This window comes from Candidatus Protochlamydia sp. R18 (assembly GCF_000648255.1).
In the GTDB taxonomy this organism is placed as follows: Bacteria; Chlamydiota; Chlamydiia; order Chlamydiales; family Parachlamydiaceae; genus Protochlamydia; species Protochlamydia amoebophila.
In genome coordinates this window covers 1-51,974 of record NZ_BASL01000738.1, presented here as the reverse complement: position 1 = coordinate 51,974, position 51,974 = coordinate 1, and the positions used below count along the sequence as shown (strand labels likewise).

The 51,974-nt window shown below is 34.6% G+C and carries 42 protein-coding genes, 1 tRNA gene and 1 pseudogene; 21 read left to right on the top strand and 23 right to left on the bottom strand.

Annotated elements, in window-relative coordinates; translation table 11 throughout:
• Window positions 1-213: hypothetical protein (locus TY19_RS19620; RefSeq protein ID WP_226988504.1), on the top strand; the 213-nt coding region annotated here is incomplete at its 5' end.
• A gap of 346 nt (window positions 214-559) precedes the next feature.
• On the top strand, window positions 560-811 hold the full coding sequence (locus TY19_RS08875; RefSeq protein WP_052354881.1) for an NUDIX domain-containing protein: 252 nt from the start codon (window positions 560-562) through the stop codon (window positions 809-811).
• A gap of 7 nt (window positions 812-818) precedes the next feature.
• Here TY19_RS08875 and TY19_RS08870 read toward each other — a convergent pair whose 3' ends face one another.
• Together TY19_RS08870 and TY19_RS08865 are read right to left on the bottom strand one after the other, a co-directional pair.
• Window positions 819-1,454 (bottom strand): hypothetical protein, encoded by a 636-nt coding sequence (locus tag TY19_RS08870; RefSeq protein WP_042281908.1) that lies wholly within the window; start codon window positions 1,452-1,454, stop codon window positions 819-821.
• 60 nt (window positions 1,455-1,514) lie between these two features.
• Window positions 1,515-3,131 carry a trypsin-like serine peptidase gene (locus tag TY19_RS08865; protein WP_042281905.1) on the bottom strand — a complete coding sequence of 539 codons (1,617 nt, stop codon included), beginning with the start codon at window positions 3,129-3,131 and terminating at the stop codon, window positions 1,515-1,517.
• Window positions 3,132-3,247: 116 nt separating this feature from the next.
• Here TY19_RS08865 and TY19_RS08860 point away from each other — a divergent pair, with 116 nt between their 5' ends.
• The 3 genes from TY19_RS08860 (at window position 3,248) to TY19_RS16265 (ending at window position 4,995) form a co-directional block, all read left to right on the top strand.
• Window positions 3,248-3,649 (top strand): hypothetical protein, encoded by a 402-nt coding sequence (locus tag TY19_RS08860; RefSeq protein ID WP_042281903.1) that lies wholly within the window; start codon window positions 3,248-3,250, stop codon window positions 3,647-3,649.
• Window positions 3,650-4,353: 704 nt separating this feature from the next.
• Window positions 4,354-4,827 carry an NUDIX domain-containing protein gene (locus TY19_RS11840; RefSeq protein WP_052354880.1) on the top strand — a complete coding sequence of 158 codons (474 nt, stop codon included), beginning with the start codon at window positions 4,354-4,356 and terminating at the stop codon, window positions 4,825-4,827.
• A complete protein-coding gene (locus TY19_RS16265) occupies window positions 4,828-4,995 on the top strand; it encodes a hypothetical protein (RefSeq protein ID WP_158383170.1) in 168 nt (55 codons plus the stop codon).
• A 318-nt stretch (window positions 4,996-5,313) separates the two neighbouring features.
• Here TY19_RS16265 and TY19_RS26895 read toward each other — a convergent pair whose 3' ends face one another.
• Both TY19_RS26895 and secA read right to left on the bottom strand, forming a co-directional pair.
• Window positions 5,314-5,592, bottom strand: coding sequence for an SEC-C metal-binding domain-containing protein (locus tag TY19_RS26895; protein ID WP_445082253.1), 279 nt, complete (start codon window positions 5,590-5,592; stop codon window positions 5,314-5,316).
• Window positions 5,575-8,376 (bottom strand): annotated as a pseudogene (gene secA, locus TY19_RS08850) (preprotein translocase subunit SecA); the annotation flags it as partial. The pseudogene secA and the gene TY19_RS26895, both read right to left, overlap by 18 nt.
• A gap of 395 nt (window positions 8,377-8,771) precedes the next feature.
• On the opposite strand from secA, the gene TY19_RS08845 reads away from it, so the two are divergent.
• A complete protein-coding gene (locus TY19_RS08845; protein WP_042281896.1) occupies window positions 8,772-9,518 on the top strand; it encodes a Bax inhibitor-1/YccA family protein in 747 nt (248 codons plus the stop codon).
• 38 nt (window positions 9,519-9,556) lie between these two features.
• Here TY19_RS08845 and TY19_RS08840 read toward each other — a convergent pair whose 3' ends face one another.
• Genes TY19_RS08840 through TY19_RS08820 form a run of 5 tightly spaced genes read right to left on the bottom strand, consistent with a single transcriptional unit; the run spans window position 9,557 to window position 14,460 of the window.
• Window positions 9,557-9,949, bottom strand: coding sequence for a hypothetical protein (locus tag TY19_RS08840; RefSeq protein ID WP_042281894.1), 393 nt, complete (start codon window positions 9,947-9,949; stop codon window positions 9,557-9,559).
• A 9-nt stretch (window positions 9,950-9,958) separates the two neighbouring features.
• Complete coding sequence (gene eno, locus TY19_RS08835) at window positions 9,959-11,263, bottom strand: phosphopyruvate hydratase (protein WP_042281893.1); 1,305 nt, start codon at window positions 11,261-11,263, stop codon at window positions 9,959-9,961.
• 13 nt (window positions 11,264-11,276) lie between these two features.
• Window positions 11,277-12,419: a ribosome small subunit-dependent GTPase A gene (rsgA, locus tag TY19_RS08830; RefSeq protein WP_039356028.1), complete on the bottom strand. Its 1,143-nt coding sequence runs from the start codon at window positions 12,417-12,419 to the stop codon at window positions 11,277-11,279.
• 56 nt (window positions 12,420-12,475) lie between these two features.
• Window positions 12,476-13,225, bottom strand: coding sequence for a TrmH family RNA methyltransferase (locus TY19_RS08825; RefSeq protein WP_052354879.1), 750 nt, complete (start codon window positions 13,223-13,225; stop codon window positions 12,476-12,478).
• Window positions 13,222-14,460: a CCA tRNA nucleotidyltransferase gene (locus TY19_RS08820; RefSeq protein WP_042281891.1), complete on the bottom strand. Its 1,239-nt coding sequence runs from the start codon at window positions 14,458-14,460 to the stop codon at window positions 13,222-13,224. The genes TY19_RS08825 and TY19_RS08820 overlap by 4 nt, the downstream gene beginning before the upstream one ends.
• Window positions 14,461-14,739: 279 nt before the next feature.
• Between TY19_RS08820 and mutL the strand changes: the two genes are divergently transcribed.
• Entirely contained in the window at window positions 14,740-16,698 is a 1,959-nt protein-coding gene (mutL, locus tag TY19_RS11835) for a DNA mismatch repair endonuclease MutL (RefSeq protein ID WP_052354878.1), read from the top strand.
• A gap of 106 nt (window positions 16,699-16,804) precedes the next feature.
• Here the strand turns inward: mutL and TY19_RS21805 are convergent, their stop codons facing one another.
• The 8 genes from TY19_RS21805 to rpsT all read right to left on the bottom strand — a co-directional run bounded on the left by TY19_RS21805 (window position 16,805) and on the right by rpsT (window position 26,704).
• Window positions 16,805-18,091, bottom strand: a complete 1,287-nt coding sequence (locus TY19_RS21805; RefSeq protein ID WP_052354877.1) for a collagen-like protein — start codon at window positions 18,089-18,091, stop codon at window positions 16,805-16,807.
• Between the two features lie 356 nt (window positions 18,092-18,447).
• Window positions 18,448-19,296: a translation elongation factor Ts gene (gene tsf, locus TY19_RS08805; protein WP_042281890.1), complete on the bottom strand. Its 849-nt coding sequence runs from the start codon at window positions 19,294-19,296 to the stop codon at window positions 18,448-18,450.
• 1 nt (window position 19,297) lies between these two features.
• On the bottom strand, window positions 19,298-20,116 hold the full coding sequence (rpsB, locus tag TY19_RS08800) for a 30S ribosomal protein S2 (protein WP_042281916.1): 819 nt from the start codon (window positions 20,114-20,116) through the stop codon (window positions 19,298-19,300).
• A 136-nt stretch (window positions 20,117-20,252) separates the two neighbouring features.
• Window positions 20,253-20,323: transfer RNA gene (locus TY19_RS08795), tRNA-Gly, on the bottom strand.
• A 78-nt stretch (window positions 20,324-20,401) separates the two neighbouring features.
• Window positions 20,402-23,866, bottom strand: coding sequence for a penicillin-binding transpeptidase domain-containing protein (locus tag TY19_RS08790; protein WP_042281887.1), 3,465 nt, complete (start codon window positions 23,864-23,866; stop codon window positions 20,402-20,404).
• 29 nt (window positions 23,867-23,895) lie between these two features.
• Window positions 23,896-24,591 (bottom strand): phosphocholine cytidylyltransferase family protein, encoded by a 696-nt coding sequence (locus TY19_RS08785; RefSeq protein WP_042281885.1) that lies wholly within the window; start codon window positions 24,589-24,591, stop codon window positions 23,896-23,898.
• On the bottom strand, window positions 24,588-26,273 hold the full coding sequence (locus TY19_RS08780; RefSeq protein WP_052354876.1) for a CocE/NonD family hydrolase: 1,686 nt from the start codon (window positions 26,271-26,273) through the stop codon (window positions 24,588-24,590). The genes TY19_RS08785 and TY19_RS08780 overlap by 4 nt, the downstream gene beginning before the upstream one ends.
• Window positions 26,274-26,413: 140 nt before the next feature.
• Window positions 26,414-26,704 carry a 30S ribosomal protein S20 gene (rpsT, locus tag TY19_RS08775; protein WP_011174682.1) on the bottom strand — a complete coding sequence of 97 codons (291 nt, stop codon included), beginning with the start codon at window positions 26,702-26,704 and terminating at the stop codon, window positions 26,414-26,416.
• A 534-nt stretch (window positions 26,705-27,238) separates the two neighbouring features.
• Here rpsT and TY19_RS08770 point away from each other — a divergent pair.
• From TY19_RS08770 to TY19_RS08750, 5 genes are all read left to right on the top strand, one after another.
• Window positions 27,239-28,081 carry an RluA family pseudouridine synthase gene (locus TY19_RS08770; protein ID WP_039356000.1) on the top strand — a complete coding sequence of 281 codons (843 nt, stop codon included), beginning with the start codon at window positions 27,239-27,241 and terminating at the stop codon, window positions 28,079-28,081.
• Complete coding sequence (locus TY19_RS08765; protein WP_039355998.1) at window positions 28,078-28,527, top strand: hypothetical protein; 450 nt, start codon at window positions 28,078-28,080, stop codon at window positions 28,525-28,527. The genes TY19_RS08770 and TY19_RS08765 overlap by 4 nt, the downstream gene beginning before the upstream one ends.
• A gap of 75 nt (window positions 28,528-28,602) precedes the next feature.
• Window positions 28,603-29,484 carry a hypothetical protein gene (locus tag TY19_RS08760; protein WP_042281882.1) on the top strand — a complete coding sequence of 294 codons (882 nt, stop codon included), beginning with the start codon at window positions 28,603-28,605 and terminating at the stop codon, window positions 29,482-29,484.
• Window positions 29,485-29,506: 22 nt separating this feature from the next.
• Window positions 29,507-30,706, top strand: a complete 1,200-nt coding sequence (locus tag TY19_RS08755; RefSeq protein WP_042281880.1) for an HlyD family efflux transporter periplasmic adaptor subunit — start codon at window positions 29,507-29,509, stop codon at window positions 30,704-30,706.
• A gap of 1 nt (window position 30,707) precedes the next feature.
• Window positions 30,708-32,249 carry a DHA2 family efflux MFS transporter permease subunit gene (locus TY19_RS08750; protein ID WP_042281878.1) on the top strand — a complete coding sequence of 514 codons (1,542 nt, stop codon included), beginning with the start codon at window positions 30,708-30,710 and terminating at the stop codon, window positions 32,247-32,249.
• A 31-nt stretch (window positions 32,250-32,280) separates the two neighbouring features.
• On the opposite strand, the gene rfbB is transcribed toward TY19_RS08750, so the two are convergent.
• Genes rfbB through rfbA form a run of 4 tightly spaced genes read right to left on the bottom strand, consistent with a single transcriptional unit; the run spans window position 32,281 to window position 35,651 of the window.
• The gene (gene rfbB / locus TY19_RS08745) at window positions 32,281-33,339 is read right to left on the bottom strand and encodes a dTDP-glucose 4,6-dehydratase (protein WP_042281875.1); all 1,059 of its coding nucleotides are present in this window, start codon (window positions 33,337-33,339) and stop codon (window positions 32,281-32,283) included.
• Between the two features lie 2 nt (window positions 33,340-33,341).
• On the bottom strand, window positions 33,342-34,226 hold the full coding sequence (gene rfbD / locus TY19_RS08740; RefSeq protein ID WP_042281873.1) for a dTDP-4-dehydrorhamnose reductase: 885 nt from the start codon (window positions 34,224-34,226) through the stop codon (window positions 33,342-33,344).
• On the bottom strand, window positions 34,223-34,777 hold the full coding sequence (rfbC, locus tag TY19_RS08735; protein ID WP_042281872.1) for a dTDP-4-dehydrorhamnose 3,5-epimerase: 555 nt from the start codon (window positions 34,775-34,777) through the stop codon (window positions 34,223-34,225). The genes rfbD and rfbC overlap by 4 nt, the downstream gene beginning before the upstream one ends.
• A complete protein-coding gene (gene rfbA, locus TY19_RS08730; protein ID WP_011174673.1) occupies window positions 34,764-35,651 on the bottom strand; it encodes a glucose-1-phosphate thymidylyltransferase RfbA in 888 nt (295 codons plus the stop codon). Before rfbA ends, rfbC begins: the two co-directional genes overlap by 14 nt.
• A gap of 675 nt (window positions 35,652-36,326) precedes the next feature.
• Between rfbA and TY19_RS08725 the strand changes: the two genes are divergently transcribed.
• Window positions 36,327-38,969, top strand: a complete 2,643-nt coding sequence (locus tag TY19_RS08725; RefSeq protein WP_042281870.1) for an MGH1-like glycoside hydrolase domain-containing protein — start codon at window positions 36,327-36,329, stop codon at window positions 38,967-38,969.
• A gap of 117 nt (window positions 38,970-39,086) precedes the next feature.
• Here TY19_RS08725 and TY19_RS08720 read toward each other — a convergent pair whose 3' ends face one another.
• Window positions 39,087-39,704, bottom strand: a complete 618-nt coding sequence (locus tag TY19_RS08720) for an HAD-IB family hydrolase (protein WP_042281867.1) — start codon at window positions 39,702-39,704, stop codon at window positions 39,087-39,089.
• Window positions 39,705-39,928: 224 nt separating this feature from the next.
• On the opposite strand from TY19_RS08720, the gene TY19_RS08715 reads away from it, so the two are divergent.
• From TY19_RS08715 to nrdJ, 8 genes are all read left to right on the top strand, one after another.
• Window positions 39,929-41,017, top strand: coding sequence for a vWA domain-containing protein (locus tag TY19_RS08715; RefSeq protein WP_042281864.1), 1,089 nt, complete (start codon window positions 39,929-39,931; stop codon window positions 41,015-41,017).
• A 111-nt stretch (window positions 41,018-41,128) separates the two neighbouring features.
• Entirely contained in the window at window positions 41,129-42,250 is a 1,122-nt protein-coding gene (locus TY19_RS08710) for a vWA domain-containing protein (protein WP_079979284.1), read from the top strand.
• On the top strand, window positions 42,247-43,947 hold the full coding sequence (locus TY19_RS08705) for a hypothetical protein (RefSeq protein WP_042281859.1): 1,701 nt from the start codon (window positions 42,247-42,249) through the stop codon (window positions 43,945-43,947). The genes TY19_RS08710 and TY19_RS08705 overlap by 4 nt, the downstream gene beginning before the upstream one ends.
• Window positions 43,898-45,670 (top strand): BatD family protein, encoded by a 1,773-nt coding sequence (locus TY19_RS08700; protein ID WP_042281858.1) that lies wholly within the window; start codon window positions 43,898-43,900, stop codon window positions 45,668-45,670. The genes TY19_RS08705 and TY19_RS08700 overlap by 50 nt, the downstream gene beginning before the upstream one ends.
• Before the next feature lie 43 nt (window positions 45,671-45,713).
• Complete coding sequence (locus tag TY19_RS08695) at window positions 45,714-46,091, top strand: YidH family protein (RefSeq protein WP_042281852.1); 378 nt, start codon at window positions 45,714-45,716, stop codon at window positions 46,089-46,091.
• On the top strand, window positions 46,088-46,843 hold the full coding sequence (locus TY19_RS08690; protein WP_148300661.1) for an SH3 domain-containing protein: 756 nt from the start codon (window positions 46,088-46,090) through the stop codon (window positions 46,841-46,843). The genes TY19_RS08695 and TY19_RS08690 overlap by 4 nt, the downstream gene beginning before the upstream one ends.
• Window positions 46,844-47,080: 237 nt before the next feature.
• Window positions 47,081-48,064: a hypothetical protein gene (locus tag TY19_RS08685; RefSeq protein WP_143298931.1), complete on the top strand. Its 984-nt coding sequence runs from the start codon at window positions 47,081-47,083 to the stop codon at window positions 48,062-48,064.
• A gap of 371 nt (window positions 48,065-48,435) precedes the next feature.
• Window positions 48,436-50,448, top strand: coding sequence for a ribonucleoside-triphosphate reductase, adenosylcobalamin-dependent (gene nrdJ / locus TY19_RS08680; RefSeq protein ID WP_042281843.1), 2,013 nt, complete (start codon window positions 48,436-48,438; stop codon window positions 50,446-50,448).
• Window positions 50,449-51,338: 890 nt separating this feature from the next.
• Here nrdJ and TY19_RS08670 read toward each other — a convergent pair.
• Window positions 51,339-51,974: IS982 family transposase (locus TY19_RS08670; protein ID WP_052354872.1), on the bottom strand; the 636-nt coding region annotated here is incomplete at its 5' end.

Genomic DNA, 51,974 nt, shown 5'->3' with positions numbered 1-51,974 from the left:
TTTGAGAAAAACATTTTCAATGACATTTCTATTGGGGATATAGATTCCATTGATAAAATTAATAGCTTTTCGAATGAAAAGTTACTTAAGAAAAAAGGTAGATTGAAGATTCCAACAAAAAATTCAAATCAGTTGTCTGTTCGCAAATATGATTATCTAAATACCTATCATGCTTTAAAAAACAATCACTCTGTTGAAGGTTACATACTATGATGCTTTCAACGGGATAATGCTTTCCTCTTTTTTGAAAACTAATAAGTTTTTATGTTTTGATGATTTTACCCATAAAATAATTTACTTAAAAACGATAAATACGCTACATAGACTGCATAATAGTGTAACTTATTCATAAATATCCACAATCCAAGGAATCTTTTTTCTTTTATAAATCTTTTGTACATGCAAAGTCTGCTCTTTTTGCATCTGAGTAGCCGCAGCTAGAAAATTTGAAACTAACAAAAGATATACTTTTAGAAATGTATGAAGTATGGAAAGGAGCGTTGTTCAGAATATATCACCCATATTATTTATAAAAGCAAAGTTAAACTAGGTGAGAAAAATGAGTGAATTTTTTAAAAATCGCCCAAATGATTTTTTCAGCAACTTAAGAGTTGTAACCTGCTTTATAGAATATAAAGATACAATTTTATTTCTCCAACGCTCAAAAAGTCTAATAGCCCCTCTTAAATGGGCCATTCCTGGCGGAAAGGTTGAAAAAGAAGAAAGTAATTTTGCGGCCTTAAAAAGAGAAATATTTGAAGAGTTAGCTCTAAAGATTGATAATCCAAATTCTGATGTGCCTACTGGTTAAGCAATTGTTATTGGATCACCTCTCCTTCATATGGAATCTTATCAATGCCAGGAAGAGACTTAAGAAACTGTTCAGCTATACGGAATATAGGATAATCCTCATCCATGTTTATATACCAGGGAATTGCTCCACTAGTAAAGCTTGGATACAAGCGTCTTTTAATTTGATCTGTATAGCGATAAAAGCCTAACCTTTTTTTAATTGTGTCTAAAACTTCATTTTTATTTGGATGCTCTGCAAACTCTGTCTCAGCTTTTTTAATAATCTCATCATAGCTTAAGGGTTCTCCAGGGTTGACATCATGAGTAGCTCGATATTCTATTTTTTGTCTTCGATTTTCACAAATTTCCTTAATGTATTGCTCTGCAATTAAGCTATTAATCTTTTTAGCTGTGTCGGATAATTTATTCAAATCTTTTTCATGAGCTATTATCCAATTTTTAAGACTGTTCTCATAGATGTAACACTTTCCATGTTCGCAATGAATACTATAGGTGAATCCAAAAAATTCTAAAATAGCTCCAATGAATTGATAACGGCAATAATTTAACCCAACTTTTCCAGTAATTGGATTTCTGTCATTATCAGGATTAAAATCATTAAAAAAGCAGCGGCCATCAATAAAAGTTGCGGTAATAACCATTTTTCCTTCTTTTTAAGAATTTGATATAGAAGTCTTAATTTTAAGTACTATATTTTATGTTTATTTATTTGATCGAATTATGGGTTCTTCCAATAAATCGTGTTTTTCTTCTCTATTCCACCAGAAAATAGTGGTATTAACAGTGGCACTATCAGGGTCCATCTTTTGCATATGTTTTAAAATACGTTTTGCAGCAAAGTGCGTCAAGGGTGATTTTTTTCTATTTATATCAAGTAATAATTTATAAACCTTATCAGGTGAAAATCTACGTCCAAATTCTTGCACTTCAATCTTCTGAAGAATAATAGCCTCTTCTTCTGTAAGGCAATAAGCCACCATGTTTCTTGCTACCTGATACCGTTCTTTAGTTGAAAGGTGATTACTAGATAATTCGTTTTCATACTTTGCTTCTAACGCGTTTAATTTGTAATTGGATCTTTTTCTAAGCTGTTCATAGAAATTTAATTCTGAATGAATTTGTTTTATTTTATTAGTATCAGAAATAATTGATAAAACTGCCCCTGGAATTGCTATTACAGTGAACAACATTCCTACTGCAACTTTACGTATTAGTACACTCTCATCAAGAGAGTCTGTTATACATTTTAAAAAATAATCCGAATTTGAATTAGATTGCTCTTTTCTTATCTTTCTTCCTTTCTTGGCTATGATTCTATGGACATCTAGCATCTCTGGTGTAATTTGTTGAAAGCCGCTATACTTATATCCATTCTTAGAAATAATCTCTGGAGTAATACGAAAGGTAATCACACGTGTTTCGCCTGTACTTTTCCTATGGGCTTCGTCGTATACATAATCCTTATATCCGTTGACCAATATAGCAATAGTTTTATGAGTAGTCCTATCTATGATTGGTCCACCGGAATTACCACCAAATGTATCTGTATCTCCTCTAATAAGATCAGAATTGATTTCTTTAATGAAAGCTGGTCCAGCATACTTGACCGCAGTTCCAGTTGGACAACCCAAAGCATAAATTTCACGTCCCATTTCCACCGAGAAATTAATTTCTAGAGGAGCGATTCCTTCAACAGGCCTATCTAACTTGATTAAAGCAAAATCAGGATCTTTTGGTCCTGTATAACCTGTTTCATAATTTAAAGAGTTATAATTGTAATTAATAACTTTTTTAATTTTATAGACGTCATTTTTATCAAAATTCCTTTTGTCTATATTTTGGTCCGTCTTATGAAATCTAAAGACTATCTTAATTTTATCCATTTCAAATTGAGGATATAATTGACCGGTATTAATATCGGAAACACAATGTCCTGCAGTTAAAAGTTTATTGTTTTTTTTTCCTAACCGAACTAAAAAACCAGAACCAAAACCAGGAGCTAAATCATTACGAAATTTTTCGTGATTAGCTAAGGAAGCATTAAAAGTTTCTTTGCTATCTTTTGTAATATAGCTATTTGCAATTCTATTAGAAAGAGTTTGAGTTTTGTAATGCAGACTATATCCTTGTAGCGTCTCTACTAAAAAAGGAGCTTTCATTAAGCAAGCAACAGCTAAGGCATTCGTTTTAATTTTATCTAGATCAGGATATAGCCCGGGTAGCTGTTCAGGAGGGACTTGATCAAACTCCCACATATTCATTCTAGTATCAATATCATGATATCTAGCATGTATATCAGTATCAGTAGAGGCATTCATACGTTTCCTTAAAATAAATTAATTAAATTAAAATATATTTTAACAACCTAATATAATAATTGAAAGTAAAATAACATTAGCTTCCAGGCTCCGGTTTTTCCCACTAGCCGATTTATTTGAGGCCTTCTGGCATCCATGGATTTGTTTCTCATTGCTCTATTACTTACCCACCTTACGCACACTTCTCTCGTGAAAAACCATACACTTTTCTTTTTTCGGTTGAGAGTGAATGTGGTACCCAATACCGTGCTCATCAACAATTAAAAAAAGAGGAATATTGTGTTGATTGCGATGTCAAACTTACACGACGTACTGAAGATGCTAATGTAACTTCCGTAACAAAACGCTTAAAAATATTTAGTGATAATATCGATGGTGTCTTACAGGAAATATTGAAAAGAGACGATGTCTACACACTTCATCTTGATAACAAACATAATCCCGAAGAGGTTTACAAAGCAATTAGCAATATCATTGATAGAGTTATGAAGGAAAATTATTATGTCAGTAAAGATTAAAAAACCAATATCGGAATTTAAGCTGTGTCATTATTGGATCACACAGAAAATCGCTTTCTCAGTTCTTTGCATTGAGAGAGCTACTCGAGTCATTAGATATTAATGTGATGTCCCCCGTAGGTTTATGCTCTATAAATCCTGGTGAAGAATTTGTGATTCTAAATTCTGACCTATAAAAGATCCAAAATTATTACAAGACTCTATATTTTGCAAAATTAGAAGCTCATCTTTTGTAGTAGTTGGAAATTATGATGATTACCTTGGAATAACAAACAACCCTTTTTGAAATGGATTATTCCATTGCGCAAGGGGTACCTTTATTAACGATGGAACCAGTTACGGACCAAATCTCGCTCCATATTGCCGTCCGTTAAAAGAAGTATTTTCTCAAATTAATTTTAATGCTGAAAGAATGTGGCCTAATGAATGCGACATCGAAATTTGTTGAACAAATTCTTGAAAGCTTCTCATTTAGTGGTAAATTATTCGTAAATATTCACAATCCAAGGAATCTTTTTTTCTTTTATAAATCTTTTGTACATGCAAAGTCTGCTCTTTTTGCATCTATCTGAGTAGCCGCAGCTAGAAAATTTGAAACTAACAAAAGATATACTTTTAGAAATTTATGAAGTATGGAAAGGAGCGTTGTTCAGAATATATCACCCATATTATTTATAAAAGCAAAGTTAAACTAGGTGAGAAAAATGAGTGAATTTTTTAAAAATCGCCCAAATGATTTTTTCAGCAACTTAAGAGTTGTAACCTGCTTTATAGAATATAAAGATACAATTTTATTTCTCCAACGCTCAAAAAGTCTAATAGCCCCTCTTAAATGGGCCATTCCTGGCGGAAAGGTTGAAAAAGAAGAAAGTAATTTTGCGGCCTTAAAAAGAGAAATATTTGAAGAGTTAGCTCTAAAGATTGATAATCGAGAAAAAATAAACTTAATTAATAATGTCTTTGTACGTCACGCCTTTGCTGATTATGAGCTTATACTTTATAGGTGGATTACGTATGAAAAACCAGCTATCACGCTCAATTCTAATGAACATGTTAATTTTATATGGAGCCCATTCTTAAAAATATTGAATTTAGACCTAATTGAAGGTCAATTAGAAGCTTTTAAGCTTGTTTATGAGAATGACTATTCATTTATAAGGGATTATGGAAGACAATAAATGAAAAAATTTGCCTTGAATTGCAATATTGATAAGCTAAAACCTTTTTTTATCGAAGAAGGGTATTTATATATCAAAGATTTGTTTTCTTCTGAATTAATACAGCGCATTCGAAACGAAGTTTTAAATGAACTTTATTTACCTGGAGAAATCCAAAACATTAGCTAAAGCCTATTAACTTTTCTTTTTTAACTATTTTGTGAGAACTATGAAAATTTAATTTTAAACACTATATGTAATGAAAAATTGAGCTGTAACGCTCTTACTAAAAACTTATTTATTTTTAAGAAAAGGTAACAAAGAAATATTTATTGAACTTTTAAGCTTTTTAAATACCTGTCAGGCTGATGGTTTAAAGGCACAATTGTTTTGCATTTTTTAGCTTTTTAATTCTTCTTTAAAAGTAACTTTCACTAATCAACGAACACAAATTTTTTAAATAGAAAAGCTTTTTCGATTAATTAAAAAAGCTTTTCTATTTTGATGTTATACAATTTCAACCTTATTACAACATTTTTTAAATTTCTTGCCACTTCCACAGGGACAAAGATCGTTGCGACCAACACGTGGGCCTACTACGATTGGTTCAGGCTTATTCTCTTCTACCTTTGATTCTTCTTGCGTCTCTTCATCCGCTGCCGTTTCTTGTGAAGGCTGCTCATTTTGTAAGTCTACAAAAAGAGAACGATTGGTTTCTAAACGGAGGCCTGATTGAAGAAGCTGTTCCAAAGTTTGTTGAGGAGCAATAATTTCGAACCTAAACATAGAACGCGCTACTTCGGTTCTTAAATTGCGACTCAATTCATCAAATAAGGCAAAAGCTTCGTGTTTGAACTCTGTCAAAGGATCTCGCTGCCCTACCGCTCTTAATGTCACGTCAGAGCGTAAGTGATCCATACGTAAAAGATGCTCTTGCCACATTTGATCAGTTTTACGGATCATTAAATTGCGTATAGCAGTATGAGCTGGAAAAGGAGACTCTCCCATTGCAATCAAATGACCTGGAACTTTTGCATTTTCGCTTGCAATCTTTTCTTTTAAAGCCTCAACTACTTTATCGGCTGCCATTTGCTCTATTTCTTCTATCTCTAAATGTTCCTTATCAAAAAAATACTCATCAAAAGTAACAGGAAAAAGATGAAGAAGCCATTGACGATATCCTTCTGGATTCCATCCCCCTTCTTCTGAGCGACTTTTAAAAAATTGATCCGCACCCATTGAACACACACTTTCAATAATTTCAATAGCGACCGGTTCAATATTACCAACTCCAAGGATTTCATTGCGGAAAGCATATATTTCTTGTCTTTGTTTATTCATGACATCGTCATACTCTAAAGTATGTTTACGCATAGTATAATTGCGTTGTTCTACCCTTTTTTGAGCTGTTTCAATAGATTTATTAAGCATTCCCGCTGAAATAGGCTCACCCTCAGGTGGACGAAACTTTTGTAAAACACTTGTGATCCTAGGAGAAGCAAATAAACGGAGTAATGCATCTTCAAAGGAGATATAAAATTTAGAATTTCCTGGATCTCCTTGTCGTGCACAACGACCTCTTAACTGTCTATCAGTACGGCGAGATTGATGACGCGTAGTTCCCATAACATACAAACCACCTAAATCGGCGACTCCCGGTTCTAACTTAATATCCGTCCCTCGGCCTGCCATATTAGTTGCTATGGTTATAGCGGCACGTTTTCCTGCTTCAGCAATAATTTCAGCTTCTCGTTCGTTTTGCTTAGCATTTAAAACGGTATGTTCAAGCCCATTTTGCTTAAAAATACGAGAAAGTTTTTCAGATACTTCCACAGATTCTGTTCCTATCAAAATAGGACGCTCTTTTTCATGTACTTCTCTGACTTCTTTCAAGATAGCATTATATTTTTCTCTTTCAGTCATGTAAATTTCATCATTGAAATCAACACGTCGATTAGCTCGATGCGTAGGTATTTCTAAAACATCGAGCTTATAAATTTCTTTAAACTCATTAGCTTCTGTTGTTGCTGTTCCCGTCATCCCAGACAATTTTTCATACATGCGAAAAAAATTCTGCAAAGTAATTGTTGCATAAGTTTGCGTTTCTTTTTGAATTTCTACACCTTCTTTTGCTTCAATTGCTTGATGCAAGCCATCTGAAAAGCGTCTTCCTGGTTGAGGGCGTCCTGTATTCTCATCAATAATAACGATTTTATTATCATGAATAATGTAATCGACATCTTTTTCCATTAATAGATGAGCTCTCAACAACTGACGAAGATTATGCGCTCTTTCTTTGCGTTTTGCGTCTTCTTCTTTAATTTGCATTTTACGAGCCATCTTGGATTCTGCATCAAGAGATAAGTCTTCGTCAACTTTGATGTATTCATCACCGATATCCATCATAATAAAGTCTTCTGGACTTCCAATTCCATTTGTATAAGTCTGCCAAGCGTTAATTCCCTTGTCAGTCAATTCATACTCATTACCTTTTTCATCAATAATCATATAAAGTTCTGCCAAAGTCTGAGTGCGCTCCTCTTTATTTTGCTCAGCATGATAATAAAGATCCCATTTATCAATAGCGGCTCGGATATCTGGATTTTCTTTTAAACGTTTGAGAATTTTATTTTGCGGTGTTCCTTTTCCAACTAACCAAAGTTTTCGATAAGCTTCTTGTTCAGACTCTTCTAACTTCTTATCTTTTTTTCCATTTCCTAATGCTCCAACTTCCTCCACTATTTTACGAGCATCAGAAGCTAATCGATTACATAAATCACGCTGTCGTCTAACAAGTTCCGCCACTCCTTCCTTTAACTCGTCGTACATTTGGCGGCTATCTGGAACTGGACCTGAAATAATTAAAGGCGTTCTAGCTTCATCAATTAAAATCGAATCCACTTCGTCGATAATTGCAAAGTAATAGCCTCGTTGAACTTGATCTTCTTTTGACATAGCCATCGAATTATCACGTAAATAGTCAAATCCAAATTCAGAAGCAGTTCCATACACGACATCGCTCTCATAAATTTCTTTACGTTTTTCGATAGCTACACTATTAGTTAAAGCGCCTGTTGTTAATCCGAGCCATCGAAGAACAGTTCCCACCCATTCACAATCTCGCTGCGCTAGATAATCATTAACTGTAATCAAATGGACTGGTTTACCAGTGAGGGCGTTTAAATATAAAGGCATCACTGCTGTTAGAGTTTTACCTTCGCCTGTATGCATTTCTGCAATAGCTCCATTATGCATAGCGATTCCACCTAGGACTTGCACATCATAAGGAACCATATCCCAACGTTGGTTGTAACCAGAAACATGAATTTCTGTTCCGTTTAAACGTCGACAAACAGCTTTAACAACCGCATAGGCCTCTGGTAAAAGCTGGTCTAACATTTCTCCGTTTTTGAGACGCAGACGAAACTCAGCCGTTTTAGCTTTTAACTGTTCATCACTCAAAGATTGAAATTTCTGATCCCATTTGTTGACTTCTTCAACTTGTTTTCGGTATCTATTCAATAGGCGGTCATGCGCACTGCCGAAGATTTTTTTGAGGAATCCAAACATATCTATACATCTCTTTTAAATTGACATTGTATATAAACAAACGCTATTTTTAGTTTGATATCTCGAAAATTTCTGCTAAAAAATCAACGGTTTGTTCGATAAAAAGGAAAAGTGGTTTAAGAAGAATAGTAACAACTATTTTCAAGAACCGATTCTTTTAAGTTACCAAAAAAACTGCATTTTCAGGAGAAAAACTCAAAATTCAGGTTTTTAGATCTTAAAAATCTTTTACATCCGCTAAAGAAACATGTCTTAGCGACATAGAAAGATTAAATGAATAATAATAGAGAATAAATCTTTTCTTTCAAAGCTTTTAATCCTCTCGTAAAGACTTGTCAAATAAGGCTCTGAAGAAGTAATCTATTTTTTTACAACCAAAGTATAAGGAGTGCTCTATGAGATCTTCTAATCCTGCTCTTGCTGGGAATCCATTTTCAGGATTTGGCATTGCGTCCAAATCCAGTGCCATGACAATTCGTGGAACAATCAACAAAACAGCTATCTTACTCCTATTAGTATTTCTTCCTGCCATCTGGGTTTGGAAAACTTTTTTTAATGCTGGACAAAATCCAGCTGCTATTCAAACTTGGATGATGGTTGGCTTGATCGGCGGATTTGTTTTATCTTTAGTCACTGTGTTTAAAAAAGAATGGGCTCCATTATCAGCGCCCTTATATGCTATTATGGAAGGTCTATTCTTAGGAGGAATTTCAAGTATTTTTGAAACTTCTTATCCAGGAATTGTCATGCAAGCAATAAGTTTGACACTTGCTACTTTACTTGCCATGTTAGTTATTTACCAAACCGGACTAGTTAAACCAACTGAAAATTTTAAACTGGGAGTCATGGCCGCTACAGGAGGGATTGCTCTTGTTTATTTAGTTGCTATTGTCTTAGGATTTTTTGGAATCAATGTTTCTTTTATTAACGGAAGTGGTTTATTTAGCATTCTTTTTAGCTTGTTTGTCGTAGGAATTGCTGCTTTAAATTTTATTATTGATTTTGATTTCATTGAACAAGGGGCGCGAGCCAACGTTCCTAAATATATGGAATGGTATGGGGCATTTGCTTTGATGGTAACGCTTATTTGGCTTTATATTGAAATGTTACGTTTGCTTGCTAAACTTAACGATCGTCGTTAATTCTCAATCAGTCGTCGATGTAGACTATCTACATCGACTTACTTATAATAAAGATAGTCATAGAAATCGGCTTCATTAGTCAACAAAATACTATGATAAAATTTACAAATTGGTTGCACCGCATCTAACACCTCCTGGTTTCCTATTCCAGGCATATAAATCGCATCCAAATTAGGAATGAAAGTTTGCTGCTCTAACATTTTCAAGCCAATGAGATAATCATTTATGCTAAACCCCTCTTCCGAAACGCGAAAATAAATGAGGTGACGTTTAAAAAGAAGTGCTTGAACAGCGCAATATAACCCTTTACTTTGATAAGGTGGATTTCCCAGATATTTATCTAAATCTTCTAACCCTTGGCAAAGATAAGCCGTGCGAAACTCTCCGCGTTCAGCCTCTCCAAATAAAACGATTGTATAAATTGTATCCATCAATTTACCTTAGAAAATCTGAAATCGATTACTATCTTGATAAAGCGCTGTCGATTCTAATTCTGCCTCAATAGCTAATAACCGATTGTACTTAGCAATTCGGTCAGATCTAGAAAGAGAACCTGTTTTGATTTGGCCTGTATTAGCCGCTACACTAATATCGGCAATGATACTATCTTCTGTTTCGCCAGATCGATGAGAAATAATACAAGCATAATTGTTAGTTTGAGCCAAACGAATTGTTTGCAGCGTTTCGGTTAGGGTTCCGATTTGATTAATTTTCACTAAAATTGCATTCCCCACACCAAGTTCAATTCCTTTTTCCAGAAATTTGGGGTTGGTGACAAAAATATCATCTCCTACAATTTGTATTTTTCGTCCTAATCGTTCAGTTAATCGTTGCCAACCACACCAATCTCCTTCAGCTAACGCATCTTCAATTGAATCAATTGGATAATTTTGACAAAGGGTTTCAAGATAGGCAATTTGCTCTTCACCGGTTCTTTCCGCAAATACTTGATTTTTTTGTTTCTTTTTCTTTTCAAAATATTGCTTAGTAGTTTTATCATAAAATTCCGAAGCTGCGCAATCCATTGCTAGAACCACTTGTTTACCAGGTTGATAACCAGCTTTTTCAATCGCTAATAAAATCAATTCTAAAGCCTCTTCATTTGAGGAAAGATTAGGTGCAAAACCTCCTTCATCTCCAACAGCTGTCACATGCCCAGCTTTTTTAAGTATTCCTTTTAACGTGTGAAAAATTTCAGCTCCCCACCGAACCGCTTCACGAAGAGTAGAAGCTCCAACAGGTCGAATCATAAATTCTTGAAAATCAAGAGAGTTATCAGCATGAGCCCCTCCATTAATAATATTCATCATGGGACATGGTAAAAGATGGGCATGAACCCCTCCAATGTAGCGATATAAAGGAAGATTTGCTGTCAACGCTCCCGCCCGTGCTAAAGCTAACGAAACACCTAAAATCGCGTTGGCTCCGAAATGACCTTTATTGTCTGTCCCATCAGCTTCAATTAACATCCGATCTAATCTTTCTTGATCATAGACATGCTCTCCAACCAGAATTTGTGCAATTGGACCATTAATATTAGCAATTGCTTTTAAGACTCCTTTACCAAAGTAATAATTGGGATCCCCATCACGTAATTCTAATGCCTCATTTTCTCCTGTAGAAGCTCCAGAAGGAACAGACGCTTTAACCATGACATTTTGATCTGTAATTAGTTCAACCTCAACAGTTGGATTACCTCTAGAATCTAAAATTTCTCTTCCTTTTACAGATCTTATATATGACATAATTCCTCTTCAGTTATCTTCTAATATGCTTTTCATTACTAGTTTCCATTAATACTTGATAAGACATATAACGAACAAAAGAAATATGCTCTTCTTCAACTGCCTGACGAACCGCACACTGTTCTTCATGAGAATGGGTGCAATCGGGAAATTTACAATTTAAACCACATGCATGAATTTCAGGAAAATACCCTTCTACTTCACTTTTATCCAAATCCCATATGCCAAAACTTTTAATTCCCGGGGTATCAATACACCACCCTCCAAATTCCAATGGAATCAATTGAGTCGTTGTCGTTGTGTGAGAACCTTTTTTTGTTCGTTCAACAGTTTCCCCTACGCGCAGATCCAAACCTGTCATAGCATTAATTAAAGAAGATTTTCCTACACCAGACTGCCCAGAAAAAACAGAAGATTTTCCTAACATAGCCTGACGAAGAAGATCTAAACCCTCATTTTTAGCGGCACTAACTGAAATAACAGGTACTTTAGCTACCGCATAAGCTTTTAATAGCTCTTGATAAAGATCTTTTTCTTGTTCTCTTAATATTTGATCTTCATCATCCGCATCAAAAAGATCTACTTTATTAATCACGATTAAAGGATCCATGTTTCCTTTATGAGCAGCAATAATATATCGATCGATTAGAGAGGGTTTTAAAGGAGGATTAACCACGGAAACCGTAATAATTACTTGATCAATATTTACAGCAATTAATTGTTCTTTTCGACGAGAAAGATTATCTGCCCGAGAAAGAATTGTTCTGCGAGGTTTTACACTGGCAATGATTCCCTCTCCTTCGTGCGTTTTCTCAAATAAAACAAAATCACCTACGGCAACAAGATTTTTAGCTTGTGTCTTATCTCGTTTAAGCAAACCTTTCAAGACACAGCTAATTCGTTCACCTTGATAATCAACTAAAATTCCTTGCGGAATAATAGAAACAACTCGTCCCTCTAGCCATTCTTGCTTGCTAATTTTTTGTTGATGCCCTTTTTCAAGGTTCTTTAAATATTTTTCTTGATCTGTTTTTTTATATTTTGACCGATCTTTCGCTACCGCTAACTTTCTTTGCATGCGGCTTTCTTTACGTGGTTGGAAATAATCTTCTTCAGGATCTCTCCAATAAGAACGATCATCATCTGCATTACTCATTCAACAATTCCAAGTTAACATGAATTTTGGATAAGGGATGACACTGTATTCTTTATCTAAAAATTCATTTGATTTAAAGCATATAATAAAATTCCGCCAGCTACTGCGACATTTAATGACTCCATTTCTCCAGACATGGGAATACAGATAGGCTCAGCAAATTTAAACACTTCTGGAGAAGGTCCATGAGCTTCATTACCCATGATCAAAATTTTTCGTTTTTTAGAGACCGTTGATTTAAGAATTTGGCCTTTCAAATCTGCAACTAACGTTTGGAAGTTACCCTGTTTCGCTAACAATTCCAATTCGTTGATATTTCCTCTTCTCAACGGAATTTTAAAATGGGCTCCCCGTGCTGACCTTAAAACTTTTTCATTGTAAGGATCGCAACTAGTAGGGAGTAAGTAAATTCCGTTCCACCCAAAAGCTAGTGCTGTTCGCATCAAAGTTCCCAAATTTCCTGGATCATTAATTCCGTCTAAAACTAAAATATTTTGAGCTTGCTTAAGAGAAGAAAAAGGAGGCATTTGTATCTCTGCAATCACTCCTTCCGGAGTACTATTCCCAGAAATTTTTTTCATAATTCCCTCAGTGACTTGCCATTTTTCGAAACCTTCAAAGGTTAAATACGGAGCATAGGCCGAAGTGTAAATGATTTTTTTAACGAAAGAAAGAACTTCTCGAATTGGCTTACTTCCTTCCAAAATTAATGCTTTATGTTCTAAACGATAACGACTATTTTCCCTTAGTTTAACCAAATGTTTGACAAAAGGATGTTGTAAACTAGTAATAAAATGAGATGTCATATTTTCCATAACATTGTTTGTTTTAAAGCGTTCAATACCGTTTGCGAATCTTGATAATCATTATTAATAGCCAATTTCTCAGCTTCTGTTAAAAGTATACCCATCTGCTTACCTGCCGAAATTCCATTAGCTTGTAAAAGTGCAGAAGAAATCAAAGGTGTTTTTTGTTGAATTCGTTCAATGTGGGATTTTAACTTTTCAAAACGGTTTTTAAGTTGAATCAACAATTCATTCCCTTTATTTAAGGGAAAAGTTGCTGCAATCACTTCTATTACAATAGAGAAGTCAGGATTAGCTAAAGCATGAGCCCAAGGATAAAGATCTTCCAATCCGTTTTCTTTTTCTTTTTTAATTAGCTGGTTTAAATCTTCAAAATAGTGAAGAAGCTTAAGATCACGATTTGTGACCTTAAGACGTTTAGCCACTTCTATCTTTTCCTCTCGATTCAGCCTAGGCATCAATACTATCAAATAAAAAATAGTCGCACAATTTTTAGGGAATCTTTTATAGGCTTCTACTAAATGCCTCAATTCATTAATTGGTAATCCTTTTAACTCTGGAAAAATGACATCTAATAAAGTCAATCTATGCATCTCTACAATAGCCTGATCAAAACATGGATACATAGCCATCTTTTTAAATTCTTGCCAAATTCTTTCGATCGCTACAGCTGGGAAAAGCTGCTCGGCATTTTCAAAAATAGCTTGCTGAGTTTCAAGTTCGATGGTGAATCCAAAACGCGCAGAAAAGCGAAATGCTCGTAGCATTCTTAACCGATCTTCTTGGAATCTCTCATGAGGATTTCCAATCGCTCGAATAAGATGCCTTCGAATATCCTCTTGTCCATTCACAAAATCATAAATAACTTCTTTCAAAGGATCGTAAAACATTCCGTTAATTGTAAAATCACGCCTCAAAGCATCTTCCCGTGCTGTTGAAAGAACAATACCAGTTGGGTGTCTCCCATCCATATAATCTAAATCTTTGCGAAATGTAGCCACTTCAAACTGATGGCCTTCCCAAACAACAATGACCACCCCAAAAGCAAGCCCTATCAACAACGTATTAGGGAAAATATCCATAATTTGTGCAGGAGTCGCATCTGTGGCAATATCAATATCTTCTGATGGATGACCCATCACATAGTCTCTTACCCATCCACCTGCAAAATAAGCTGTATGCCCTGCTTTCACCAATTTAGTTACAATGATTTTAGCTTGTTTAAAAACATCCATGAGATATCTATATCTTTTAAACGTGTAAATTTAATGATTATAAAAGTATAATCATATCAAATATCAGAAATAAATCTGCAAATTCCATTCATTTAATTATTATTTTTTGAAGATCATTTTTCACTGATATTTGATCATATCAATTTAAAAGTAATTCTCAAAAATTTTTCGCTACATTGGATAACTAAAATTTTCTAAAAAAATGCGATTTTTGAATAAGATTTAAAAGTTTCTGATTTAGTTTTAAAAGGCCCATTTTCAATCGAATCAGGCAGGCTTATGGCTTCGTTACCTAAAATCCATGTTTTAACTGAACAAACTATTAATCAAATTGCTGCTGGAGAGGTTATTGAAAACCCCGCTTCGGTAGTCAAAGAATTAGTTGAAAACTCCATGGATGCTGGAGCAACAGAGATTTGCGTTGAAATACAGGGAGGAGGGCGACAACTTATCCGTATTTCTGATAACGGATGTGGAATGAGCGAAGATGACGCTCTTTTGTGTTTAGAAAGACACGCTACATCCAAAATAAAAAATGTGGACGATATTGAAAATATTCTTACTATGGGATTTAGAGGAGAAGCCATCCCTTCAATCGCTTCGATTTCGAAATTTTCACTTCTTACAACACCCCAATCAGGCGTTAGTTCAATTGATAAATTAATGCAAGGGTCTTTGACAATTGTCGAAGGTGGGCGTATTCAATCACATGGAAAAGCGACTCGTTCTCCTGGTACAACAATTGAAGTTAAATCACTTTTTTTTAATGTACCAGTCAGACGTAAATTTCAACGTTCACCTAATTATGACACACAAGAAATCGTTAAAATTCTGACAAATTTGAGTTTAGCTTATCCAAACATTGCTTTTGAGCTAATTAGCGATCAAAAATCCATCTTGAAAATGCCTCTTATTTCAATCGATATTAATCATCAACAGCAATTATTAAAAAAAATCGAAACATTACTAGGTAAAGAATTTTCTCATTCTCTCTGCCCTCTTACTTTTTCTTCTCCTCCTTATGAAATAGAAGGCTATATTGGACTACCTTCTATTCATAAACCTAACCGAACCAGTCAATACCTATTCATTAATCGTCGTGCTGTTTATTCTCCTCTTATTGGGGTAGCTATTCGAGAAGGATATGGAACTATGCTCGGTACAAATAGGTATCCCGTTTTTATTTTACATCTCCGCCTTCCAGGCTCACTTTTTGACGTTAATGTACACCCACAAAAAAAAGAAGTGCGCTTAAGACAGGAGCAAAAACTTAAAGAGACTTTAATCAATGCTGTTCAAAAAGCCTTAAGACAAGAAAATCCCCATCAAGCCTTTTCCGAAATGGCTAACCAAGTTCAAAATGAAACTTGCGTTTATCCTTGGTCAGCCCCCTCTTTTCAAACTCCTTTTCAGGTCAAAGAAGAGTCATGGGAATTCAAACCTAATCACAAATTTTCTACACCGATCGATGAAAACCCCACTTTTATTAAAAACATAGAAAATTTAGAGTTAAAAAATGAAACTTTTAATCCCTCTTCTTTTATCCAAACTAGGTCTCTTCCTGCTAAAGAAGAACCAACTTTTTTTATTTCCCATCAACAAAAAGCACCTAAAGTATTACAAACTTTAACAGGCTATTGTTTGTTAGATGCTTGTCAAGTAAAAGAAACATTTAGTAGCAATCAAGAATTGAATGGACTTCTATTGCTCGATCAAAAACAAGCCTATTCGCGTATTAAATATGAAAAATTGCTTTTTAATCTCAAAGGAAAGCAAGCTATTCAGCAATTAATTGTCCCTCTGACGTTCCAATTTTCTATTCCAGAAACTACGTTATTAAAGGCACACTTAGAAAGTTTAAATCAGTTAGGTTTTTCGATGCGTGAATTTGGAAATCAAACATTCGTATTAGATGCTTTTCCTTCTATAATCCCTGAACAAGAAATTGAAACTTATTTGTTAGAAATGATTCAAGATTTGTCAACTTTACAACAGAGTCAGCAACTCCAGATAAAAATAACAGAAAAGCTTGCTTTAACTGCTAGCCGTTCTTCTTTTTCTAAAAATATCCAATTATCAATCGATGAAGGTCAAGGATTAGTCGATCAACTTTTTATGTGCGATATGCCTTATCTTAGCCCCTCAGGATCTCCTATTTTTGCCTATTTCAAACTTCAAGAGCTAGCTGATTTATTTCGAAAATATTCTTATTTCCCTTCTCAAGATTCAACTTTTTAAATCTATGAAAAATAAAAAAATTGTTTATCAAAATTTCTAAAGAAACCCCAGAATTTATATATAGCTAGCTTCCAAACTCAATAGTCATATTGAGTTTGGAGTTAAATTATAAAATCCTAATAATAGTGATTGAACAAGCTGTTGGAGGGCTGCCTTGTCCAACTGGAGTGATAAGCTGACCACCAGGATTAGCAACAGCTTGGATAATAAGATCTTGGCCACTTGTCGCATTCAATAAAAAATTTGTAGTCAATGGAATGGTGTCTGCTGTTAGTTCTCCACTCAATTCCCCAAAAACCTGGCTTCCTTCAACTTGGGAGCCATTAAAGGTTGCCCAAAGAGCGCATGTGGCATCCATTACATTTAGAGTAAATTGTCCTCTCACTTGAACTAAATAAATTCCTGTTTGTTTACAAGTGAACGTTGTGTTAGTTGGGCGCACCCAACCATCTAAAATTGGACAAACATTAAAGCTCACATTAACTGGAGATGGATTTACCGATTGTGTCTCTATTCCATAGGCAAAAACATAATTATTGCCAAAAGCTGGCCCACTAGCACCAGTTAACCCTGTGGCTCCTGTCAATCCTGTGGCTCCTGTCAACCCTCTAGTCCCCGATAAACCATCAGCCCCTGGGAAACCATCTGCTCCAGTTAATCCCGTTGCTCCTGTCAATCCTGTGGCTCCCGTTAATCCTGTGGCTCCTGTCAAACCATTAGACCCTGACATACCATTAGATCCTGGGAAACCATCCGCTCCAGTTAATCCCGTTGCTCCTGTCAAACCTGTGGCTCCCGTTAAACCAGTTGGGCCTGTTAGACCTGCACCTTCACCTGTTGGTCCCGGAGGGCCTTGTGGACCTGTTGCACCTTGAGGTCCAGGAGGACCTTTAGGACATTTTTTGCTATGACAAGAATTTCTTAAAAGATTAACAACATTATCTAATGTCTTTGGATCTTTTTCCAGATTTTTAGTTAAAGATAATAACTCTAATTTTTCACATGAATTGGCATAAATAGCTTCGTGAAGAGCCAAAATGATTTTATCATCTCTTTCTAAAGTCTCAATTGAATCGGCATCAGTGACAGTTTTTACATAGATACCTTGATCTTCAATTGAATATAGACTAGTTACGCAAGGTTTATCTGACTGCTGCTTAATTTCTTTAATGACAATGTTAGTTCCTGATGGATGGTAATAGGTGATTAATTTACCATCAGGCTCATGGATAACAAAAAACTCTTCCGATTGGTTCAAAGCAGGGAAAATACCAGTATCATTGGTATACAAATCTTCATAAAAAAAATCGGTCTGCGCTTGTGCACTATTTTCTAACGAGTAAAATCCAGTAAGAAGGATCAGGATTTTGAAAAAGAATTTTTTGGTGTTCATAAAAAACTTTATTGTTGAATACATAAATGATTTATAATCAATAATTTAAAATAAATACAAAATATTTACCAGTTTTTCACTGTAGTTTTTTTTAAAAATTATTTGCAATGATTTTTTTAAATTTAATTTTTAATGTCAGTTGTAATTAAAGCAATCCTTGGATTCTGAAAAGGTCGTTTTGAAATTAGCGCTCTTATTTTTCTTTTTCCCGAATTTATAAACTTTTAGTTTATACAAAGAAAAGTTTCAAATGTGCTTAGTAAATTTTGATGATAGAGGCGCTTTAAATAAAAAAGGGTTTAGATAAATTTTTATCTAAACCCTTTGAATGAAATCATTAAGATAAATGATTATTATTATTGACCCACATTCCAACGAATGAAGTTTGTAACAGCTAATTCTTTGCCAACTGCTTTGCTACGTTGATTTACTAAATCTGTAATGCTTAAACTATCATCTTTGATGTATTTTTGGCGCACTAAACAATTAGTATCATAGAATGCATTAATTTTTCCTTCTACGATTTTATCGACAATATTAGCAGGCTTTCCTTGAATTTGACCTTTTGCAATGTCTTTTTCACTTGTAATAATTTCTTGCGGAACTTTTTCTGGAGATAAGTAGTCAGGTGCAGCAGCCGCAATATGCATCGCAATATCTTTAGCTAAGGCTTCTTCTTGATTACTACCAGTAATTTCCACCATCGTTACAATTTTTCCGCCTAAATGCGAATAAATACCAAATGAACGCTCTGGGCTTTTCTGTAGAGTCATAATACGTTTGATCTGAATATTTTCACCAATCGTTTGAACGATTGTTGCTCTGTATTGGTCAACAGTCAAAGAAGGTTCTTTTGAATACTTTTGCTGTAAAAATGCGTCTAGAGAAAAAGGATTAGTATTTGCTACTTCATGAGCAATGTTTTCAAGAAATTCTTTAAATCTTTCGTTCTTCACAACGAAATCAGTTTCAGCATTGACTTCAACAATTGCTATTGTTTTTTCATTTTCAGCTGTACCGATCATACCTTCTTTCGTTTCGCGGCCTTCTTTTTTTACTGCAGAAGCCATTCCAGCTTTACGAAGATTGGCAATTGCCAACTCCATATCACCATTTGCTTCTTCTAATGCTTCTTTACATTTTCCCATGCCAACGCCAGTGCGTTCGCGTAGTTCTTTAATCAACGCAGGAGTTACAGCCGCCATATTATTTTTCTCCTCTTGCACCACTCTTAACTTCTTGAAAATCTTGTTCACGATACTTAGAAGATAAAGTTTCTTCTTCGGCTTCTTCAGTTTGTTCTTCTTTACTAGCATAAACTTTAATATCATTTTTCTTATCAATAATAGCTTTTGCTAATGTTTCAAGAATCAACTTAATGCTTTTTAAAGCATCATCATTACAAGCAATAACATGTTCGATTGGATCTGGGTCACAATTTGTATCGACTAATCCCATGACAGGAATACCCAATTTATTAGCTTCTGCTACCGCTAAATGTTCTTTACTTGGATCAACAACAATGACTAATCCAGGTGATTTACGCATAGATCGTACACCGGATAAGTTTTTTTCCAACTTAATTTGATCTTTCGTTAACAAAGAAATTTCTTTTTTAGTTAAACCTTCGCCGCCAGTAGAAATTCTTTTTTCAATACGCTCTAGTTTTTTAACAGATTGGCGAATAGTTGAAAGGTTCGTAAGCATTCCACCTAACCATCTTTCGCAAACATAAAACTCACCACATTGTTCAGCTAATTCACGTAAAACAGCTTTTGCTTGTTTTTTTGTTCCGACAAATAAAATAGATTTATGTTTAGCAACAACATCTCTTACAATGTCTACTGCATTACGGATTTGTTGTAATGTTTTTGCAAGATCTATGATGTAAAGACCATTGCGTTCTTCGAAAATGAAACGCTTCATTTTCGGATTCCAACGGCTAGTTTGGTGACCAAAATGGGCCCCTGCTTCTAGCAAATCTTTAATGGAAATAGGTAGTGTTTGGTTTTTATTCTGAGCCAAGCCTTGTCCCTTTATGTTGACGACGGCATCTTGCTGATACGCAAGATTTCGGTCTTGGTTAAACATGTTTTTATTGATAAATACGGCCTCGATTGAAGCTCATAAAGATTATAATACCAGTTTGGTACGAATCTATAGCGCCTGATCAGAATCGAACTGACACTCGTAGCTTGGAAGGCTACTGTTCTACCATTGAACTACAGGCGCGTGGAATGAGCAATATTATTCCTATTTAATTATTTTTATGCAACAGGCTTTTTTCAAATTCTTATCATTAATTTAAGTTTAATTCTGATATTTCAGCTTAAGTTCCCGCCATTTTTTAATCATTTGAGCAGCTAAAGGAGCCGCTTCTTTCCCATATCCCCCATAGCGTAAATAGACGACAATAACAAGTTCTGGTTGACCGAACTCATCTTTAAAAATAAAAACATTTTTATGTTTTTCACTTTTCCCTTGGTCAAAGGCTATACTGCCAAACCAAACATGCGTATAAATGTTTGTTCCTTCTGCTAAATCTAAATCAATATTTTCTACAGATTCAGAAGTACTTGTTTTTCCAAGAAGTTGGTCTTTCATTTCAGTAAATTGTCGAATAGCTTCAGGATGCTGTTTGTAAATTCTTGTCAAACTAGAAAGATTGTCTTGGTGAGATTTCATAGCAGCGGCTTTCAATCCTTTTAAAAGCATCTGTCTAACAATTTCAGGCATAAAAATTTCTCGTTTAACTTCAGTGGCAATAATTTTTACTAAACTTTCCTGATTTTGATTAGAAATTGCTGTAAAAAGAGGAAAATCTAATCCCACTAAAGCAAAACTATTCTGATAAAGAAAATGGGGAGGGCATGAAATTTGATCATTTCCTCGCAAAGGTTCTCTACCTGCAGTCAAATGCACAATTTTAGGTTTCAAAATCTTTCCTCCATTTGCAATAGCAGCTAACATCACAGCCGTTTGCAAAGGAGTTACAACAAGAGAGTGTTGACCTATTGCCATAGCGTATAAACCTGTTCGATTTGTTTCCAGGTCAGTCGGGACCTTGCCTGAAATTTCAGCAGATAATTCAATTCCAGTACGACTTCCAAAAGAAAAAAGGCGTGCTGCCTCAGCCAAATCGGTGGGATGATCTAGATGTTCTGCCGCCAAAAGAGAAAAATAAGGATTGCTAGAAACTTCTAAAGCTTTGATAATGTCTAACTTGCCTGTATGCCGATGTGCTAAACTTCGCGGTAGCCGTCCTCCTTTATATAATTGTGGAATAGGCTTCCCCTCATCTGTATAACCAATATAACGGGTATTTCCAATATGAAAAATCTCATCGATCATTGTTAAAGGATTTAAATCATGAAATGTCACAACTTTTTTATCCAGTTTTTGGTAACGTTGAGTTAACGCCGCATAAGCTGTCACTAGTTTAAATAATGATCCTTGAATTGTTGCTTGTCGATAAGCATGAGAACGAGCATATCCAAATCCATAAACTGGATAAAAAGCCATTGCTAAATGCTTTTCTAATAGCTCTTTTTGATTTCTTAAATACCGATATTTACCAAATAGAGGACGTTTAAGCTCGTCATATGAACGCATTGTTTGTAAATAACTAACAAAATTATCCGATGTTAAGTTAGGCAATTTTTGCAAATGATCGAATTCTTTTTTCCATTCAACAGCTTGATGAGCCCCTTGGATTAACTCTTGATGCCATTTTCGGAAATGGTCAAGATAAATCATTAAATGCGTATTTTCTGTTAAAAATTGTTTTCCATTTAAAAAAGCTTCGATTAAATCCCACTGATAGGTTAACCAAAAATTCTGAAAAAGTTTATTTTCTTCTTGATCTAAATAATCTAAATAAGGTCTTGGATAAATTTTTGCCGACTTCTCCTCTAGCCGCTTCTGTTTTAAAAAAGATTTTTCTTCGTGGATACGCCAATCTTTAAAATCGATATCATGGAATAATTGTTTTGTCATTTCTTTGACAACTGACTGAATTTTGACAAAGCTTCCCGTCCAATCTCGAAAATTGGCTAGCGATTGATCTTTAACTTCCTTTAAAAGATCTTCTGAAAAACGAGTTTCATCTAAAGCAAGCCGACATAAATCTATAAACAAAACTTTATCATAATTTTGTGAAAGATCTTCTAAATAGGGATCTAAATCTTTTTTAATGAGCGCAGCTTCATCCTGATGTTTTTGAAAATCAATTAACAATTTTTGCTTTTCAGATAACTTTAAAATAGGCTTAAAAGCTTCATGATTTCCATCTGCATAAAGACAGTTAAATAAAGTATAAAGATTCCAGTCAGGATAAAGAGCACGCAAAGCTTCGACTGATCTTTGGAGTTGAATCGCTTGACCAATGGTTTGCATATGGTCCATTTTAGATCTTAACAGACTCTTTGCTGGAAGAATAAAATCTAGGTACGTTTGCCAAGTTAATATTTTTTTTTCATCATAAAATGTTTGCGTCAATTGATCATAACGCTCTCTTTGCAAAGGTGAAGTTTGATTCCAAAGATCAGCTAAATATACGTCATTTTCAAACCAACGATTAATATTTTCTTTTTTTTGCTTAAAATCATCTCCTTTTCCAAATGAAATAAAATCATTAGGATCAAAACGAGGGTAAGAAGCCAATGCGATAATATCCCCAGAATAAGGTTGCATTGCCACAATAGCTCCTCCCTTTATCCAAGGCTCTTTTTGTGCAACTACTGTTTTTTTTACAGGTCCTAAAGCTGACTTACGTACTAACCTTAATTCTTCATTTTGTGCAAGTAATTGTTCGGCATACTCTTGCAATTCAGCAGAAATCGTTAAAAGTATTCTGTGACCCGACAAAGGGGTTCTTGAACCTGGGAGTTCCCACAAAAAATTCCCTCTTGAATCAGAATAGTAGTTCCGTTTGCCATAAAAACCTCTAAGATCCTCTTCATAAATACCTTCTATTCCAGTTTTACCAATATAATCATGAATCGTATAGGCTTTTTCTTCTAAATCTTTAAGTCTTTTTCGAGCATGAAAAGAGCTTGAAATACCTAAGGGTAACTCGGTTTCTATCCCTTCTTCACGTTCACGAATAAAAGTTTGTAATCCTTTAATTTCGTGAAAAATTTTTTCATATTCTTGTTTATTAATCGCTCCCATATATCCAATAATATCAGCCCCTACTCTTCCTTTAGGATAGTATCGCTTAGATAACAAACGAGTATGTATCCCAGGCCAATCCTTTTCTAACATTTTAAGGCGATAAAATTCCGATTCGCTTATTTGCTCTTTGATGACAAAAGGAACTTGTGCATAATAAGAAGCTTTAGAGTGAATCAAATCTTCAATGCGTTCAGCATCTAAATTTAATTCAGAAGCTAGTAATTGAGCTAAATCACGAATATATATTTTTCTTTTGAAAATCTTGACTCTTTTTCCTTGTTCATTTTTTTGCCATTCAAAAGATGGAATATCTTTTAATTGAGAATAAAGAATAGTGGCTTGATATTGTGGGCGGTTAAGAGCAAGAGGAAGGTTGAATCGATCTCGTATAGTTGCTCGCGTCGCAGGTTCAATGACAACTTTCCGTTGCGGCTTTTGAGACTCTTCCAACTTTTGATCATATTGAATGACAGCTAAATTCCAAACTCTAATGATAATCAAAATCATCGCTATCAAAATACAATTCAAAATTCGATTAGCTTTAGTCGGAATATCATAATGATTAAAATCAATTCGTTTTTGACGACGAAAGCGAGACACGATTTAATCCTTAAATAAAAACGAAGATTTTAAAAATTTTGCCAAGCTTGCAAAAGTTGATTAACCTTAACTAGATCTTCGGGAAAATCTATTTCTGCACATTGATCGATTTCAATTAAGACGGGTTGAACAACTTGTCCTTTCTTTATACATTTCTCAATAGCCTTTTCAAAATAATCTTGATTTTCACAAATATTTAGAGACTCTTTTAACAAATTTAAGTCTCTTTTTTTGTAAAAATTAATGCCAAGAGCTTCCCCTTCAGGAAATTCAACTGTTTTAGAAATTTCTATAATCTGGCCGTTTTTATGAGTCCGATACTTAACTTCTTCCTCCGCTACTTTCGTACGATTCACAATCATGGCTGTTTGATCAAACTCCAGAAGTGTTTTTAGGATAGAAGGATAAAAAATAACATCTCCATTTATCCATAAAACGTCTTCATCAATTTTTTTAAGGGCTCTTGCAAGACTCTTAGCTGTGTTTTCTTGCTCGAAGTCAGGATTATAAACATACAGAAGTTCAGGAAAAATATCCATGATCTTTTCTTTCTGATAACCAACGACAATGAAAACTTGATCTAATGAAATACAGGTTTTTAAAGCATTTAATTGATACTCTAAAATTGTTTGGCGATTGATTAAACGAGTTAAAGCTTTAGGATCATGTCCTTCCGAATGATCTAATCGACTTCCTTTTCCTGCTGCTAAAATTACGACTTTCATAAGGAGTTTTCCATAGGCTTGACAGATGGTTGCTCTCTTGTCAACCAAGTTTCTCCTTTACGTACAACAGGCAAAATAAGTTGTGAAGGGTATTTTTCTCCCATATAAATGGTATTGTGTGCAGATTTAAATTCCCCTCTCTGGCTGCCAATTAATCCCACATTAAGATTTTTTTCGTAGCGAGGATAGTTAGAACTACTAATAGAAATCCGAATTGAATGTCCTTTCGCAAAAACTAAACTTGTGGACCATAAGTCAAGATCTACTTCAACTGGTTGGTCTGGCTTCAAGTCAATTTTTGAATCATTTTGATAACAAAATACTCCTAAACGTATACCCCCTTCTGAAATCAAAACACTTTTACCATCCGGATAAACGTCTGTAAGATGAACAACAATGTCTGAGTCTTGTTGATCTGAGGAAACAAACAATTTTGCCGATAACTTTCCCGTTATTTCTAGATCTTCCTTCAGAGGATTTGTTGTAAATACAAGGATATCCTTTCTTTTTTCAATATTTTGTTGATCTACAGGACCTGATTCTAAAAATAAATTACGCCCGCCTCTAGTGGGAATAGGATTAGTTGGGTCATACGTATAAGCTAAAAGGCCTAGAGAGGGAGGGGTCTGTTGAAGTGTGTGTTGAGAAGTTAAATAAAAAGCTGTAGCCACAGTGGGTACAGGCCATACCTCAGATGTACGCCAAATATTTCCGCTTGAAGTTGATCCATCAAATGGCCCCATCACATAATAAAGGACGGGCGGTAGAGATTCAACTTCATTTACTTCTCCCTTTAAATAGTGATCAAACCAACGTTTTGGAGAAATATCCATAGGAGGATTTTCCCCTGCAACAGGGATTTTAAAATCACCGAAATGATTAGATAAAGGCCAAAAGTGTGTCCAAGGGCCAATAATTAATTTTTGTTTTCCTTTAGCCCCTTCTTCGCCTTCTCGTTGTCTTGCTTCAAATGCATCTAAAGTTCCTTGTAAGAAAGTATCATACCACCCTGCGACTAACATTCCGGGGATTTTCACTCGATGGGCCATTTCAGAGGTATTCAATTGTTTCCAGAACTCGTTATAGAAAGGCCGTTGAGAAACGTAATTAAGAACACCAGTGTCACGGGCGTAATAACCAAGCCAACTTTCAGCTTGATGCTTGAGCAAAAGTCCTCCAGGAAAAAGTCCATGATGATATAAACTCGCTGCAGCTACAATAATGTATTGGCAAACCAAATGCGGAGGTTGAGTGGGAGCCAGGAGTAGTTGCGTGATTCCTACAGCTGAAGAACCCCATGTTCCAATTTTTCCATTCGTATAGGGACTTTTAGCCAGCCATTCTACCGCATCATATCCATCTTGCAATTTTCCCCATCCATCTGACAAAAAAGGAAATGTTTTTCCTTCAACGTCTAATACACTACGCGTATCTTGAATTGCAATCACATATCCTGCTTTTGCCATTGAGGCGAAACTTTTCCATGTCGAATCGCGACCAGCAGGGCTTCTAATCAAAATGCAAGGAAGATTTCTAGCTTCTGGGGTTGGCAAATAAAGATCTGTGGGAAGAGACACTCCATCTCTCATGGGAACCATGATTGTTAAATCTGGTTTAAGCTCCTCAGACCCTAAAATATTTAAAAGAAATACAAAAATACATGTATATAAACGAATCATCATCACAAGCTTGTTTTGTAGATAAATTTAAAATCTATAAATACACAAAATCTCTTGTTTAACATCAACTTTATCCAAATTAAGTTATACAAGAGATTTTATATTTTAAGGTCTAAAGTTTTCGGTTATCAGTAATCAGCAACTTACGCTTTAGCGGCAGCACGCGCGGCTAAACGAGATTTTGTGCGGCTAACTTTATTTAACTTAAAAACACCTTTTTTCGCGCATTTGTCTAAGATACTATATACTTCATCTAGTTTAGCTTTAGATAAAGTTTCATCACCTTTTACTAAAGACTCTTGAAAAGAACGTACAGCTGTTCGAACACGTGATTTGTAAATTTTGTTGTTAAGACGTTTTTTCTTGTTTTGCAAATCGCGCTTAAGCGCTGTTGGCCGCTTTACTTTCTTTGCTGCTACTTCTTGTTTTGCCATTTTTCCTCTAAGGGTTAATAACTTTTCATTTGGAGGATCTAATTATAGGAAATGCAACTTAATTCGTCAAAGATTACTTAATTTATTCCAGAGTTGACAGATTAAAATTTATTGGCCAAATATAATAACTGCCTTTATAAGGAGTTAATAATGCCACAGAAACATCGAGAGATGTCTTAGTTAACCCTTTAGCTTTCTTTTCGCCATTTTTATTGAATTAATCCCAAGCTAAATCATTTTTTAGATCGCAATTCATTCCTCCTGCACTCAGAATTAAAGCTATTCTTCTTTTAGTCGATTGTTATTAGTCAACGTTCTCCTGTTGCTGCAAAACAATACCGGAATCAAGCTTATTTTATTTGCATCCAATATATTAAAATATTTTTTTAATTCATGGGTTTATTTCATCTGTTTTCTCTAAATAGAAACGATAAAGCAAATAAAATAGTCGAAACTTAAAATACAATTATCTTGGAAAAAAGTTTCATTCCTAGCAAAATGATGCTCTTACCAACCTAAAAATTTAAAGAATTTATGAAATTAACTTGTCAGACCAATCTCCCGATTTTTGAAGCTTTAGCACTTCTTTCCCCTCAAAGTTCTAAAAACACTCTTCGTTCTTGGATCAAGGAAGGTCGAATTGAAGTGGATGGAATTGTTGTAAAAAATAATCATTTTGAAGTTTTAGAAGGACAAGTCATAAGTCTAAACCAAAGAAAAAAGATCGTCGGGAGTGGCATTCAAATTCTCTACGAAGATGCTGATTTGGCCATCATTTATAAACCGTCAGGACTCTTAAGTGTAGCAACAGCTTTCGAAAAGGGTGAAACTACTCACGCTTTGTTAAAAGCTCATTATAAACCTAGAAAAGTCTTTGTTGTTCATCGTTTAGATCAAGATACTTCAGGTGTCATGGTTTTTGCTTTCAACGAAAAGACTTGTAATGGGTTGAAAGATTTATTTGAAGTTCATGATATTAGCCGCTCTTATACAGCTATTGTAGAAGGTCAATTACTTTCCCCTTCGGGAACTTGGAAAAGCTATCTTTATGAAGATAGCCAATATTTCGTTCATGAAACCGAAGATGAAACCTATGGTCGTCTAGCCATTACCCACTATCGAACTTTGAAAACATTAAAAAAATATTCTTTAGTTGAACTTACTTTAGAAACAGGACGAAAAAATCAAATCCGCGTTCATTGCCAATCTGCTGGACATCCAGTTGTTGGTGATAAAAAATATGGAGCTCATACCAACCCTTTAAAAAGACTCTGTCTACATGCTCATTTATTAGCTTTTAAACATCCCATCAGTAGAAAAATCATTCGTATCGAATCCCCGATTCCCGAAGAATTTTACCGATTGATTCCCAAATGATTTTACACCGTAACCCTATTTGGATTGCATTTTTTAGTCTTATCATTATCGTTACGTTTTTTTACACAATTAATGCTATTTTAGATTTCTATCATTATCAGCGCTTGAACTGCTCTCGTCCAGCAAACGAAATTAAATGGTCAATAAAAAAAGTTAATGATGAAACATTTGTTCCCAAAGGATTTTATCAATTTACCTACAAAGGAGAAAGAATTTCAGGTTACACTTCTTTTCAACAACATTATCTCAATCCATTCGCAGCAAAAGAAGCTATTGATAGACTAGCAAATGCTAATTTACAAGTTTGGTTTGATTCTTCAACTCCTAATTTCTCTACTTTGGAAAAAAATTTTCCTTTCAAAAAAATTTTTTACTCCCTCATTTTGTGGGTCCTTATCTTTTACTTACTTTGGCTTGACCGCCGAGTAATTTTATATAAAAATTAAATTTTTACTTTGTTAAAAAAGTTTTCTTATTCATGATGCACATTTAAAAGAATCTAACCGATAGTTGATTGCTTCATGAATATAATTAAACTAGAAAATCGAACTGAAGACGGAGAAAAACTAGAGGCTACTTTTACTCCTGACCATGGATTAAATCTCATCAGCTTCAAAAGAGGAAATATTGAAGTCATTGAACAATCGACTTGGAATCTTTTTGAAGAGCGGTTTGCTGGTTTAGGAGCATTAATTGGTCCACACTTTCATCGCCGACGAGCAGAAAGCCTTCCTAAAATTGCAGATGAAACACTTTTTCCCCACATTGGTAGAGTCAAAGCAAAAGGGACTCAAGACCCATTTTCACATGGTATTGCTCGTTATGCTCCTTGGCAAACGACATTTACTCAAACTCAATTAAATGGCCTGCTAACAGGAAAAGATCTCTGGAATGGGGTTCTTCTTTCCACATTAGAAGGACAGAATTTTGAGTTTGAATTACAAGCTGATTTAACGCCGACTGGACTTTCTCTACAACTTTCTATTATTAGTGATACAAATTCCCTCGTAGGTATTCACTATTACTACTCTCTTCCCAACCATCGAGGGAAAATAACTAGTTTTGTGCAAGATAAAGTGAGAATAGAAGATTGTCTTCAATCGATTCCCTCATCTTGGTCATTTGATTTGAAACAACAATTAGTTTTTGATTTAAAAGAAGAAGCAGATTTTACTTTTAGGCCTTTCCCAGACCCTTTAATGGGAGAAATTTTATTAGAAACAGATATTTATTCTTTAAAAACACGTTATCAATCTGTTTGTGAAGAAAATTGTTGGCAACTTTATCATCCTAAAGACGCATCATTTGTGTGTATTGAACCAATTAGCTCTCAAAATCCTAAACATCCTAATTTGAACATTAGTCAGCTACAAATTTATTTAGAAATTTTACCCCTTTCTTAAGAAGATATAAGATAATAAAAATATGACTGAAAAAGAACCTACAACTACTAATCAAGATTTTTCTTCTCCTAATCTAGATCTTCTCAATAAGAAAAAAAGGAATAAAGTTTTATTAAAGATTTTTTTTGTTTTTTTATTATTAACTATTCTAACAACTATTTATTGGTATTTGTTCATCCGTTTTCATGAATCGACAGATGATGCTTATGTCAATGGTAACATTGTTAATTTGATGTCTCCTGAACAAGGAACCATTACAGCTATTTATGCAGATAATACAGATTTTGTAAAACAAGGCCAGCTACTGATAGAACTTGATCCAACACTCTATCAATTAGCTTTTGAACAAGCCCAAGTTGAGCTAGCTTTAGCTGTCAGGGAAGTTCAACAACTTTATGAAACTGTCCAACAAAAAAAAGCCGCTCTTGAATTAAAACAAGCCGATTTAAAACGAGCCCAAGAAGATTTTGAAAGTCGTAATTCCTTAAGAAATACTGAAGCTATTTCGATTGAAGATCTCAATCATGCACAAGCTAATTTAACTGTTGCACAAGCTGCAACGAACTTATCAAAACATGAATTAAATAGCGCCATTGCTGCTATAGGCTCAACATCATTGGAAAACCATCCCAATATTCAGAATAAAGAAATTGCACTGAAGCAAGCCTATGTCAATTTAAAGCGATGCAAAATTTTAGCTCCCGTCTCAGGTTTTATTTCTCAAAGAAAAATACAAGTAGGAGAATGGGTCTCAACAACACGCTTTCTATTGAGTATTATTCCTCTCGATCAAATTTGGATAGATGCCAATTTCAAAGAAACAGAATTGCGTGATATTCGAATAGGACAACCCGTCACTGTTAAAAGTGACATGTATGGTTCTTCCGTGCTTTATCATGGTAAAGTATTAGGAGTATTAGCTGGAACTGGAAGTGTTTTTTCTTTAATACCTCCTCAAAATGCTACTGGAAACTGGATCAAAATTGTTCAACGAGTTCCAGTTAGAATTTCTCTTGATTCTAACGAACTTAAACAATTCCCCCTGTTTTTAGGTCTATCCACCTATGTTGTTGTCGACACGAAAAATCAACTAGGCGATCGATTAGCCTCCAATCCTGTTTACAACCCCATACTCACAACTTCTGTTTACGAAATTCCTATGCAGCCTGCTCAAGAACTTATTGATAGTATTATTCAAGCTAATTTAAACCACAAATCTTGATATGCCAGTTAAAACTTTAAGCCCAGCGGCATTAATTATTTTAACACTTGCATTAGGTCTTGGAACATTTATTCAGGTTTTAGACAGTTCAATTGCTAACGTATCGATTTCTCACATTGCCGGTGATTTAGCAGTTAGCCCTAACCAAGGAACATGGGTAATTACTTCATTTGCCATTAGCAACGGAATCGTTTTAGCTATCACAGGTTGGTTAGCAGCTCGTTTTGGACGGGTTCGTTTATTCATTTGGTCCACTAGCCTTTTTTCAATCACTTCATGGCTTTGTGGTTTGGCTTGGGATTTGAATGTACTTATTCTTTTTCGAACATTACAGGGAGCATCTGCAGGAGCTTTAATTCCTTTATCACAAGCTTTATTGTTAACAAATTATCCGGAAGAAAAAAAAGGGGTCGCACTTGGCTTTTGGTCGATGATCGTTATTGTAGCCCCTATTTTAGGACCAATTGTAGGAGGATATATTACAGATAATTATGGTTGGCCCTGGATTTTTTATATTAACATTCCCATTGGTTTTTTATCGGCTTGGATGACAGGTCTTTTAATTCAAGATCCTCCTCACGAAGGAAAATCTAAAGTTCCTCTTGACCTGACTGGTCTTTTACTTTTGACCATTGGCATTAGCTCATTGCAAGTTTTTTTAGATAAAGGACAAGAATTAGACTGGTTAAACTCTTTGACTATTCGTGTCCTTATCGTGACTTGCGTAATCGCTTTTACAATTTTTATTCCATGGAACTATTATGCGAAACATCCAGTTATGAATTTTTCTTATTTTAGACATCGTAACTTTACAATTGGAACAATTTTGGGAGCGATAGGATTTCTCATGTTTTTTGGAAGCGCTGTCTTACTTCCCCTTTGGTTAGAAACAGAAATGGGTTACACGGCTTTTTGGGCAGGAGTTGCTGTTATGCCAATTGGAATAATTCCTCTATTTTTATCTTCTACAATCGGAAAAAGTGTTAGTCGATTTGATCCAAGAATCATGACAACATTTAGTTTTATCAGTTTTGGACTAACATTCTTTTGGTTTAGTGAATTGACCCCTTCTGTCAGTTTATTTAAATTGATGCTCCCTCGCTTTTTTCAAGGAATCGGTCTCAGCTTCTTTTTTATCCCTCTTGTAACAATTTCATTGTCTCCCATTCCTAATCACGAATTAGCGGGCGCCTCAGGAATTTTTAATTTTATTCGATTAATTGCTGGAGGAGGATTCGGAACGGCCTTGTATGTTACTTTATGGGATCGTAGAGAAATTTTTCACCATAGCCGTTTAACAGAAACAACGACAATTTATGATCCTTTAACATGGGAATTTTACGAAAATTTAAAACAATCACTTAGCTTAAGTCAATCTGAATCCAATCTTATTCTGGAAGATTTATTGTCCGCTCAATCGTATTTATTAGCTGTTAATGATATCTTTTGGCTAACAGGATGGGTGTTTTTGGCCTGCATTCCTTTAATTTGGTTATGCAAAAAAAATACCACAAATAAAACTCAGCAAGTCGCCATGGATTAATGGGATCTCTTTCGAAAAAAAGTCTCTTCATTTAACGATCGGCATAATTAAGCTCTATCCATCTCCGATAACTACCCGTTTGGATATTTTTTACCCATTGTTCATTTTGTATGTACCATTGAATAGTCTTATGGAGACCTTCTTCAAAACGGTGGGAAGGAGACCAGCCAAACTCATTTTTGATTTTAGAACAATCAATAGCATAACGCAAATCATGGCCAGGCCGATCTTTAACATAAGTGATGAGCTTTTCAAGTTCAGAAACTTCTATTTGCTGAGTAATTGCAATTTGTCTGATGATTTCATGTATCAAATCAATATTTCGCCATTCTGCTTCTCCACCAATATTGTAAGTTTCCCCACTTCTTCCTTTTTGAAGCAATAAGTAAAGAGCCTTAGCGTGGTCTTCTACATACAACCAATCACGCACATTAACTCCCTGCCCATAGACAGGTAAGGGTTTACGATCCAAACAGTTCAGAATTATGACTGGAATCAATTTTTCAGGGAAATGATAAGGTCCATAATTGTTACTACAATTAGATATGCAAGTGGATAAATGATAGGTATGATGATAAGCGCGAACAAGGTGGTCAGATGAAGCCTTCGAAGCCGAGTAAGGAGAGTTAGGTCGATAAGCTGTTTCTTCTGTAAAATAGCCTTCTGCCCCTAGTGTTCCATATACTTCATCTGTTGAAACGTGGTGAAAATGAATGTGAGGATTTTTTCTCACCACTTCTAATAAAGAAAAAGTACCTAAAATATTTGTTTCAATAAACACTTTTGGCCCTAAAATACTACGATCTACATGACTTTCTGCCGCAAAGTGAATAATTGTATCAATTGCATGCTCTTGACAGACATGTTCAATAAATGCTTCATTGCAGATATTGCCTTGTTCGAAAATATAACGAGGATCGCTTGAAAGGGAAGCTAAATTTTCTAGATTTCCCGCATATGTTAAAGCATCAAAATTGATACAAGTTCCTTTAAATCCAGTTTCAGGGGCAAGTAAATAACGAATAAAAGCTGATCCAATAAAACCTGCCCCTCCAGTCACGAGAATATTTTGAACTTTTCTTGGTTGCATAATTAGCTCACCTGTTGCCTATCTTGGAAATTTTTATATATCGTCAAATAATCTTTTAATGCCTCTTGCCAGGGACGTGGTTTCCATCTAAGCACAGACTCTATTTTTTGAGTATTTAAAGTAGAATAAGCAGGTCGTTTGGCCTGTGTCGGATATTCATGAGTCATAATAGGTTCTATTTGACAATCTCTTTGAATCAATTGAAAGTCCTTTCCTTGTCTATAAATCTCTTTAGCAAACTCATACCAGTTAGTTTCAGAAGAGTTAGCAAAATGATAAATTCCCGACTTATCCAAAAATTGTAAAGCAACTTCAGCTAAATCTTGCGCATAAGTCGGTCTTCCCATCTGATCGCAAACAATCTTGATCTGTGCTTTTTCATTCATCAATCTTAACATCGTTTCAACAAAATTTTTGCCTGGTAAGCCAAATAACCAAGATGTGCGAATGACACAAGAGCGATCAAATTCATCTAAGAGTTTGATTTCTCCAGCTAATTTACTCATTCCATAAGCTCCAATGGGAGCGCAAGCATGTTTTTCGGTATAAGGTAAGTTTTCCTTTCCATCAAACACATAATCAGTCGAGAAATGAATGACATGTGCATTCTGGTGCCGAGCTGCAATTCCAAGATGGTGTGGTCCACAGGCATTGACGAGATACGCTTGTTTGAGTTCTGTTTCAGCTTTATCAACTTGTGTGTAAGCCGCACAATTGATGATATGAGTGATTTGTTCTGTTCTTACAAAATCTAAAACGGCTTCTAAATTGGTAATATCAATTTTTTTATCATCATTGGCAACAAAAGACAGTTGCCGTTTGTTTAATAAACGTTTAAAATGGGAACCAAGCATACCCGATGCGCCACATACCCAAATCTTTTTCATTTTCTAATCTCAGTTAATTGAAGCATGCTTTCACGAAAGGAAGGAGATTGTTTATCTCTTTCAGAAACTATTGGTTGCTCTATAGGCCATTGAATATTTACTTGTGAATCATTCCAACGAAAACCTTTTTCATAGAGAGGATCATAGGGAGTGCTCACTTTATACATTACATGGGCTTCTTGACTCAAAACGCAAAATCCATGCGCAAATCCCACTGGAATAAAAAGTTGATGGTGATTTTTATCATCTAAAACAATCCCTTCCCACTGTCCAAATGTAGGAGATTCAGGACGAATATCAACAGCCACATCATAAATTTTTCCCACAGCCACTCTCACAAGTTTTGCCTGACCTGGAAAAGATTGGAAATGCATTCCACGAATACACCCTTTTTGAGAAAAAGAATGATTATCTTGTAAAAAAGTCTCTTGAATCCCCATTTTTTGATAGAGGGGTTGCTGAAAACTTTCTAGAAAAAAACCTCTATTATCTTTAAATACGTTAGGCTTCACCAATTTTAACCCTTTAAGTTGCAAATCAATGATTTCCATAGTAAGGTCCTTTTTCTGCAATTTCCATTAAATAACGTCCGTACAAGCTTTTCCCGAGTTTTTCACCCAACAATTTTAACTGGGCTTGAGAAATAAATTTTTGATTGTAAGCAATTTCTTCTAAAGAAGCAATGCAGTGTCCTTGTCTTTGCTCAATCACCTGAACAAACTGACTTGCTTGCATAAGGCTTTCATAAGTCCCTGCATCTAACCAAGTGTATCCTCTTCCCATCACATGAACACATGCTTGATCTCTATTTAAATACTCTTGGTTGACATCTGTGATTTCTAATTCTCCTCGTGCAGAGGGTTTTAAGCCATGAGCTATGTCTACGACTTGATTATCATAAAAATAAAGACCTGTCACAGCAATAGAAGATTTCGGAATTTTAGGCTTTTCTTCGATCGACAAAATTTTACCCTGCCCATCAAATTCAACGACACCATATCTTTCAGGATCTTTTACCTCATAACCAAATAAAGTAGCTCCCTCTTTTTTCTCCTTGGCACTTTTTAAAAGATTGCTCAAATGGCTTCCATAAAAAATATTATCTCCCAGCACCAGACAAACAGAATCCTTTCCAATAAAATCTTTACCAATAATAAAAGCTTCGGCGAGACCGTTTGGTTTTGGCTGCATCTCATAGGTAAAACGAACACCTAAGTGAGATCCATCCCCAAGTAGTCGTTTAAAAACAGGCATATCTTCTGGAGTGGAAATGATCAAGATATCTTTTATTTCGGCTAATAATAAAACTGAAAGGGGATAATAAATCATCGGTTTGTTGTAAACTGGCAGTAGCTGTTTAGTCACTCCCAATGTTAATGGATGAAGTCTTGTGCCACTTCCTCCGGCTAGAACAATTCCTTTCATATTTCTCCCTTAACAATTTCTACCGATAGTGAATGCTATTGAGCGCTTTTTGTTGCAGACGATATTAATTCAGTACCGAATTTTTAGAGTAGAAAATTCATGAATTTCAAGCTTAAGGCTGATTCAAAAAAATAACACTAATCACAAATTAAATTTTATGACTAAATAAACGTAAAAATTGATTGATAAAATAAGAAACCCCACAAATATAGCAAGCAGAGCCTCCCGCCAATGCCAATAATAAATTTTCTATTAGAAACTGAGACAGGATATACTTTTCATTTGTACCTACGGCCGCCTAATTTCAATTTTATCTGTGCTTTCAAATATGTCTGTTAGCGTGATATTCATAATCTCAACTCCCTCCTACTAAAAGAAAAATGGCAGCGATATTTTCTAAGACCTAATTAATTGATTGGCCGGTTGTTAGTTGAAACTAAAAATGCTTAAATTTTCCTTTTTAAAAAATTGATTCTTAAAAAAGTTCTAAAAATTTTATGAATTTCAAAAAATAATTTGAAGAAATTTGGTCAAAAAAATAAAAACAAGTTAATTTTTAATAAATAATTTACGCAATGTTGATTTGATAAATTCCAATAAATGTTATGAGTCAAGTAAGACAAATATGTACTCAAAAAAATTTAAATTTAAATTAAGCTTTTGCTTCAGATATTTATGACTTCATCTCCAGAACACCAACGTTTACTAGAGCATCATCAACGTCATTCGAATTGGAAAAAATGGGGGCCTTACTTAAGTGATCGTGCTTGGGGAACTGTGCGTGAAGATTATAGTGAAACCGGAAATGCATGGAATTATTTTCCTCATGATCATGCTAGAATGCGAGCCTACCGTTGGAATGAAGATGGAATTGGAGGAATTTCGGATCGGCATCAATACGTTTGTTTTGCAATTGCTTTGTGGAATGGAAAAGATCCGATTATTAAAGAACGTTTTTTTGGCTTAAATCCTCAAGAAGGCAATCATGGTGAAGATGTCAAAGAGTATTATTTTTACCTAGATAATACTCCGACTCATAGTTATATGAAAATGCTCTATAAATATCCACATCAAGCTTACCCGTACGAACAGCTTATTCAAGAAAATCAAAGACGCTCTTCTCGTGATCCCGAATATGAACTAATCGATACAGGCATCTTTCAAGATAAATGCTATTTCGATGTCCAGATAGAATATGCAAAAGCTGGGCATGAAGATATTCTTATTCGTCTATCGATTACTAATCAAGCGTCTGAAGCTGCTCCTCTTTACTTATTACCGACTGTTTGGTTTCGAAATACGTGGGATTGGGGATACCCTGAAGGTCCCATGGAAGATGTACCAACGAAGCCTTTTTTATTTCAAGAACAAGAAGGCAATCGTTCGTTTATTAAAATCGAACATCCTGCTTTACGCACCTATTATCTTTATGCTCAAGACAATCCCGATTGGATTTTCACAGAAAATGATACAAACTTTGAACGTTTAATGGGAAAACCTAACCCAACACCTTATGTGAAAGATGCTTTTGACCGTTATTTAGTCCATCAAGACAAAACAGCAGTAAATCCTGCTAAAAAAGGTTCCAAAGGCGCTGCATTATATAAATCGATCCTCCCTGCCAAACACACAGAAATTTTTCACCTCCGTTTATGTAAAAATTTCCTTAAACACCCATTTGAGGGATTTAATGAGATCTTTTCATTAAGAAAACATGAAGCGGATCTTTTTTATGAACAAGTTCAAAATCAAGCCTTAGATAAGGATGCAAAAAATTTACAAAGACAGGCCTTTGCGGGACTTTTATGGTCCAAGCAACTCTATTATTATGATATTGAACAATGGTTAAGAGGAGATAAGCAAATTCCTCTGGAGCGTCAAAATGACCGTAATCAAGGTTGGATTCATCTTGTCAACTTTGATGTTATTTCAATGCCCGACAAATGGGAATATCCATGGTATGCTAGTTGGGATCTTGGATTTCATTGTATCTCACTGGTATTGATTGATCCAGACTTTGCCAAACGTCAGCTTATTCTTATGACAAGAGAATGGTATATGCATCCGAATGGTCAACTTCCTGCTTACGAATGGAACTTTAGCGATGTCAATCCTCCCGTTCTCGCTTGGGCAGCCTGGAGGATTTATAAAATTGACGGGAAACAAACAGGAAAACCTGATCGAAATTTTCTAGAAGCCATTTTTCATAAACTTTTGCTTAATTTTACCTGGTGGGTTAATCAAAAAGATGAAAAAGGAAATAATGTTTTTCAAGGAGGCTTTCTAGGTTTAGATAACATCAGTATTTTTGACAGAAGCTCCCCTCTTAATGATGCTCGCATTGATCAAGCGGATGGAACAGCTTGGATGAGTTTTTACTGCATTTTAATGATGAAAATTTCTATCGAGCTGGCCAGAACAAATCCCGTTTATCAAGATTCTGCCACAAAATTTTTTGAACACTTCTTACGTATCGCCAGTGCCATGATTAAACCTGAGCAAAAGGGATATTCGCTATGGTGTAATGAAGATGGTTTTTTCTATGATGCTCTTCACACAAGTAATGATGTCATTCCTTTGCGTATTCGATCATTAGTTGGTTTATTACCCATTTTAGCTGTTGAAACAATTGACCGTCGAATTCTTGATGCTTTACCCATTTACAAACAGAGGTTAGAATGGTTCTTGAAAGAAAGGCCGGACTATACAAGTACACTAGCTTCAGTAGAAGAAACGAGTACAGGAGCGAGACATCTTTTATCTATTTTAGATAAAGAACGTCTTGTTCAAACTTTGGGCTATTTATTTGATGAAAATGAGTTTTTATCGGAATATGGGATTCGCTCCCTTTCTAAATATCATGAAAAGCATCCCTACTCATTAAAAATTTGGAATCAAGAACACTTTATTAGTTATCATCCAGGAGAGGCAGAATTTCGCCTTATTGCCGGAGGTAATTCCAACTGGAGAGGCCCCATCTGGTTTCCTATTAATTATCTTTTAATTGAATCATTACAAAAATTCTATCACTACTATGGAGATTCACTTAAAGTCGAATTTCCGACTGGATCGGGAAATCTCATGAACCTAGGAGAAATTTCTAAACAACTTTCTAATCGTCTTATCTCTTTATTTTTAAAACGTGCTGATGGAACGCGTCCTATCTACCCAAAAAATAGCCCTTTTAATCACGAAGAGGATTGGCAGAATCTTTTTCTCTTTTTTGAATTTTTCCATGGGGATACAGGAGAAGGGCATGGAGCAAGTCACCAAACAGGATGGACAGCTCTTATCGCCAAACTTTTACAACAATGCTAAACTTTTACAACAATTGGGTGGAGAAAATTAATGCTATTTTGTCAAACAATTGACCAAACCTTCTGTTTGATCTCAACGCACTTAAACAAACATCATACAGGTTGCAGATAAAATAGATTAAAAAATTTTAGTTTTAAAGCTTCTATAAAAAGGGTAATCGGCTAATGCTAAAAGTTCCTGATCGCCTAGGCTATCCCCATAAGCATAAAGTTGATAAGTTTCTTTAGGGCCAAGGTAATTCGTAAGACGTTTAGTTTTTTCAACTCCCCAACAATTTTTTCCTTTTAATTTTCCTGTCACATTCCCTTTAGAATCTACTTCTAATGTCGAAGCAAGAATTTCTTCAAACCCATATCTTTCTGCCCAAGGACGTAAATAAAGATCAATAGATGCGCTCACAAGAATGCAACGATGGCCTTGCCTTTGATGCCATCTTAGCCTTTCAATAGCTTGAGCGTTTAAATAAACATCTAATTTTTTGTCTGCATAACGTTTACAAATAGCCTTAAGCTGTCGAATGGGTATACCTTTGAAAAACTGTGTTAAAATTTTTTCTTTTATTTCTTGTCTAGAAAGTTTGCCAAAAAAAAATTTTAAGAAAACGGGAGCTAATTGAATCATTTTCCATGAAGCTTGAAAAAAACCTGTCTGTTCATAAAGAAAAGGAAGCAATGAATCACGATTTGTCAATGTTTTGTCAAAATCAAAAGCTGCTACTACCGAAGGATGAATCATGAAAAACCAGAAAAGAAAGTTTTAAAATATAAACTCACAGAAATTGTCTTTAATTCTTTCCACGCTACTTTCTGTGATAAAAAATAGTATGTCTGACTATAATTGGAATTTCAAGCAAAGAAACTGTAAGAATGGCCCTTATTCTTATACTTTATATAAAAAACAAATAGACTCGAGAAAAAAGAACAGATATAAAAAAAACAATTTAAAATAAGGAGGAATCTTTGCCATTGACGATTGACTATCTAGCTTTAGTTATTTTAGGAATTTTCCTATTTATGGCATATTGGCTTCAGCAAAAATGGCAAACTCCTTATCTTCCTTCTTTAGCATTTTCTGATTTAGAATCAATCGATCGTTATTCTAAACGACGCCACTTTTCTCATTTACCCTACAGACTTTATCAATTAACCTTATTTTTTTGGTGCATAGCTTTTATAGATCCTCATTTTTTATTTATTAAAAACGATCCATTTGCACAACCCTCTTTACCAATTCCTACAGAAGGAATTGCGATTTATTTGATCGTCGATCAATCTAGTTCTATGAACGAAAAAATTTCTTCAAACAGTTTTTTCGAAAGAGGAAGGTCTTTTACTAAAATTGATCTACTTAAAGAAATGGCTGGTCAGTTTATTTTACATCGTCCTTCAGATTTAATTGGACTTGTTGCTTTTGCTAGAGTTCCTAAAATCTTATCTCCTCTGACCCTAGATCATGAAATACTCATCAATCAATTAAATGATTTAAAAGCCATCAATTCCATGGAAGAAGATGGAACAGCAATGGGCTATGCGATTTATAAAACAGCTCATTTAATTGTTGCTACAAAATATTTTGCACAAGAATTACAAAAAAAGGGTAAGCCTGCCTACGAAATTAAAAATGCTATTATGGTTGTTTTAACTGATGGGTTCCAAGATCCTAATCGATTGGATTATGGTAATCGATTACGCACAATTGAGCTTGATGAAGCCATTGCTTATGCTAAAAATGCAGGAATTCATCTTTATATTATTAATGTGGATCCAAAGTTTTCTTCCCCACAATTTGCGCCCCATAGGCGACAAATAGAGACTTTAGCAGAATCAACAGGAGGTCAACTTTATTTAGCCAATCAAGAGAAAGACTTAAAACGTGTATTTGATACTATTGATCGATTAGAAAAAAGTTCACTACCCCTAGATTCATTTATCTCTTCCCCGGTGATTAAACATCGAGTATCGTTTTATCCTTACTTCATTGCCGCTGGATTAAGTTGTTTGTTCTTAGCTATTTTTTTAGAGAGTACTTGGTTGAGAAAATTTCCATGAATACACAAATTTTGAATAAAAAAAATGAAGATCATGTGGCATTTTTTTTTATTTCAAAACGAAATTTTGTAACGATTCAGTGTTTATTCAAAATTTGTGTTGAAAGAGGTGATGATGTCTATCCGTAATCTTTTTTTTGATTTTCCCCAAGCAAGCTTTCTGATGTTATTTTTGTTGCCTTTATTATTTTTGCAAGGTTGTCTCTTTTACTATCGACAAAAACAAACAATAGCGTTTGCTTCTGACAAAATCTTAAAATCTTTGTTAATTCCTCGTTCAAAATTTGTCCATCTCTGCAAAATGATGATTTGCTTACTTTGTTGGCTATTTGCTTGTTTAGCTTTAATGAATCCTCAAGGCAATCTTCACTACCTCTCTTTTGCGGGAGGAATTCCTTCACCAAAAACAATTGATTTGGCTAAACAAATTCATTCGCATGAAATTATTTTATTAGTAGACACCTCAGCTTCGATGGATGTAAAAGATAATCCAAATGGAGAAACGCGATTAGAACGTGCCAAAGATATCATGGATAACCTTATTTCTTTATTAACAGGACAAACGGTATCCCTTTATGCTTTTACCTCTACTTTAACTCCTATGGTCCCTTCAACAAACGATTATTTATTTACACGGATGATGATTAAAGGCCTATCCATTAATGAAGGAGATGTAGAAGGAACGAACTTTGAAACAGCTCTTACTTTACTCAAGAAAAAATTATTTGAACTTCCAAAAGAAAAATTATTGACATTGATTTTATTTAGTGACGGAGGTGATGAACAATTTGAAAAATTAGAAGATCCATATAAACAAAAAGCGATTCAAAATATCTTAAGTATTTTACCCGATTCGATTAAAGATCATTTATATTTCTTGACAGTTGGCATGGGATCATCTCAACCTCAACTTATCCCGCACGTGCTTTTTGAAGGTAAACCTGTTTATTCTAAATTAGAGCCCTTTTTGTTAGAACAACTTGCTACCCACTATCAAGGTAAATACTATCTCGCTGAATCCTGGACAAATAAAAACTTAACGGAAGAATTAAATAAACAGCTTTTAAACGAATCCGTTCGTAAACAAACCGAACCAGCCCAATCTCTCGAAAGAAAAGTTCGTCTTGCAAAACAAGATGAACTTCTATCAGATTTATATTATCAAATTCCTCTAGGAATAAGTATTTTTCTTCTTCTTTTATACTTAATTTTACCTGATGCACGGCGGCCATGAAAAAACGAACTTTTCTTCTTTATATGGGAATCTTATATTTTCAAGGATTGGAATCTAATGAATCCATTTCGCAATTGGGGAGCCAGGCAAAGGCGTTTGCCGAAACACGCGATTTAAAACAAGCAAGTCAACTTTATGAAAAGCTTTCCACACAAAGCTTACCTGATTGGCAACAAGCTCTTATTTTATACAACTGGGGAACAGTAAAAGTTCTTCAGCAAGAGTGGGAGGCTGCCCTAAAAATTTTTAATCAAATTGCCCTTTCTTCAATTTCTTCTCCCCAACTTTTACGATCTGTAACTCTCAATCGAGCCGCTGCACGTTTAGGACAAGCGAAGCTATTATCCGCACAAAATGATACAAATTCATTAGGAGAAAGACGCTACCTCATTTGGCAAAGTTTAAAAGAATTAGAAGCCGCAAAAGATATTGATTGTCGTATCCAAAAAGTTGAACAAAATCTTTCTGAATGCTTAGTTCCAATAGATATTCATATTCTTCAAAATAAAGGGGTGTTAGCACTTAACCAGATTAATAAAGAGCTCAAAGATCAATTTTTTGCTAATCTTGATTTAGCTTCTTTATTGACGATTCTGCGACAAAGTCTTGCTACAGCTCTTCATTTTTCCTTATTTTTTACTAAGCAGATAATTCCTCATGAATTTAATGCTGCTTATTTAAAATATTTTACTTTTCAAATGAAAACAATAGAACCCCTTTGGGATGGTTTAAAAAAAATTTCTTTATCTGATGGTCAGCGAAAAATAATCACAATTGCTTTCGAAAACTTCACAAATGCTTTAGATGCTTCACTAAACAGCAATTGGGAAAATGTTCAGAATCACCTCCAATTTTCAGAGGATTCTCTTCAAAAATTTGCTTCACAATCCGATTTAGAAACTCTTATATTACGCTACCGGTTAACGCTTTTGAATAGGATTGATGAAGTCATTTTAAAAGATTTGCTAGATACACAAAATTCTTTTGATAAAAAAGATTTCCTCAAGCAATCCTCACAATTTTTAAAAAAAGCCATTGAAGAAATTCAAATTAATCATCCTTTTATTTCCCGTTTTTATGCCATTTGTGCTTTGAGTGAGATTGAGAACTTACAAGCTGAGGAAAATGAAGAAAAAACTTGTAAACAAATTCTTCAACAAGCTCTACAAACCGCTATCAGAGGAAATGAGCTCACACAACTTGTCACACTATCTGAAGATTTTGCAAACAAGGAAATCATGCTAAAAGATGTTCAAGTTAAGCAACATCAAGTAATTCAGCAATCCTTATCTTTTATTCCAAACGCTTTAAAAGAAGAAAAAATGAATTTTAACACAGGAGATTCCAAAATAGCTTGTCAAAAACACCCTTGGGAACAAGTCATTCCTTTATTTGAAAATGGATTACTAGCAGCTAAGCAAACTGAAATTTGGATGAAAAGTTTTCCTTTACAATTTTTTGCTATTTTAAATGAGCAACAAAAAATCATTATTAATTGGCAACAAGCTTTAAAATTATTAGAAAATTCTCCTTCATTTTCAGAGCAAAGCCCTAATCCTAATCCAGATCCTTCTCATTCCAATAGTAAGCCAAAAACAAGTCAAGACATTCAAGAAACCCTTCGACTTCTCCAAGAAATGCAATCAAATGATCAACCCCAAAAAAGTCAATCTTCTAAAGAGAGACATTCATGGTAAAAAAATGATCAGAGCTTTATGCATTTATTTTCTTTCCTTTATGTCAACTTTATCAGCCGTAAATATAAAAGTTGAGGCTTCTATTGATTCTCAAAACAATCAAGAAAATCATCCCCTTTCAGGAATAATTAGTATTACTCATCAAATTCAAGACGAAATTGATTCTAATTCATTTCAAATAGAAGGAAAGCCTCTTTCAGTTACTTTTATTAAAAATGTAAATGTTTCTGAAGAATTACCCAAAACTATTGTATCTTTTTATCACTTCACTCTTTCTCCGCAAGCTAAAGGACTGTATGTTTTACCTCCTATTTCAGTTAAAATAAGAGATAAAATTCAAAGTAGCCCTCCCAGTTCTTATGAAGTGAAAGAGCTGAAAAGTTCACTTTTAAGCCCAGAAAATTCTAAATTTTCTCCTGCTTCTATACAATTAAAGCGCTCCTCTGCTTCTAATGCTTTGATTTTCAAATTAGAGGCAAGTATTAAAGGCCCTACTTTACTGTATCCAGGCCAACGTACCAATTTATTTTACCGCATTTCTTATAATCAAAGTGTTGATTTAACAGAGTCTCTTCTTCCTTTCATTCATGCTGACGCCTTTAAAAAAATTGGGGATGCACATATTAGAGACTTTCAAAATGGTGAGATCACAGTGCAAGAAATTTCTCAAGAAGTGGAAGCAAATCAAATAGGAAGTTTTAAGTTAGGGCCTTCTTCAATTTCGGGTTATAGTTACCAAACTAATTTTTTCGGTAAGAAAAATTATCAACAGCCACTCCTCAAAGCGGAGGCTCCAGCTGTCTACTTACAAGTAAAGCCCTTTCCTTTGGAAAACAAACCTTATTCTTTTAATGGAGCATTGGGTGTCGTTGATGTCAAAATCAAAATGAGAACATCTTCCGAAAGACAATTAGAAGATAAAATTTTGATAGATATGTATATTTCTGGCGTCGAAAATCTAGAAGATTTTCGACTCCCAGATTTTTATTGTCAGCCTGGATTTAGTGGTTTTTTTCAATTCAATGACCTCCCTCTGACAGGAGAAATAAAAGAATCTTCAAAGTATTTTCAAATCGAACTTATTCCCGTTTCTACATTTATTAATACGATTCCCTCTTTTGAAATTTCCTCTTTCGATCCTGTAACGAGCCGCTATATCCTTAAAAGAACGGATCCTATTCCTATTGATCTTAAAACAATGCCAATGGCACCTTATCCCACAATTTCTTTAGAAAAAGAAAATGAAATCCCCAACGAAAAAATTCTGTGGAATCCTTCTTCATGGCCACTTAATCCTCTTGAAATCAAAGATTCACAAAATTTGCCTAGATTGAGCCATAATTGGACGCAAACTCCGTGGATTTTATTAGTGATTCCTTTGGGAATCGGTTGGCTAACCCTTCAATCATATTGGAAAAAATTATGGGATTTAAAGCCTAAAAAAATCAAAAAGCAAAGTTTAATTCTTTTAGAGCAAGCTTTAAAAACCAAAAAAAGCTCGGAAAAAGAAATCTTGCAGTTGCTCGAAAAAGCTACTTGGTGGAAAGTATGGGAAGAAGGCATTCTCCCTATAAAAGGGACTTCTTTAGAAAATCTTTCTACTCAAGGGAAAGCCGGAAAAATGAGACAGTTTATTTACCAGTTGCAGTCTTTACAATATGGCCCAAGTACAGGGATGAAAATAGCTGATATTAAAGTACAAGCCCAAAAATTATTAAGTTAAGCTTTGAATTCATTTATTCTAAATTGAGATGATAAGGACAAAAATGACTGATCCTCAATCTTCTGTAGATGAACGAATCCTTCTCGCTCAGGAAAGGACTCGTTTAGCTGCTGAAAGGACTTTTTTAGCATGGCTTAGGACTGGGTTAACTGGTATTGGAATAGGGATTGCAATTGCGCGATTTGTTTTTTTTCAAACTCCCTCTCACCAAAAAACAGCTCACCTAATGGGACAGTTCCTTATTTTATGGGGAATTTGTATTTTTCTTTTTGCATTAAATAGTTATCGAAAAAGTCTGAAAAAAATTGGTTTTTCAAATCCTATTTCAGACCACCCTTCATTCTTCGGTTTAGGTTTAATTACAGCAGCTTTGATTCTTTTTTCTTTTATTCTCTTTTGGATTATTATAGATAAACCATGATGTTTCTTGTAAGTTTCCTTTTCTTCTTTTTTCCTTTAGAAGCTTATCAAGAAGCCTCACTCCAACAGGCCAATCAATATTATGAAAATGGCCTGCGAGCATCTACTTTTCAAGAAAGAAAAAACGCTTTCAATCAAGCCCTTCATTTGTATTTAAGCGTCGAAAATGCACAAGGAAGTTCTAGCAAACTTAGCCAAGCGATTGCTGATACTTACTTTCAACTCGAAGAATATCCTTGGTCTATTTTGTACTATGAACGTGCTAAAGAACAAAATCCTCGCAATTCAATTATTCAAGAGCATCTTTATATTACTCAAAACAAGCTAGGATTAACACCTATGAAAAACTCTCGGGTTAATGATTATTTACTCTCTTCCTATCTTTCTTTTTCTGATAAAGTCTATATGTTTTTTTTCTCTTTTCTTTCTTTTGTCTTTTTTATGACAATTTTTATTTGGATACGAACGCAATTTACTAAAATTCTTTCTTTCTTGACAGCTAGCTTCGTCTTATACAGCTTATTAAATTTAATTATTTCATTATATATTATTCCAATTTATGCTATTTTTATTACTTCCACTAGTTTATATCGTGCTCCTAGTTTGGAAGAACCTCAATTGTCTACAATACCTTTCCTTGCAGGACAAAAAATTCAAGTTATTGATATAGTCCATCAAGGCTACTGGCTAAAAGTAATAGATGATAATCATCAAATTGGCTATGTACCCAGTCAATCAATTCGAATTATTTAAGAGAATTTTTAATTGATTATGATGAACAAGTAAAAATGCTCTTAAAATTTAGATTAATAAATATGAGATTTTTATTATCTGTTTTGTTATAATAAATTTGGACCTTTTCGAGTTAACAAGTTACAGCTAAGTTGGTTATTATTTTATACTTAGGCTTAAAATAATCTAAAATCTTTTCATATCGAAAAATGAATCTTTTTAATTTCAATTTCTTTACATTTTAAATTAATTAATCATATGACAGCAATAGAAAGACGCGCATTATATAATCTATTACGTATGAACTGGCTTAATAATCCTCAGATGAAAGTCGATCATTGGCAAGTAGACGATTATCGCATTTTTTCAACTGAAACATTATTTGAACGATTAAAGAAATTAAACATTAATCTCGATAAAAGTAGTTTTATTGCTTATGCCGATGAGTGCGAATCGCCTGAAGATTTGACAGAACAATTAGTGGGAGATCGGGAGCTTAAAGCTCAAAACGAAGATCAGGTTTATTTATTAATTTTTGAGCTTTGGAGAAGGCTTTTAAGTGAAAAACCTTCTTTATCAATTATATGTAATGAGCTTGATCAACTCATTTATCAATACGATCAAGGAAAAGTTGAAAACTCTACGTTACTACAAGATCAACTAAATCAATTTATTACTCTTTTAGATGAAAATGCAGATCAAGGAATTCCTCCTCAAGAAGTTTTTACTGGAGTTTCTACCTATTGTGCAAATGACATTGAAACTTTCCTTTACGATTTTATTTCTGAAAGAATCGAAGAAGAAAATGAAGCTTATGCTTTAGATTTATTAGACGATTTTTCTACCTATTTAGGAACCAATAAGTGGTTTGATTTATTGCGGGCAAGACTTTCGAGTCTTTCTAATCGAAAAATCGCAACTAAACAACTTTCTCAACTTTTAGAAGATTATTTAGATAAGCAAGACCTTGAGTTTAACTTAGAGCTGCTTTCATTTATGACAGAAATTGGGGATCCCTATACATTTAAAGAAGTTTTACAAAACACGCTTCCTCTTTTGCAGACGGAAGAAGATTTTCAAGATTTTTTATTTATCTGTGCAGACTATTGTCACCGACTCGATCAAGAAAACAAAGAAAAATCTATTCATATTCTTATCCATCAACGGTCAAATAAAGAATTACTCCATCCTTTCAATTCCAATGATCCTGCTCTAAAAATTTTATTACATATTTTTGAGTAATCATCCAAGTTTTAAATTTAATTGTAAGATCAGTCCTCGAAAATTGATTGATCACTTTTTCATAACTTCAACTCTCTTAACTAACTCATATTTAAATAATTATGATAAAATCCCTCAAAAGTTGCTAATTACTTCGCTATCAAGACTTTCAAATCATCTTACTTTTTTTTCATTTATTCGAAATGCTTCAAAATCAACGGGTTAAAAAAGGCTTCAGAAGACACTCTGAATAGGTTAAAATAAATTCTGTATCTTGACTTTATAGTTGAAAAAATAGATAACAAAAGCAGTTTTACTACAACCCGTTGTAATTTTCTGAGTAAGCAACTACAAGATCTTGTATTAATAATTAAAAGAGATAGAGGACCACTATGACCAAACCAACAGCTCGAGCGATGGCTACCGCTTTACGCACTTATCATCGCCCCGTCAAAGAAGGGGATACACAACTAGAAAATTGGGATCAGGTTGTTGAACGCGTTATTTCTCACCAACGATGGTTATGGGAACGAGCACTAGGACGCACTCTTAACGAAGCTCAAGAGGACGAATTAGAAGAAATCCGCTCTCTCATTTCAAACCGACAAATCGCACCTGCGGGCCGTACTTTGTGGTTAGGTGGGACTGAGTTGAGTCGCACGCGCGAATCTAGCATGTTTAATTGCTCATATACACATGTCGAAACAGTTTATGATGTAGTGGATGTTTTATGGTTGCTCCTTCAAGGTTGTGGTGTTGGATTTAGACCAATTACAGGAACTTTAAATGGTTTTAGAAGACCTCTTCAAGAAATCAAAGTTATTCGTTCAAATCGAACTGAAAAAGGCGGTATTCAAAATAACGTTGAAACTTATGATCCAGAAACACATATATGGACGATTAAAGTTGGAGATTCTGCCATTGCTTGGGCAAAAGCTGTCGGTAAATTGGTAGCTGGTAAATTTCCTGCTCAAACTCTTGTTCTCGATTTTTCAGAAATCCGTCCGGCGGGAACGCGTTTAAAAGGTTATGGTTGGATTTCTTCTGGAGATGAACAAATTGCTAAAGCTTTTAAAGCTATTGCGAAAATTTTATCTGATCGATCGGATCAATTATTGACCCGCATGGATATCCTCGATATTGTCAATTGGCTGGGAACTATTTTATCTAGCCGCCGCTCAGCGCAAATTGCTTTATTTGAATATGATCAACCAGAATGGGAAGATTTTGCCATTGCTAAAAAAGAATGGTGGATAAAAGGCAATGCTCATCGTCAACAATCTAATAATAGCCTTCTTTTCCGCTCAAAACCAAAACGAGAAGAATTAGAAAGAGTCTTTCAATTAATGTTGGATTCGGGAGGATCTGAACCTGGTATTATCAACGCTGCAGAAGCTGAAAGAAGAGCACCCTGGTTTAAAGGATGCAATCCTTGCGTCGAAATACTTTTGGGTAACAAAAGTTTTTGTAATTTGACAGAAGTCAACGTATTAGCTTTTAGAGGAGATAAAGTTGGATTAGAAAGAGCTCTTTACCTTGCTGGTCGTATGAACTACCGCCAAACGATGGTTAACCTACGGGACGAAATTTTACAAGAAGCTTGGCACCTTAATAATGACTTCTTACATCTTTGTGGGGTAGGATTAACTGGTGTAAGGGCACGTCCTGATTTGACAGCTTATGATTTTAAACGAATGCGTAATATTACAGTTAGTGCTGCATATAGCATGGCAAATGAGCTCAATTCCCCCTTACCAAAAAATGTGACTTGTATCAAACCCAGTGGAACTATAAGCAAAATCATGGGAACAGAAGAATGGGGAGAAGTACCTGAAGGTATTCACATGCCACTTGGAAAGTATTTATTTAATAACATCACTTACTCTAAGCATGACCCTCTAGTCACAAAATTCCGCGCAGCCGGTTATACCGTTATTGAAAAACCCTATGAACCAGAATCTGTGTTAGTCAAATTTCCCGTTAAATTTGAAAATGTGCCTTTCACACGCACAACGGTGACAAGAAAAAATGGAAAAATAGAAGAAGTAGAAATCAATACCGATTCAGCTGTAGCTCAGCTAGAACTATACAGCATTCTTCAAACGACTTGGTGCGAACAAAACGTTTCGAATACCATTTCTTATGATCCATCTGAAGTTCCCGCCATTATTGATTGGTTCATGAAAAATTGGGACTGCTACGTTGGAGTGTCATTCTTATTTAGAAACGATCCAACTAAAAATGCTGAAGATTTAGGCTATGCTTATCTGCCTCAAGAAGTTGTCACAAAAGAAGCATATGAAACGTATTGCGCAAAATTGTCAGATATTGATTATTCCGGTATTCATATTCGCGATGATGATTTAGCCGAAGCCTGTGCTAATGGCGCCTGCCCTATTCGATAATATTCTTTTAGACGATGCTGCTGCAAAACCAGCATCGTCTATCGCGATATACAAACAAAAGAAAGAAAAAGCCGGTATTAATTTAATGCCAGTTTAACGTAAGCTATCTTTCGGCTATCTTTCGGCTATCTTTCGGCTATCTTTCGGCTATCTTTCGGCTATCTTCTGAGCAATCTTTATTGAAAAAAGGGCTCTTTTTTGTTAGAAAATTTTGTTTTCTCGAACAAAAATTAAGAGGCCAAAATGAACGAGATAGAGAGAATCAAACTGTTTTGTCTCGTTGATGATTTTTCTAATCAATTTCATCAAATGTGTTCCCGAAAACAAATGGAGTATACGAAAAGAAAAATCCGCAAAAGAACATTTAGAAAACCTTTAAGTGAAGTGCTAACGATTTTGCTTCTCAGAGATCATGATAGATTGTCAAAATTTGCAGAATTAAGTCTAAAAAAATATCCAAATTACAACAACTTCATAGCGAAGAAAAAAGATATGAAAATCGCCTTATGGCAATTTATAGCTCATATAGTCAATAGTAAAAGGCATAAAAATTTCTAACAGGTTCATAAACCCAATGAACTTTCAGTAGCAATCGATTCTCAAAATTGCACAGAACTGAAGAATATAACCTAAAAATAGAAAAATCAATTTCAAGCAGATACATTTATATTTTAGGTAACCCTATGCCTAGAAATTGGCTATGAAAAAAGTTGCAGCTGAACATGCCTAGCGATTTGATTCCTACTTTGATTTTTAGTTTGGCGATTGGGCAAAAATTTAAAGTTTTATCAATTGTTAATACACAAATTTTCTTAGCTTTGATACTGAAAAATTAGCAAGGAAAAATATAGGATTGATTTTTCATACTATTTAATGTAAGTTGCAAATAACTAATTTATTAAAAAATTTGTTGCAACTGCTACTAGAAATCCTAAAACTTTAATTTCAAACCCATTAGACGTCGTTGCATGAATTTTTCTAGGCATCAGTCTTGATATCACGCCAAATACCCCCTCAATAAACTTTCTAATGTGCTTCAAATTTACAAAATCATGTAAATCGATTGAGCGAAGAGAATTAGATTTTGGCTCCACTATGAGCTTGATGTTTTCTATCTTTTCAAGCATGTCTTGATGCTTATCATCGACATAGGCAGAATCTCCATAAATCTTACTGCCTGCGGGTAAGTTTCGTTCCATGTATTTAAAAGGAACAGCATCATGCTCTCTGCCTGGACAAAGAATAACTCTAAAAGGGCATCCATCTTGAGAAGCTAAGACTGTGACTTTCAATCCATAAAAATATTCTCGTTTACTGACATTATACCCTCTAAATTCCTCTCCTCGATAAATTTTGCAATTCCGAATTCTTATATTTCTACAAACAGAAACAGGAAATGCATCAACAATATATTCAAAAGGTAATTTCCCAAAGTTTTTTAACTTTTGAATAAACTCAAGAATTTCCTCCCACCATTTCATGGGTATTTGATGAATTCTTCTATTTAATGCGCTCTTACTCAGTTT

What these genes read in the sequence shown, in the direction of transcription:
- TY19_RS08875 (WP_052354881.1), top strand. Translation starts at nt 560, where the DNA reads ATGAGTGAATTTTTTAAAAATCGCCCAAATGATTTTTTCAGCAACTTA.
- TY19_RS08870 (WP_042281908.1), bottom strand. Translation starts at nt 1,454, where the DNA reads ATGGTTATTACCGCAACTTTTATTGATGGCCGCTGCTTTTTTAATGAT.
- TY19_RS08865 (WP_042281905.1), bottom strand. Translation starts at nt 3,131, where the DNA reads ATGAATGCCTCTACTGATACTGATATACATGCTAGATATCATGATATT.
- TY19_RS11840 (WP_052354880.1), top strand. Translation starts at nt 4,354, where the DNA reads ATGAGTGAATTTTTTAAAAATCGCCCAAATGATTTTTTCAGCAACTTA.
- TY19_RS16265 (WP_158383170.1), top strand. Translation starts at nt 4,828, where the DNA reads ATGAAAAAATTTGCCTTGAATTGCAATATTGATAAGCTAAAACCTTTT.
- TY19_RS26895 (WP_445082253.1), bottom strand. Translation starts at nt 5,592, where the DNA reads ATGTTTAGGTTCGAAATTATTGCTCCTCAACAAACTTTGGAACAGCTT.
- TY19_RS08845 (WP_042281896.1), top strand. Translation starts at nt 8,772, where the DNA reads ATGAGATCTTCTAATCCTGCTCTTGCTGGGAATCCATTTTCAGGATTT.
- TY19_RS08840 (WP_042281894.1), bottom strand. Translation starts at nt 9,949, where the DNA reads ATGGATACAATTTATACAATCGTTTTATTTGGAGAGGCTGAACGCGGA.
- eno (WP_042281893.1), bottom strand. Translation starts at nt 11,263, where the DNA reads ATGTCATATATAAGATCTGTAAAAGGAAGAGAAATTTTAGATTCTAGA.
- rsgA (WP_039356028.1), bottom strand. Translation starts at nt 12,419, where the DNA reads ATGAGTAATGCAGATGATGATCGTTCTTATTGGAGAGATCCTGAAGAA.
- TY19_RS08825 (WP_052354879.1), bottom strand. Translation starts at nt 13,225, where the DNA reads ATGACATCTCATTTTATTACTAGTTTACAACATCCTTTTGTCAAACAT.
- TY19_RS08820 (WP_042281891.1), bottom strand. Translation starts at nt 14,460, where the DNA reads ATGGATGTTTTTAAACAAGCTAAAATCATTGTAACTAAATTGGTGAAA.
- mutL (WP_052354878.1), top strand. Translation starts at nt 14,740, where the DNA reads ATGGCTTCGTTACCTAAAATCCATGTTTTAACTGAACAAACTATTAAT.
- TY19_RS21805 (WP_052354877.1), bottom strand. Translation starts at nt 18,091, where the DNA reads ATGAACACCAAAAAATTCTTTTTCAAAATCCTGATCCTTCTTACTGGA.
- tsf (WP_042281890.1), bottom strand. Translation starts at nt 19,296, where the DNA reads ATGGCGGCTGTAACTCCTGCGTTGATTAAAGAACTACGCGAACGCACT.
- TY19_RS08785 (WP_042281885.1), bottom strand. Translation starts at nt 24,591, where the DNA reads ATGAAAGTCGTAATTTTAGCAGCAGGAAAAGGAAGTCGATTAGATCAT.
- TY19_RS08780 (WP_052354876.1), bottom strand. Translation starts at nt 26,273, where the DNA reads ATGATGATTCGTTTATATACATGTATTTTTGTATTTCTTTTAAATATT.
- rpsT (WP_011174682.1), bottom strand. Translation starts at nt 26,704, where the DNA reads ATGGCAAAACAAGAAGTAGCAGCAAAGAAAGTAAAGCGGCCAACAGCG.
- TY19_RS08770 (WP_039356000.1), top strand. Translation starts at nt 27,239, where the DNA reads ATGAAATTAACTTGTCAGACCAATCTCCCGATTTTTGAAGCTTTAGCA.
- TY19_RS08765 (WP_039355998.1), top strand. Translation starts at nt 28,078, where the DNA reads ATGATTTTACACCGTAACCCTATTTGGATTGCATTTTTTAGTCTTATC.
- TY19_RS08760 (WP_042281882.1), top strand. Translation starts at nt 28,603, where the DNA reads ATGAATATAATTAAACTAGAAAATCGAACTGAAGACGGAGAAAAACTA.
- TY19_RS08755 (WP_042281880.1), top strand. Translation starts at nt 29,507, where the DNA reads ATGACTGAAAAAGAACCTACAACTACTAATCAAGATTTTTCTTCTCCT.
- TY19_RS08750 (WP_042281878.1), top strand. Translation starts at nt 30,708, where the DNA reads ATGCCAGTTAAAACTTTAAGCCCAGCGGCATTAATTATTTTAACACTT.
- rfbB (WP_042281875.1), bottom strand. Translation starts at nt 33,339, where the DNA reads ATGCAACCAAGAAAAGTTCAAAATATTCTCGTGACTGGAGGGGCAGGT.
- rfbD (WP_042281873.1), bottom strand. Translation starts at nt 34,226, where the DNA reads ATGAAAAAGATTTGGGTATGTGGCGCATCGGGTATGCTTGGTTCCCAT.
- rfbC (WP_042281872.1), bottom strand. Translation starts at nt 34,777, where the DNA reads ATGGAAATCATTGATTTGCAACTTAAAGGGTTAAAATTGGTGAAGCCT.
- rfbA (WP_011174673.1), bottom strand. Translation starts at nt 35,651, where the DNA reads ATGAAAGGAATTGTTCTAGCCGGAGGAAGTGGCACAAGACTTCATCCA.
- TY19_RS08725 (WP_042281870.1), top strand. Translation starts at nt 36,327, where the DNA reads ATGACTTCATCTCCAGAACACCAACGTTTACTAGAGCATCATCAACGT.
- TY19_RS08720 (WP_042281867.1), bottom strand. Translation starts at nt 39,704, where the DNA reads ATGATTCATCCTTCGGTAGTAGCAGCTTTTGATTTTGACAAAACATTG.
- TY19_RS08710 (WP_079979284.1), top strand. Translation starts at nt 41,129, where the DNA reads ATGATGTCTATCCGTAATCTTTTTTTTGATTTTCCCCAAGCAAGCTTT.
- TY19_RS08705 (WP_042281859.1), top strand. Translation starts at nt 42,247, where the DNA reads ATGAAAAAACGAACTTTTCTTCTTTATATGGGAATCTTATATTTTCAA.
- TY19_RS08700 (WP_042281858.1), top strand. Translation starts at nt 43,898, where the DNA reads ATGATCAACCCCAAAAAAGTCAATCTTCTAAAGAGAGACATTCATGGT.
- TY19_RS08695 (WP_042281852.1), top strand. Translation starts at nt 45,714, where the DNA reads ATGACTGATCCTCAATCTTCTGTAGATGAACGAATCCTTCTCGCTCAG.
- TY19_RS08690 (WP_148300661.1), top strand. Translation starts at nt 46,088, where the DNA reads ATGATGTTTCTTGTAAGTTTCCTTTTCTTCTTTTTTCCTTTAGAAGCT.
- TY19_RS08685 (WP_143298931.1), top strand. Translation starts at nt 47,081, where the DNA reads ATGACAGCAATAGAAAGACGCGCATTATATAATCTATTACGTATGAAC.
- nrdJ (WP_042281843.1), top strand. Translation starts at nt 48,436, where the DNA reads ATGACCAAACCAACAGCTCGAGCGATGGCTACCGCTTTACGCACTTAT.